The organism is Janthinobacterium sp. GMG2, assembly GCF_033949445.1.
In the GTDB taxonomy this organism is placed as follows: Bacteria; Pseudomonadota; Gammaproteobacteria; order Burkholderiales; family Burkholderiaceae_D; genus Janthinobacterium; species Janthinobacterium aestuarii.
Map to the genome: position 1 here is coordinate 1 of NZ_JAXAWA010000005.1, position 56,869 is coordinate 56,869.

Annotated in this window: 51 protein-coding genes and 2 pseudogenes (1 of these 53 cut by a window edge); 33 read left to right on the top strand and 20 right to left on the bottom strand. The window is 63.7% G+C overall.

The window, feature by feature from the left end:
- Positions 1–255: carbohydrate porin (locus SKZ59_RS18455; RefSeq protein WP_319992575.1), on the bottom strand; the 255-nt coding region annotated here is incomplete at its 3' end.
- A 310-nt stretch (positions 256–565) separates the two neighbouring features.
- Here SKZ59_RS18455 and SKZ59_RS18460 point away from each other — a divergent pair.
- The 8 genes from SKZ59_RS18460 to SKZ59_RS18495 all read left to right on the top strand — a co-directional run bounded on the left by SKZ59_RS18460 (position 566) and on the right by SKZ59_RS18495 (position 10,246).
- Positions 566–1,870, top strand: a complete 1,305-nt coding sequence (locus SKZ59_RS18460) for an ABC transporter substrate-binding protein (protein ID WP_034758460.1) — start codon at positions 566–568, stop codon at positions 1,868–1,870.
- 102 nt (positions 1,871–1,972) lie between these two features.
- Complete coding sequence (locus SKZ59_RS18465; RefSeq protein ID WP_070306090.1) at positions 1,973–2,833, top strand: carbohydrate ABC transporter permease; 861 nt, start codon at positions 1,973–1,975, stop codon at positions 2,831–2,833.
- A gap of 10 nt (positions 2,834–2,843) precedes the next feature.
- Positions 2,844–3,662, top strand: a complete 819-nt coding sequence (locus SKZ59_RS18470) for a carbohydrate ABC transporter permease (RefSeq protein ID WP_319992576.1) — start codon at positions 2,844–2,846, stop codon at positions 3,660–3,662.
- 22 nt (positions 3,663–3,684) lie between these two features.
- Positions 3,685–4,731, top strand: a complete 1,047-nt coding sequence (locus SKZ59_RS18475; RefSeq protein ID WP_319992577.1) for an ABC transporter ATP-binding protein — start codon at positions 3,685–3,687, stop codon at positions 4,729–4,731.
- A 1-nt stretch (position 4,732) separates the two neighbouring features.
- Positions 4,733–6,208, top strand: coding sequence for a mannitol dehydrogenase family protein (locus tag SKZ59_RS18480; protein WP_319992578.1), 1,476 nt, complete (start codon positions 4,733–4,735; stop codon positions 6,206–6,208).
- Positions 6,209–6,223: 15 nt separating this feature from the next.
- Positions 6,224–7,141, top strand: coding sequence for an AraC family transcriptional regulator (locus SKZ59_RS18485; RefSeq protein WP_319992579.1), 918 nt, complete (start codon positions 6,224–6,226; stop codon positions 7,139–7,141).
- A gap of 55 nt (positions 7,142–7,196) precedes the next feature.
- Positions 7,197–8,123: a helix-turn-helix domain-containing protein gene (locus tag SKZ59_RS18490; protein ID WP_070306095.1), complete on the top strand. Its 927-nt coding sequence runs from the start codon at positions 7,197–7,199 to the stop codon at positions 8,121–8,123.
- Positions 8,124–8,194: 71 nt separating this feature from the next.
- Positions 8,195–10,246 (top strand): esterase-like activity of phytase family protein, encoded by a 2,052-nt coding sequence (locus SKZ59_RS18495; protein WP_319992580.1) that lies wholly within the window; start codon positions 8,195–8,197, stop codon positions 10,244–10,246.
- 102 nt (positions 10,247–10,348) lie between these two features.
- On the opposite strand, the gene SKZ59_RS18500 is transcribed toward SKZ59_RS18495, so the two are convergent.
- On the bottom strand, positions 10,349–12,433 hold the full coding sequence (locus tag SKZ59_RS18500; RefSeq protein WP_413774573.1) for a prolyl oligopeptidase family serine peptidase: 2,085 nt from the start codon (positions 12,431–12,433) through the stop codon (positions 10,349–10,351).
- 118 nt (positions 12,434–12,551) lie between these two features.
- A complete protein-coding gene (locus SKZ59_RS18505) occupies positions 12,552–13,259 on the bottom strand; it encodes a glutathione S-transferase family protein (protein WP_319992581.1) in 708 nt (235 codons plus the stop codon).
- 113 nt (positions 13,260–13,372) lie between these two features.
- Between SKZ59_RS18505 and SKZ59_RS18510 the strand changes: the two genes are divergently transcribed.
- The 3 genes from SKZ59_RS18510 to SKZ59_RS18520 all read left to right on the top strand — a co-directional run bounded on the left by SKZ59_RS18510 (position 13,373) and on the right by SKZ59_RS18520 (position 16,271).
- Positions 13,373–13,738 (top strand): winged helix-turn-helix transcriptional regulator, encoded by a 366-nt coding sequence (locus SKZ59_RS18510; RefSeq protein WP_034758434.1) that lies wholly within the window; start codon positions 13,373–13,375, stop codon positions 13,736–13,738.
- A 61-nt stretch (positions 13,739–13,799) separates the two neighbouring features.
- Complete coding sequence (locus SKZ59_RS18515) at positions 13,800–14,387, top strand: hypothetical protein (RefSeq protein WP_319992582.1); 588 nt, start codon at positions 13,800–13,802, stop codon at positions 14,385–14,387.
- 240 nt (positions 14,388–14,627) lie between these two features.
- Positions 14,628–16,271 carry a methyl-accepting chemotaxis protein gene (locus tag SKZ59_RS18520; protein WP_319992583.1) on the top strand — a complete coding sequence of 548 codons (1,644 nt, stop codon included), beginning with the start codon at positions 14,628–14,630 and terminating at the stop codon, positions 16,269–16,271.
- On the opposite strand, the gene SKZ59_RS18525 is transcribed toward SKZ59_RS18520, so the two are convergent.
- The 3 genes from SKZ59_RS18525 to SKZ59_RS18535 form a co-directional block, all read right to left on the bottom strand.
- The gene (locus SKZ59_RS18525; protein WP_081368220.1) at positions 16,243–17,091 is read right to left on the bottom strand and encodes a DUF2071 domain-containing protein; all 849 of its coding nucleotides are present in this window, start codon (positions 17,089–17,091) and stop codon (positions 16,243–16,245) included. The genes SKZ59_RS18520 and SKZ59_RS18525 overlap by 29 nt on opposite strands.
- 62 nt (positions 17,092–17,153) lie before the next feature.
- Positions 17,154–17,936: a 3-hydroxybutyrate dehydrogenase gene (locus SKZ59_RS18530; protein WP_034758426.1), complete on the bottom strand. Its 783-nt coding sequence runs from the start codon at positions 17,934–17,936 to the stop codon at positions 17,154–17,156.
- Positions 17,937–18,028: 92 nt separating this feature from the next.
- Positions 18,029–19,090 carry an AraC family transcriptional regulator gene (locus SKZ59_RS18535; protein ID WP_319992584.1) on the bottom strand — a complete coding sequence of 354 codons (1,062 nt, stop codon included), beginning with the start codon at positions 19,088–19,090 and terminating at the stop codon, positions 18,029–18,031.
- Between the two features lie 139 nt (positions 19,091–19,229).
- Between SKZ59_RS18535 and SKZ59_RS18540 the strand changes: the two genes are divergently transcribed.
- The 6 genes and pseudogenes from SKZ59_RS18540 (at position 19,230) to SKZ59_RS18565 (ending at position 26,849) form a co-directional block, all read left to right on the top strand.
- Positions 19,230–20,840 (top strand): FAD-binding oxidoreductase, encoded by a 1,611-nt coding sequence (locus SKZ59_RS18540; RefSeq protein ID WP_319992585.1) that lies wholly within the window; start codon positions 19,230–19,232, stop codon positions 20,838–20,840.
- Positions 20,837–22,405: a glycerol-3-phosphate dehydrogenase/oxidase gene (locus SKZ59_RS18545; RefSeq protein WP_319992586.1), complete on the top strand. Its 1,569-nt coding sequence runs from the start codon at positions 20,837–20,839 to the stop codon at positions 22,403–22,405. The genes SKZ59_RS18540 and SKZ59_RS18545 overlap by 4 nt, the downstream gene beginning before the upstream one ends.
- Positions 22,402–22,746 carry a hypothetical protein gene (locus SKZ59_RS18550; RefSeq protein ID WP_319992587.1) on the top strand — a complete coding sequence of 115 codons (345 nt, stop codon included), beginning with the start codon at positions 22,402–22,404 and terminating at the stop codon, positions 22,744–22,746. The genes SKZ59_RS18545 and SKZ59_RS18550 overlap by 4 nt, the downstream gene beginning before the upstream one ends.
- A 3-nt stretch (positions 22,747–22,749) precedes the next feature.
- Positions 22,750–24,327, top strand: coding sequence for an FGGY-family carbohydrate kinase (locus SKZ59_RS18555; protein ID WP_319992588.1), 1,578 nt, complete (start codon positions 22,750–22,752; stop codon positions 24,325–24,327).
- 378 nt (positions 24,328–24,705) lie between these two features.
- Positions 24,706–26,301, top strand: a pseudogene (locus SKZ59_RS18560) (TonB-dependent receptor domain-containing protein); the annotation flags it as partial.
- Between the two features lie 107 nt (positions 26,302–26,408).
- A complete protein-coding gene (locus SKZ59_RS18565; protein WP_319992589.1) occupies positions 26,409–26,849 on the top strand; it encodes a TonB-dependent receptor in 441 nt (146 codons plus the stop codon).
- A 202-nt stretch (positions 26,850–27,051) separates the two neighbouring features.
- On the opposite strand, the gene SKZ59_RS18570 is transcribed toward SKZ59_RS18565, so the two are convergent.
- The 3 genes from SKZ59_RS18570 to SKZ59_RS18580 all read right to left on the bottom strand — a co-directional run bounded on the left by SKZ59_RS18570 (position 27,052) and on the right by SKZ59_RS18580 (position 30,982).
- Positions 27,052–28,410, bottom strand: a complete 1,359-nt coding sequence (locus tag SKZ59_RS18570) for a diguanylate cyclase (RefSeq protein ID WP_034758415.1) — start codon at positions 28,408–28,410, stop codon at positions 27,052–27,054.
- Between the two features lie 290 nt (positions 28,411–28,700).
- A complete protein-coding gene (locus SKZ59_RS18575) occupies positions 28,701–29,894 on the bottom strand; it encodes a PLP-dependent aminotransferase family protein (protein ID WP_072454800.1) in 1,194 nt (397 codons plus the stop codon).
- A 176-nt stretch (positions 29,895–30,070) separates the two neighbouring features.
- A complete protein-coding gene (locus tag SKZ59_RS18580; RefSeq protein WP_070306128.1) occupies positions 30,071–30,982 on the bottom strand; it encodes a DMT family transporter in 912 nt (303 codons plus the stop codon).
- A gap of 137 nt (positions 30,983–31,119) precedes the next feature.
- Between SKZ59_RS18580 and SKZ59_RS18585 the strand changes: the two genes are divergently transcribed.
- From SKZ59_RS18585 to SKZ59_RS18595, 3 genes are all read left to right on the top strand, one after another.
- A complete protein-coding gene (locus SKZ59_RS18585; RefSeq protein WP_034758406.1) occupies positions 31,120–32,553 on the top strand; it encodes a PLP-dependent aminotransferase family protein in 1,434 nt (477 codons plus the stop codon).
- An 88-nt stretch (positions 32,554–32,641) separates the two neighbouring features.
- Positions 32,642–34,561, top strand: a complete 1,920-nt coding sequence (gene htpG, locus SKZ59_RS18590; RefSeq protein WP_034758403.1) for a molecular chaperone HtpG — start codon at positions 32,642–32,644, stop codon at positions 34,559–34,561.
- A gap of 229 nt (positions 34,562–34,790) precedes the next feature.
- Entirely contained in the window at positions 34,791–35,354 is a 564-nt protein-coding gene (locus SKZ59_RS18595) for a TetR/AcrR family transcriptional regulator (protein WP_319992590.1), read from the top strand.
- Between the two features lie 15 nt (positions 35,355–35,369).
- Here SKZ59_RS18595 and SKZ59_RS18600 read toward each other — a convergent pair whose 3' ends face one another.
- The gene (locus SKZ59_RS18600) at positions 35,370–35,786 is read right to left on the bottom strand and encodes a hypothetical protein (RefSeq protein ID WP_319992591.1); all 417 of its coding nucleotides are present in this window, start codon (positions 35,784–35,786) and stop codon (positions 35,370–35,372) included.
- An 80-nt stretch (positions 35,787–35,866) separates the two neighbouring features.
- Here SKZ59_RS18600 and SKZ59_RS18605 point away from each other — a divergent pair, with 80 nt between their 5' ends.
- Complete coding sequence (locus SKZ59_RS18605) at positions 35,867–36,496, top strand: TetR/AcrR family transcriptional regulator (protein ID WP_319992592.1); 630 nt, start codon at positions 35,867–35,869, stop codon at positions 36,494–36,496.
- Here the strand turns inward: SKZ59_RS18605 and SKZ59_RS18610 are convergent.
- The 4 genes and pseudogenes from SKZ59_RS18610 to SKZ59_RS18625 all read right to left on the bottom strand — a co-directional run.
- Complete coding sequence (locus SKZ59_RS18610) at positions 36,493–37,194, bottom strand: DsbA family oxidoreductase (RefSeq protein WP_319992593.1); 702 nt, start codon at positions 37,192–37,194, stop codon at positions 36,493–36,495. The two genes, SKZ59_RS18605 and SKZ59_RS18610, sit on opposite strands and share 4 nt — an antisense overlap.
- A 61-nt stretch (positions 37,195–37,255) precedes the next feature.
- A complete protein-coding gene (locus SKZ59_RS18615) occupies positions 37,256–37,588 on the bottom strand; it encodes a carboxymuconolactone decarboxylase family protein (RefSeq protein ID WP_319992594.1) in 333 nt (110 codons plus the stop codon).
- 63 nt (positions 37,589–37,651) lie between these two features.
- Positions 37,652–38,197: an OsmC family protein gene (locus tag SKZ59_RS18620; protein ID WP_319992792.1), complete on the bottom strand. Its 546-nt coding sequence runs from the start codon at positions 38,195–38,197 to the stop codon at positions 37,652–37,654.
- A 21-nt stretch (positions 38,198–38,218) separates the two neighbouring features.
- Positions 38,219–39,313, bottom strand: a pseudogene (locus SKZ59_RS18625) (alkene reductase); the annotation flags it as partial.
- Between the two features lie 165 nt (positions 39,314–39,478).
- On the opposite strand from SKZ59_RS18625, the gene SKZ59_RS18630 reads away from it, so the two are divergent.
- Complete coding sequence (locus SKZ59_RS18630; RefSeq protein WP_319992595.1) at positions 39,479–39,844, top strand: hypothetical protein; 366 nt, start codon at positions 39,479–39,481, stop codon at positions 39,842–39,844.
- Here the strand turns inward: SKZ59_RS18630 and SKZ59_RS18635 are convergent.
- Positions 39,821–40,552, bottom strand: a complete 732-nt coding sequence (locus tag SKZ59_RS18635) for an alpha/beta fold hydrolase (RefSeq protein WP_319992596.1) — start codon at positions 40,550–40,552, stop codon at positions 39,821–39,823. The genes SKZ59_RS18630 and SKZ59_RS18635 overlap by 24 nt on opposite strands.
- A 134-nt stretch (positions 40,553–40,686) precedes the next feature.
- On the opposite strand from SKZ59_RS18635, the gene SKZ59_RS18640 reads away from it, so the two are divergent.
- Positions 40,687–41,724 carry a hypothetical protein gene (locus SKZ59_RS18640; RefSeq protein ID WP_051991956.1) on the top strand — a complete coding sequence of 346 codons (1,038 nt, stop codon included), beginning with the start codon at positions 40,687–40,689 and terminating at the stop codon, positions 41,722–41,724.
- A 1-nt stretch (position 41,725) separates the two neighbouring features.
- On the opposite strand, the gene SKZ59_RS18645 is transcribed toward SKZ59_RS18640, so the two are convergent.
- The 5 genes from SKZ59_RS18645 to kynU form a co-directional block, all read right to left on the bottom strand.
- A complete protein-coding gene (locus SKZ59_RS18645; protein WP_319992597.1) occupies positions 41,726–42,751 on the bottom strand; it encodes a hypothetical protein in 1,026 nt (341 codons plus the stop codon).
- Between the two features lie 2 nt (positions 42,752–42,753).
- Entirely contained in the window at positions 42,754–44,808 is a 2,055-nt protein-coding gene (locus SKZ59_RS18650; protein ID WP_319992598.1) for a hypothetical protein, read from the bottom strand.
- A 102-nt stretch (positions 44,809–44,910) separates the two neighbouring features.
- Positions 44,911–45,456, bottom strand: coding sequence for an alpha/beta hydrolase (locus SKZ59_RS18655; protein WP_319992599.1), 546 nt, complete (start codon positions 45,454–45,456; stop codon positions 44,911–44,913).
- A gap of 23 nt (positions 45,457–45,479) precedes the next feature.
- Positions 45,480–46,367, bottom strand: a complete 888-nt coding sequence (gene kynA / locus SKZ59_RS18660; protein WP_070306140.1) for a tryptophan 2,3-dioxygenase — start codon at positions 46,365–46,367, stop codon at positions 45,480–45,482.
- Positions 46,368–46,375: 8 nt separating this feature from the next.
- On the bottom strand, positions 46,376–47,626 hold the full coding sequence (kynU, locus tag SKZ59_RS18665) for a kynureninase (RefSeq protein WP_319992600.1): 1,251 nt from the start codon (positions 47,624–47,626) through the stop codon (positions 46,376–46,378).
- A gap of 606 nt (positions 47,627–48,232) precedes the next feature.
- Here kynU and flhD point away from each other — a divergent pair.
- The 10 genes from flhD to SKZ59_RS18715 form a co-directional block, all read left to right on the top strand.
- Positions 48,233–48,550: a flagellar transcriptional regulator FlhD gene (flhD, locus tag SKZ59_RS18670; RefSeq protein WP_034758381.1), complete on the top strand. Its 318-nt coding sequence runs from the start codon at positions 48,233–48,235 to the stop codon at positions 48,548–48,550.
- Positions 48,551–48,595: 45 nt separating this feature from the next.
- Entirely contained in the window at positions 48,596–49,159 is a 564-nt protein-coding gene (flhC, locus tag SKZ59_RS18675; RefSeq protein ID WP_034758379.1) for a flagellar transcriptional regulator FlhC, read from the top strand.
- A gap of 73 nt (positions 49,160–49,232) precedes the next feature.
- Positions 49,233–50,039: a class I SAM-dependent methyltransferase gene (locus tag SKZ59_RS18680; protein ID WP_319992601.1), complete on the top strand. Its 807-nt coding sequence runs from the start codon at positions 49,233–49,235 to the stop codon at positions 50,037–50,039.
- A gap of 218 nt (positions 50,040–50,257) precedes the next feature.
- Positions 50,258–51,118, top strand: coding sequence for a flagellar motor stator protein MotA (gene motA / locus SKZ59_RS18685; protein ID WP_034758373.1), 861 nt, complete (start codon positions 50,258–50,260; stop codon positions 51,116–51,118).
- A gap of 58 nt (positions 51,119–51,176) precedes the next feature.
- Positions 51,177–52,151, top strand: a complete 975-nt coding sequence (gene motB, locus SKZ59_RS18690) for a flagellar motor protein MotB (RefSeq protein WP_034758370.1) — start codon at positions 51,177–51,179, stop codon at positions 52,149–52,151.
- A 46-nt stretch (positions 52,152–52,197) separates the two neighbouring features.
- A complete protein-coding gene (locus tag SKZ59_RS18695; protein ID WP_034758366.1) occupies positions 52,198–52,746 on the top strand; it encodes a hypothetical protein in 549 nt (182 codons plus the stop codon).
- 83 nt (positions 52,747–52,829) lie between these two features.
- On the top strand, positions 52,830–53,195 hold the full coding sequence (locus tag SKZ59_RS18700; RefSeq protein ID WP_034758362.1) for a response regulator: 366 nt from the start codon (positions 52,830–52,832) through the stop codon (positions 53,193–53,195).
- Between the two features lie 43 nt (positions 53,196–53,238).
- Positions 53,239–55,440 (top strand): chemotaxis protein CheA, encoded by a 2,202-nt coding sequence (gene cheA, locus SKZ59_RS18705; RefSeq protein WP_319992602.1) that lies wholly within the window; start codon positions 53,239–53,241, stop codon positions 55,438–55,440.
- Between the two features lie 30 nt (positions 55,441–55,470).
- Positions 55,471–55,977: a chemotaxis protein CheW gene (locus SKZ59_RS18710; protein WP_034758356.1), complete on the top strand. Its 507-nt coding sequence runs from the start codon at positions 55,471–55,473 to the stop codon at positions 55,975–55,977.
- 195 nt (positions 55,978–56,172) lie between these two features.
- Positions 56,173–56,869, top strand: partial view of a methyl-accepting chemotaxis protein gene (locus tag SKZ59_RS18715; RefSeq protein ID WP_319992603.1) — the start only. The gene runs 1,031 nt beyond the window's last position; the window shows 697 of its 1,728 coding nt (coding positions 1–697); its start codon is at positions 56,173–56,175; its stop codon lies off the right edge, out of view.

Sequence of the window (56,869 nt, forward strand, 5' to 3'; positions counted from 1 at the left end):
CTGGGCAACGGACTTGGTGTAGCCGAACTCGGTGTAGGCGTCGCACTCATTGCCCAGACGATATTTCATGGTGTTGCCACCGAGGCCGAAGCAGCCTTGCGAACCGCCGTCACCCGAAGTATTGCTGCCGGCGCCAGCGCGCAGGTAGCCGTGGAAGCCTTCGGCATCGGATGGGTACATCGGGTCGGCCATGGCGGAAGCGCTGGCGATGGCCAGCAGCAGGGCAGGTAAAGTTTTCAATGCAGTGCGATTCATGCGGTCTCCAGAAGAATGTTGGTGGTAGCGGTGATGCCCCGGAAGGCGGCCACCGCACACGGTCTAATGCCGAAAACCAAGTCTAGCAGCGCTTTTTTGACCACCCTGATACAAAACGTGCAAGTACTGATACTTTCTTTCAGAGTGTTGTTTTTGTCACATATCGATACTCTTGCGCATGGCGGGCTTGCAAAAGAGTATCGAATTGCGGTTTTGGAGTATCAGAAAGTATCAAAGGCCGGTGCTACATTGTGGTCGTGGTGCCAAGTAATCGGGCATTGCCAACGACAAAAAACACTGGAGACACACAATGAAACGTTCCGCCATTGCCGCGCTGATCGCCGGCTGCCTCAGCTCGTCCGCTTTTGCCGCCACCGACCTGGTCATCGCGACCGTCAACAACGGCCACATGATCGAAATGCAAAAGCTCGGCAAGTTCTTCGAGCAAGCCAATCCCGACATCAAGCTCAAATGGGTGACCCTGGAAGAGGGCGTCTTGCGCCAGCGCATGACCACCGATATCGCCACCAAGGGCGGCCAGTTCGACGTGATGACCATCGGCCTGTATGAAACGCCCATCTGGGGCAAGAAAAACTGGCTGATTCCCATCAAGCCGGACGCCAAATACGATATCGACGACTTGCTGCCCGCCATCCGCGAAGGCCTGTCCGGCGATGGCAAGCTGTATGCGTCGCCGTTCTATGGCGAAAGTTCGATGATCATGTACCGCAGCGACCTGGTGAAAAAAGCGGGCGTGACGATCGAGGACCGCCCGTCCTGGAACCAGCTGCGCGACGTGGCGGCCAAGCTGCACGATCCGGCCAACGGCGTGTACGGCATCTGCCTGCGCGGCAAGCCGGGCTGGGGCGATAACATGGCGCTGATCACCACCATGGCCAATTCCTACGGCGGCCAGCTGTTCGACATGAAATGGAAGCCGCAATTTACCAGCAAGCCGTGGAAGGACGCGGTCACCATGTATGTCGACCTGATGAAGAAATACGGCCCGCCGGGTGCGGCCGCCAACAGCTTCAATGAAAACCTGGCCCTGTTCAACCAGGGCAAGTGCGGCATCTGGATCGACGCGACGATTGCCGCCTCCTTCATCACGGACCCCAAGCAAAGCAAGGTGGCCGACAAGGTGGCGTTCGCCCAGTCGCCCGTGGGCGTGACGGAGCGGGGCGCCAACTGGCTGTGGATCTGGTCGCTGGCCATTCCTTCGAGCTCCAAGCACCCAAGTGAAGCGCAGCGCTTCATCAACTGGGCCACGTCGCCCGACTACGTGAAACTGGTGGCCAAGGAAACGAGCTGGGCCAACGTGCCGACGGGCACGCGCAAGTCGACCTATGCGAGCCCCGAGTTCCAGAAAGTGGCGAAATTTGCCGCCGCCGAAGGCAAGGCCCTGGCCACCACGCGCGCCGTGCAAAGCACTTTGCCGCCATCGCCATATGTAGGCGTGCAATTCGCATCGATTCCCGAATTCCAGGTAATCGGCGTGGCAGCCGGCCAGCAGATGGCGGCGGCATTGCTGGGCAAGGTGACGGTGGACCAGGCGCTGGAGTTGTCGCAGCAGACGGCTGAAAGAGAAATGCGCAAGGGCGGCTACTACAAATAACGCAGCGTCCTTGTCGAGTAGTTTGCTTACCCCAACGGCGTAAAGCAGGGGTCAGACCCGCCGGGTCTGACCCCAGATTTCCCCTTGCCCCAAGAGAACACTATGAAACGCATTATCCCCCGGACTTTGCTGACGCCGGCCGTGGTCGCCGTCTCCGTCATTTCCGTGATCCCGCTGCTGATCACCTTGTATTACGCGTTCGTGCGCTATTCCATGCTCGATCCGAGCGGCCATCCTTTCCATGGCCTCGCCAATTTCCACTTTTTCTTTACCGATGCCTCGTTCCTGCCGGCCTTGCAGAACACGTTTACCTTGCTGTTTTCCGTGATGCTGGTCACGGTGGTGCTGGGCACGGCGCTGGGGCTGCTGATCAATGAAGCGTTCCCCGGGCGCGCCATCGTGCGCGTGCTGTTGATTTCGCCTTTCCTCATCATGCCGGCCGTCAATGCCCTGATGTGGAAGAACATGCTGCTCAATCCGATCTACGGTCTGTTCGCGCAAATCAGTCTGTTCTTTGGCGCCACGCCCGTCGACTGGCTGTCGGCCCACCCGCTGTTTTCCATCATCATGATGGTCTCGTGGCAATGGCTACCGTTTGCCTGCCTGATCTTCATGACGGCCCTGCAATCGATGGACCGCGAGCAGCTGGAAGCGGCGCGCATGGATGGCGCCACCTATCTACAGCAGTTGCGCTACCTCTACATCCCCCACCTGGGCCGCGCCGTCTCGGTGGTGCTGATGATCGAAATGATTTTCCTGCTGTCGATCTTTGCGGAAATCTTTACCACGACGGGCGGCGGTCCCGGCTTCGACACGACCACCATCACCTTCATGATCTATCAGCAGGCACTGCTGTCGTATGACGTGGGAGCGGCCTCGGCCGGCGCCCTGTTCGCCGTGCTCATCGCCAACATCGCCGCCTTCTTCCTGATGCGCGTCATCGGCAAGAATCTGTCGAAATAAGGAGACCTTGATGCATAGCAAACTCAATCTATACGGCCGCACAGCCGCCGCCTGGCTGTTCGCGCTGCTGCTGTTCTTTCCCATCTTCTGGCTGGGCCTGATGGCCTTCAAGACGGAAGGGCAAGCCATTTCCACGCCGCCGCTGCTGTTCTTCACGCCCACGTTTGACAGCTTCCGCGAAGTGCTGGCGCGCGACAATTACTTCGGCTACGCGTGGAACTCGCTGTTTACCAGCGTGCTGTCGACGGCCATCGGCCTCTTGATCGCCACCCCGGCCGCGTATTCGATGGCGTTCTTTCCCACGGGCGGCACCATCGGCTTGCTGAAATTCATGCTCAGTTCGCGCTACATGCCCGGCGTAGGCGCCCTGATGCCGATCTATATCTGCTACCAGTACTTCGGCCTGCTCGATACGCGCATCGGCCTGACCATCATGTTCATGCTGATGAATTTGCCCATCATGATCTGGCTGCTGTACACGAGCATGAAGGAGCTGCCTCGCGAAATCCTCGAAGCATCGCGCATGGATGGCGCCACCGTGTGGGATGAATTCCGCCACGTCGTGCTGCCTTTGTCCGTGGGCGGCATCGCTTCCACGGCGCTGGTCTGCATGGTGTGGTCGTGGAATGAATCGTTCTGGTCGCTGAACCTGGGCGCGTCCAACGCGGGCACCCTGGCCTGGCTCATCGCCTCGTATTCGAGCCCGGAAGGCCTGTTCTGGGCCAAATTGTCGGCCGCGTCACTGATGGCGATTGCGCCCATCATGGCGCTGGGCTGGTTCTGCCAAAAACAACTGGTCCAGGGGATGACCTTCGGCGCAGTCAAATAAACTACAGAATAGAGACACAATCATGGCTTACCTTCAACTGAGCAATATCGAAAAATTCTTTGGCGAGCACCGCGCCATCAAGGGCATCGACCTGGAAATCCAACAGGGCGAGTTCGTCGTCTTTGTCGGGCCGTCCGGCTGCGGCAAGTCCACCCTGCTGCGCCTGATCGCGGGCCTGGAACCGATCGATGGCGGCAAGCTGTCGCTCGACGGGCGCGACATCACGGCCCTGCCATCGTCGAAGCGCGACCTGGCGATGGTCTTTCAATCGTATGCGCTGTATCCGCACATGACGGTGTTCCAGAATATGTCGTTCGCGCTGAAACTGGCCGGCGTCGATCCGGCCATCATCCGCGAGAAAGTCGACAAGGCGGCCACCATCCTCGATCTGGGGAAATACCTGGAGCGTACGCCGAAGGAACTGTCCGGCGGCCAGCGCCAACGTGTGGCCATCGGCCGCGCCATCGTGCGCGATCCGAAAGTGTTCCTGTTCGATGAACCGCTGTCGAATCTCGATGCGGCACTGCGCGTGCAGACGCGCATCGAGATCGCCAAGCTGCACCGCGAACTGGGCGCCACCACGATTTATGTGACCCACGACCAGGTCGAAGCGATGACCCTGGCCGACAGGGTCGTGGTGCTGCGCGACGGGCAGATCGAACAGCATGGCTCGCCATTGGAACTGTATGACCGTCCCGCCAACCGCTTTGTCGCGCAATTCATCGGCACGCCCAGCATGAACGTGGTGCCGGCCGATGCGGCGCCGCAGTTGCTGGCGCAGGCGGGCAGCGCGGCGCAGGCCGATGGCTTTGTCGGCATCCGCCCCGAGCACGTGCACCTGGGCGCGGCGCAGCCGGGCAGCGTGCCCGTCACCGTCGACCTGGTGGAGTCCCTGGGTGTGGAAACCCTGACCTATGTGCGCTTGCCGAACAATGTGCAGGTGGTCTCGCGCGGCGCCGAGCGTAGCAGCCTGCAGCCGGGCCAGCAGACGCATCTGACGTTCGAGCCGGGCTTCGTCCATTATTTTGACCGCGCCGGCAAGACCTATGCCGCCGCCAAGGGAGTTTGAAATGAGCGCCATTGAACTGAAACAGGCCAAGCTGGCGCAACTGCCGGCGGACGTGGCCGTGCCCGCATACGTGCGCGAGACGCTCGTGCCCAGCATCGTGCATATCGGCGTGGGCGGCTTTTTCCGCGCCCACCAGGCCGTCTACCTCGATGACTTGCTGGCCTTGCCCGGCAACGTGGAATGGGGCTATTGCGGCGTGGGCTTGCTGGCGATTGATGCGGCCATGCGCGACGCCATGCGGGCGCAGGATGGCTTGTACACGGTGGTCGAGCGCAGCGCGGCCGGCGATCGCGCGCGCATCATCGGCTGCATCGGCGAATACCTGTATGCGCCCGACGACCCGCAAGCCGTGCTGGAAAAGCTGGCCGACCCCGGCACGCGCATCGTCGCGCTGACCATCACCGAGGGCGGCTACTATGTGAACCAGGGCACGGGCGAATTCGATGCGCAACACCCCGACATCGTGCATGAACTGGCGCATCCGGAATCGCCGCGCTGCTCGTTCGGCTACCTGGCCGCCGCGCTGGCCCTGCGCCGCGAGCGGGGCCTGGCGCCGTTTACCATCATGTCCTGCGATAACCTGCAAAACAATGGCGACGTCACGCGCAAGATGCTGCTGGCCTTTGTCGCCCTGCGCGACCTCGAGCTGGCGCGCTGGCTGGCCAGTGATGGCAGCTTCCCCAACAGCATGGTCGACCGCATCACGCCTGCCACCACCGATGAACACCGGGCGCTCGTGCGCGACAGCTTCGGCATCATCGATGCCTGGCCCGTCGTGTGCGAGCCGTTCCGCCAGTGGGTCATCGAAGACGAGTTCCCGCAGGGCCGGCCGGCCTGGGAAAAGGTGGGTGCGCAGATGACGCACGACGTGCTGCCATATGAAAAGATGAAGCTGCGCCTCCTGAATGCCAGCCACCAGGCACTGTGCTACATCGGCATGCAGCTCGGTTACACGTTTGCGCACGAAGCGATGGGTGATCCTGGCATCCGCGCGCTCGTGCGGCGCATGATGGATGACGAGGTCACGCCGCTGCTGGACGAAGTGGAAGGCATCGACCTGGCCCGCTATAAAGATACGCTGATCGAGCGCTTTTCGAATCCGGCCGTGCGCGACCAGCTGGCGCGCATCGGCACGGAAGGTTCCGCGCGCATTCCGAAATTCGTGCTGCCGTCCGTGCGCGAAGCGCTGGCGCAGGGCGGCGCCATCAAGCTGCTGGCGTTTACCGTGGCATGCTGGTTCCGCTACCTGGAAGGCCATGACGAGCAGGGGCGCGAGATGCCCTTGAACGACCCGTATGCGGTGCGCCTGCGCGCGCTGGCGCTGCAGGGCGGCGCGGACGCCGCGGCGCTGCTGTCCCTGCGCGAGCTGTTCGGCGACTTGAGCGACACGCCGGCGTTTGCGCAGGCGGTGGCGCAAGCGCTGGCCAGCCTGTATGGACTGGGTGCGCGCGGGGCGCTGGAACAGATCGTCGCCTGACGGGGAGGGCGCGCCATGCCACGCAAGGCCGATGCCACACTGCCGCAGATGGAGCTGGAACAGCAGCGCGACGCCACGCCCGGCTTCGAGCCGAAAGGCAGTTTCGGCTTCATCCGCTACCTCGAGCACGGCTTTCCGAATGCGCTGGTGCGCTGGCATTACCATGACGAGTACGAACTGCACCTGATCGTCGAGAGCAGCGGCAAGGTCTTTGTCGGCGACTATATCGGCCAGTTCACGCCTGGCCACCTGGTGCTGACGGGGCCGCGCGTGCCGCACAACTGGGTCTCGCTCGACACGCCGCCCGAAGGCGTGGCCTTGCGCGACATGGTGGTCCAGTTTTCGCATGCGCCGCTGGCGTCGATGGCCGCCGCCATTCCTGAATTGAAGGATGTTTTCCCGCTGCTGCAGCGCGCCTTGCACGGCGTGGAATTCTTTGGGGTCAGCGAGCTGTCGCTGCGGCGCTTCCGGCGCATCCGCGACAGCAGCGGCCTGCCGCGCTTCATCGAATTTTTGACCTTGCTGGGCGAGCTGGCGCAGACCAGCGACTACCAGCTGCTGTCGACGGTGCCCATGCAGTCGAGCGACGACGACTTGGCGCTGGCGCGCATCAGTTCCGCCATCAACTTCATCGTGCACAATTACAGCAGCCAGTTCTCGCTGAAGCAGCTGGCCGAGCAGGTGGACATGCCCGAGCGGACGTTTTCGCGCTTCTTTCGCCACGCCACGGGCAACAGCTTCACGGACTTCGTCAACCGCCTGCGCATCAACAAGGCGTGCCAGCTGCTGATGGAGACGGAGCGCTACGTCAGCAACATCTGCTACGAGGCGGGGTTCAATAACGTGGCCAATTTCAACCGCCGCTTCCTGGAATTGAAGGGCATGACGCCGAAGGAATTTCGCCAGCAGGCGCTGGGCCGCTTTGGCGAGTGACGCTTTTTGAGGTACATTGGATGGCACAGGCGGGGACAGCCTGGGAGAGACAATCATGGAATACCGATGGCAGAAGGACAGCGAGCGCAAGGCGCCCGAACTGGAACGCGAAAGCTACGACGGCATCATCAATTACCTGGAACATGGCTATCCCAGCTCGCGCGTGCGCTGGCACTGCCATGAAGAGTATGAGCTGCACCTGATCGTCGCCACCAGCGGACGCTTGTTCGTGGGCGATTATATCGGCGAGTTTTCACCGGGCCACCTGGTGCTGACGGGGCCGCGCCTGCCGCACAACTGGATATCCAACGTGATGCCGGAAGGCGGCGTGGCCCTGCGCGACATGATCGTGCAATTCGCCCACGCGCCGCTGGCCGCTGCCGCGCGCGTGATCCCGGAATTGCGCGAGCTGCTGCCGCTGCTCGAACGCTCCAGCTATGGCGTGGAGTTTTTCGACATGGGCCACGAGGCCGAGCGGCACCTGGCGCGCATCCGCGCCACGCACGGCGCCGAGCGCTTCGCCGAATTCGTGCAATTAATGAGCAAGCTGGCGCGCACGGCCAACTACCGCTTGCTGTCGAGCGCCTCCCTGCGTTCCTACGACGATGACGCCACCCTGGCCAAGGTCAATTCCGTCCTCAACTACATCACGGACAATTACCGCGAGCCGATTTCGGCGGAAATGCTGGCCGAGCAGGTGGGCATGTCGCTGAGTAAATTCTCGCGCTTTTTCCGCAAGGCGACGGGCAACAGCTTTACGGATTTCATGAACCGCCTGCGCATCAACAAGGCTTGCCAGCTGCTGATGGATACGGATCAATACGTGTCCAACGTCTGCTACGACGTGGGTTTCCAGAACGTGGCCAATTTCAACCGGCGCTTTTTACAGGTGAAGGGCGTCACGCCGAAGGAATTCCGGCGCCAGGCCGATGGGCGCTTTGGCGGTATCGGCGGGCCTGTTGCGGATACGCCACCGCCGTGATACCTGTCATGGGCTTGTCACTTTGAGCAGTTATCCTCCACGGCTTCAATCCCACCCTAGCCGAGGAATGCATGAAGACTGCCGTAACGTCCACCCCGAAACTGACCCTGCTGGCGATCGCCGCCGGCCTGGCCCTGGCCGCCTGTGGCGGCAGCGACAGCCACAATGAGCCGGCCAAGCCCGTGGCGCAGACGGGAGTGTTCCTCGACGGCGCGGTGGAAGGGCTTGATTACGTGGCCGGCAGCGCGGCCAAGGCCAGCACCAATGCCAAGGGCGAGTTCATTTGCAACCCGGGCGATACGGTAGCCTTCAGCGTGGGCGGCCTGGCCCTGGGTTCGGCTCCATGCGGCCCCGTCGTCACGCCGCTGGCGCTGGCCGCCAGCACCAACGTGGCGGACGACAAGGTCGTCAACCGCCTGCTGGCGCTGCAATTGCTGGACGAGGACAGCGATCCGTCGAACGGCATCAAGCTGACGGCGGAAGTGAAGGCCGCGCTGGCCGGCAAGACCTTGGACTTTGCCGCCGTCCCGGCCGTCTTCAACGCGGCCCTGTCCGCGCATTTGACTGCCGTGGGCGCGAAGTTCGCCGGCCGCACGGTCGATGCGGAACGCCGCGCCCTCGTGCGCGAGCATTTCGAAGACACCCTGGCCTCGAAAGCGGGCGCGCCCGTCAACGAGGCGCTGACGCAAGCCAACCCGGTCGGCGAAGTGAAAGTCACCGTGACGCGCTACCAGATCCAGGCGGACAGCAAGTTCTACGTGCCGTACGAAGGCGCGAACGCCAAGATCAAGGGCGAATTCCCGAACGGCTTTTTGCCATCGTATGGTTCGGGTCTGGCCTACAAGGGCAAGAATGCGGCGGGCGACCTGGAATTCTATGGCTTGACGGACCGCGGTCCGAACGGCGACGGCCCACTGGTGCCCGATCCATCGGGCAAGGGTACGATCGGCAGCAAGATCTTCCCGTCACCGAGCTTCACCCCTTCGTTCGGCGTGCTCACAGTGGGCAAGAACGGTGCCGTGCTGTCGTCGAGCACACCGATCAAGGTATCGGCCACCGTCAACAGCTCGGGCTTGCCCGTGCCCGTGGGCGCCGTCGGCAATTCGGCCGAGATTCCCGTCATGGATGCGATGAAGTTCGACGCGGCAGGCAAGGCTGTCTTCAATGCCGGCGGTCTCGATTCGGAGTCCATCGTCGTCGATACCAAGCGCAACGCGCTGTGGGTGTCAGACGAATACGGTCCGTTCATCGTCAAGATCGACGCGGCCACGGGCATCATCCAGGCCAAGTACGAGCCGGGCAAGGGCTTGCCGGCGCTGTTCGCCAAGCGCCGCGCCAACCGCGGCATGGAAGGCATGACGCTTGATACGAGCAACGACAAGCTGTATGCGTTCCTGCAAAGCCCCCTGTCCGACGGTACTGCGCCGTATTCGGTGACGAAGAAGAATGAACAGGTCGAGCGCTTCGCCCGCTTCACGCGCTGGATCGAATTCGACCCGGTGACGGGCACCAGCGGCAAGATGTATGCGTATCCGCTCAATGCGGCCGACTACCAGGATGGCCGCACGGGCAACGCCAAGCTGGGCGACATGGTGGCGCTGGGTGGCGGCAAATTCCTCGTCATCGAGCAGGGCGCCGCGCCGTCGGGCAAGGTGTTCAATAAACTGATGCTGGTCGAACTGAAGGGTGCCACGGACATCGCGGCCGCCGCCTTCAACGCGGCGACGTCGGACCTGGAAAAAAGCAGCATGGGCGGCGCGGCCGTCAATGGCGCCGATTGGGCCGCCGTCACGCCGCTGAAGAAAACCATGCTGCTGGACTTGAACGCTATCGGCTGGGCGGCGGAAAAGGCCGAAGGCCTGACCCTGATCGACGACTCCACCATCGCGCTGGCCAACGACAATGACTTCGGCCTGAAAACCAAGGTCTTTGACGCGAATGGCGTGGAAGTCGATGGCGCCGACGTGACCAAGTGCACGGTCGATGCGAACGGCACCATCGTCACCAGCAGCGCGGCCGGCTGCAACGCCGCCAACACCATCCGCGTGGCCCGCGGCGACGACCGCGAGCGTCCAAGCCGCTTGTGGATCGTGAAGTTTGCCAAGGCGCTCAGTACGTATTGATGTAGTTTGACGGACGTAAAAAAGCCGCAGGCGTGAGCTGTGCGGCTAGCGTAGAGCTGGGGTCAGACCCGCCGGGTCTGACCCCTGATTTTGCTTTATTGGTTATTTTTTCGTGTAGGTATTCAACCAATCCAAAACGGTGTGATGCCACAGCAGCGAATTGGCCGGCTTCAGTACCCAGTGATTTTCGTCCGGGAAGACCAGCAGCTTGCTCGGGATGCCCTGGCGCTGCAGCGCCGTGAAGGTGCCCAGGCCTTGCGCGGTCGGGATGCGGAAATCAAGGTCGCCCTGGACCACCAGCATCGGCGTCTTCCAGTTTTTCACGAAGTTCACGGGATTGAACTGCTCGTGCTTGGCCGGTGCGTCGTAGTACGGGCCGCCGTTTTCCCATTCCGTGAACCACAGTTCTTCCGTCGCGTAAGCCATGCCGCGGTTGTCGAACACGCCATCGTGGTTGACCAGGCACTTGAAGCCGTCTGGCCAGTTACCGGCGATCCAGTTCATCATGTAGCCGCCGTACGAGGCGCCCAGCGCGCAGCTGCGCTCGCGGTCCAGCCACGGGAACTTCTTGGTGGCCGCTTCCAGGCCCTTCTGCAAGTCGACCAGCGGCTTGCCGCCCCAGTCGCCGCTGATGGAGTCCGTGAATTTCTGGCCATAGCCGGTCGAACCGTGGAAGTCGATGAAGACGGTGGCGTAGCCGGCGCCTGCATACACTTGCGGATTCCAGCGGTAGCTCCAACTGTTGCCGAAGCTGCCTTGCGGGCCGCCGTGGACCAAAAAGGCGATTGGATATTTTTCACCGGCCTTGGCATTCCACGGCTTCATGACGTGGCCGTAGACGGTCTCGCCATTCGCGCCGGCGAACGAAAACTGTTCATATTCGCCGAAGCGCACGTCGGCCAGGGCTGCCGCGTTCTGTTTCGTCAACTGCACCATCGGCGCGTTTTCCGACTTCGCGTCAAGCTTGCGCGTGTACAGCTGCGCGCCCGAGGCCAGGTTGGCCTGCGCCAGCACGATGGTGTTGCCGCGTACGTCGAAGTCGCCCACGGCGCCCTTGCCCGTCAGCGCTGCGACCTTGCCGCTGGCCGCGTCGATGTGGAACAGACGGTGCTGGCCCACGTCATCGGCGGAGACGAGGAAGGCCTTGCTGTCCGGCGTCCAGCGGAAGTCGGCCACGGAACGGTCCCAGTCGTCGGCCACGGTACGCTTCTTGCCGGTGGCGACATCCATCAGCACCAGATGAAAACGGTCCGCTTCGAAGCCCGGCTTGGTCATGGCGACATAGGCGAGGGTGCGGCCATCGGGTGACCAGGTGGCTTTCGCATCCCAGGCCGGATTGTCGGCCGTGAGGTTGCGCGGTGCCTGGCCGCCGGCGGCGGGAATCGTGTAGACGTCGAAGTTGGTCGACCACGATTCCGTGCGGCCGGCCACGCGCACGGAGAAGGCCACGGTCTTGCCGTCGGGGCTGAAATGGTATTCGCCGTTGTCGCCGAACGGTTTCGATGGCGCGTCGCCATCGAGGGTGCCGCTCAGGCTGACGGGCGCGGCGCTGACCTTGCCGGTCGAATCGATCGGCGCCGAGTACAGCGCGTTGCGGCGGCCATCGGCCCAGGTATCCCAGTGGCGCACGAACATCTGGTCGTAGACCATGCCGCTCGCCTTGTTCTTGGCTTTGTCATCGAGGCGCTTCTTCGTGCAGGCGAGGTCCGCGCAATCGAGGAAGACGCCCATGCTGAAGGCCAGGCGGTCGCCCTGCGGCGACAAACGGTAGGTGTCGACGTCCAGCGCCAGGTCGGTGACCTTGGCCGCTTCGCCGCCGTTCAGGGGCAGTTGCCACACTTGCGAGGAGCCGGAGCGGCCAGACAGGAAGTAGATGGCGTCGCCGTTCGGCGACCATTGCGGGTCGCTGGCGCTGGCGTCGCCGCGCGTGAGCTGGCGTGGTGCCGCGTTCGGCGCGCGCAGGTCGATCATCCACAGCTGCGTATTGCCGCGGTTCTTGTCCAGGTTGGTGGTGCGCACCGTGTAGACGACGCGCGTGGCGTCCGGCGACAGCACGGGACTGCCCACGCGTTCCATGGCCACCATGTCTTCCACGGTGAAACCGCGCGGCGCGGCCAATGCCGGCACGGCGGCAGTGGTGGCCATGGCGGCACTGAATGCTCCCAAGAGCAGCAGACGTAAACTCATTCAAACTCCCGTTTTATATTGCGACGTTATCGATATGGTATTGACGTGGCCGGCTGTACCGCCGGCAGCCCGACATCATAGCAATAAAGACGCGCCTGCTGCGGGAGTTGACCACCGGTTAGCCGGCCTGCAGTGCCAGTTGGTCGAGCGCCACGTGCCCCAGGAACCCGCCGCGGCTGGCGGCCGGCACGCCGTCTTCGATGGCGTGGGCAAAGCGGATGCCGGAGTCTTGTTCCAGCGCGGCCAGCACGCGCGCCGTGTTCGGATAATCGGCCAGGCTGGCCAGCTGCAGCGGTTCGGCCCAGCGCGCCGTGGCGGCCAGGTAGGCGTCGGCGATGGTGGGCGCCGTGTCCGATGCCAGCCAAGTGCGGCCCTCGAGCAGGCGCTCCAGGTGGGCCAGGCTTTTGTTCACCTTCTCGACGGCCATCTCGCGCCAGACGGCCGCGCGCGCATCGTCCGGTGCCGCGCGCGCGGCCTGGAAGGCGGGCATGAAGGCCGCGTGAAACGTCGTGTGCAAAAAGGACAGCACGCTGTTCAGGCGGTCGTAGTCTGGCGTGCCTTGCGCGAAACCCAGGCCGCTGCTTGGCGCGCGGGCGGCCAGGTGCAGCAGGATCGCCATGCTTTCCAGCAGCGGCGCACCCGTGTGCGTGAGCAGGGCTGGCGTCTGGCTCAGGGGATTGATGGCGAGAAAGGCCGGATGCTGCTTGCTGGCCGGGTCGCGCGCTTCCACGCGGGCCAGACGATACGGCAGGCCGCTCCATTCGAGGGCGGCGATGGCGGCAAACGAGCAGCCGAACGGCACGCTGTAGATCAGGGTGGTTTCCAAGTCAAACTCCGATGAGGTGAGGGAAGGGCAGTCTAATCGCGATGGTTACTATTTGGAAGAAGGCAGAATAATGTGGTATAGGTACATTTTTTATACCTGGTGGGAAGCGAACCATGAAAGACAATGTCTCCGGCTGCGCCGTGGAAGAGGCCATGCGCTTGCTGGGCGGGCGTTGGCGAGTGGTGCTGCTTAGCTATCTGATGGCGGGGCCGAAGCGCTTCAGCGAAATCCGCCGCGCCGTGCCGAATATCTCGCAGCGCATGCTGACCCTGGACTTGCGCGCGCTGGAAGAAGCGGGCTTGCTGACGCGCACGATCTACGCGGAAGTGCCCGTCAAGGTGGAATACCGGCTGACGGATGAGGGCTTGCGTCTGCGCGAACTGGTCGAGATGCTGCGGGCCATCGGCTTGCGCCTGCGCGGACAGGCGGACGCGGGCGGGGCCTTTCTCGCGCCCGATGCCGTGGATAATTCCCTATAGAAACAGCTGTTTTTATGCAAAGTGCTAGACTGCCGGCCTTTGATCACTACTTTTGATACTCATGCGCCTGACTTCCATCGCCCTGACCGCCGCCCTGTTCGCCGCCCTGCCGGCCCATGCCGCCACCATGCCGACACTCGACCAAATCCACGCCGCCGTGCAGGCGGGCGTAGCCAAGACACAAGCGAAGACGCAGTCGAGCATGCCGTTCTTCATCAAGGTCACCAGCCTGGCCGGTTGCCAGGACTCGCAGGAAGTGCCGGGCGAAGTGGTGTGCCTGGTGGGGATGAGCGCCGGCATGCGCGATGCCTTTAATGTACTGCCGCTGCGTAAAGAGGGCGGTACCTGGGTCGGCGTCGAGCGCAAGAACGCCAAGTTCGCGGGACCGTCGCCGGCCGAGGCGCAAGCGATGATACGCGCGTGGGCCAAGGAAGAAGTGGCGCGCAATCCGGAAGCGGCCAAGGACGTGCAGATGCAGGAAGCGCAAAGCACCATGCAGGTCAAGGCCGTCAACGAATGCGACGTCAAGCGCAAGACGGGCTACCTCGTGTGCGATACGGAATTGAGCGTGCCGAGCCGTCCGGAAGCCATCAAGACGGAACTGACCTTCATGCTCGAGAGCGGCAACTGGCGCTACGTTCCCCGTTAGACGTCTTTCCACCGGGACAGCCAGGCTGTTCCGGCATCATTCCCGCCATCCCCCCGCGGCCACGCCGCCGTCTGCAATATTTGCAGATCCACAAGGCAATCTCCTCCGTGAAAATTGCCGATTTAAATTAATAATTCAATATTAAAATTAATGTATCGGTGCAGATTGCAGCCGGCTTCCTGCCGTGCCGCATTTGACCGTTCCCCCGTGCCAGCAAGGGCTACAGCCAAGGATCCGACCATGCGACTCAATCTCCCCGTCAGCGATACCGAAATCAACTTGAGCGATAGCGAGACCATCGTCTCGACTACCGACTTGCAAGGCAATATCACCTATGCCAACCCGTATTTCATCGCCGTCAGCGGTTATAGCGCGGAAGAATTGATCGGTGCGCCACAAAACATCCTCCGGCATCCCGACATGCCGGTCGAAGCGTTCGCCGATTTCTGGATCACCATCCGCTCGGGCCGTTCGTGGAGCGGCATGGTGAAAAACCGCTGCAAGAATGGCGATTACTACTGGGTGCTGGCGAACGTGACGCCGGTGGTCGAGGATGGCGTGGCCGTCGGCTACATGTCCGTGCGCACCAAGCCGACGCGCCAGCAGGTGGCGCAGGCGTCCGCCCTCTATGCGCGCATCAAGGCGGGGCAGGCCGACGGCATCATCATCAGCCAGGGCGCGGCCGTGCGCACGGGCTGGCTGGCCAGGCTGGCGAGCTTGCGCGACCTGCCGCTGGGCAAGCGCATCGGCTGGAATCTGGGTTTGCTGAGCCTGGTATTGCTACTCCAACTGGCGTGGAATGCGGGCGTGCTGCCGGCCGGCGCGGGCGGCTGGCTGACGGGCCTGTCCGTGCTGGCCTTGGGCGCGACCCTGTATTTCTGGCACAGCCTGCACCGCGCCGTGCTGCAACCGTTGCAGCAGGCGCGCCAGGCGTGCGACGTGATGGCGGGCGGCGACCTGACGGGCGAACTCGACACGACGCGGCGCGACGAGATGGGGCAACTGCTGCGTTCCTTGCGCCAACTGCGCGTGAATTTGCACTCCATCGTCGGCGACGTGCGCGGCAATTTCCTGCGCATCAGCATGGCCAGCCAGGAAATCGCCGCCGGAAATATGGACTTGTCTGGCCGCACGGAAGCGCAGGCGTCGGCCCTGCAGCAGACGGCGTCGAGCATGGAGCAGCTGGCGGCCACGGTGCAGCAAAACAGCGGCAACGCCGTACAAGCGAGCGACATGGCGGGCAAGGTACACGGCCTGGCCGGGCGCGGTGGCGAACTCGTCGGCCAGATGGTGAGCATGATGGCGGACATTAACGCTTCATCGAAGAAGATCGGCGACATTACGGGCATTATCGAAGGCATCGCCTTCCAGACGAATATCCTCGCTTTGAACGCGGCCGTGGAAGCGGCGCGCGCGGGTGACCAGGGACGTGGCTTTGCCGTCGTGGCGGGAGAAGTGCGCAGCCTGGCCCATCGCAGCGCGGCCGCCGCCACGGAAATCAAGCAATTGATCACGGCATCGCTGGAGCAGGTGCAGGCGGGCGCGAAGCTGGCGCAGCAGGCGGGCGCGAGCAGCGCCGAGATGCTGGGCGCCGTGCAGGGCGTGCACGGCATCATGGAAGAGATCGCTTCGGCTTCGCGCGAGCAAAGCCACGGCATCGGCCAGGTCAACATGGCCGTCACGCAGATGGATGAAGTGACGCAGCAGAACGCGGCGCTGGTTGAGGAATCGGCGGCCGCTTCGGCGTCGCTGCAAGACCAGACCCTGCAGCTGGAGCAGGCGATGGCCCTGTTCAAACTGGAGCGGCGGCGCGGCGGCCCGGCCACGCCTGTACGCCCAGCCGAGCGCCGCCGCGCTACAGCAGGCGCTCTGACAGCGCCTTGAAGGCAACCTCGGGCACGAGAAAGGCGAACGGTGTGGACAGGGGCGGCAACTGCCCCAGCAAGCCGCAGTCGGCGCGCAAGGCCGTCAGCGCCTGCACTTGATCCACATCGACGGGCAAGTCGATTTCACCGAAGACCAGCTTGCCGTTGCGCGGCACGTGCGCGATGGCCGCATCCTGGCAGGCGAGGAAGGCGACGGCATCGTGCCAGTTGCCGAACGGCGCTTGCCAGTCGGCATCGAGGCCATGCTCCGCCATGATGTCCGCCTGCACATCGAGCAGTGGGGCGCTGCCGGCGCCGCTGGCAATGCTGCAGCGGGCCTGCGTGGCCGTCACCTCATGCGTCATGCCGGCGGCCAGGTGCGTCGGCAGGATGTCGCTGAACAGCCGCGTGCCCAGCGCATGGGGCAAGCTGTCCATGATATTTTTCAAGAAATACACGCAGGGCACGGCCGGCGCGCCCGCTGGCGTGTGGTCCAGGTACAAGCGCCAGTTGCTTTGCAGCGGAGACGGCAGCAGCTTGCGTAAGGGACCGAGCAGGGCCGGGCCGAAATGCCCGTGGCGGTAGGTCAGCACCGTGAATGGCGTCTTGCCGCCGCGTTGCCACAGGGTCACGCCCGCGGGCAGCAGTCGCTGCGCGGCAGCGGCATCGACCAGCCAGCTCACGTAGACGACGTCGCGCACGTCGCTGTGCAAGGTCAGGAAGGGCAGGCGTGACATGACGGCCTGGCGCACCTTGGCAAAGCGCGTGCAATTGGCGAGCGCGGCAAAGAGCCGCCCCGGCCAGCCCGCGCGCGGGTGGCGGTAAGTGTTGTCTTGCAATTGGGGACTTTCAGATGCGGTGATGCAGGCGGACGGCGCCGCCTGCCGGAGACGCTGCGTGTTTACTGCATATGCCAGCCGTGGCTGACCACAATCGATTGGCCGCTCAAGGCCGTCGACGGGAATGCGGCCAGGAAGACGGCCGTTTGCGCCACGTCTTGCGTGGTGGTGAATTCGCCGTCGATGGTGTCTTTCAGCATCACTTTCTTGATCACGTCTTCTTCACTGATGTTCAGCTGGGCCGCCTGTTCGGGGATTTGCTTGTCGACCAGCGGCGTGCGCACGAAGCCCGGGCAGATGACGTTGGCGCGGATGCCGTCTTTCGCGCCTTCCTTGGCTACCACCTTGGCCAGGCCCAGCAAGCCGTGCTTGGCGGCCACGTAGGCGCTCTTGAACGGCGAGCCTTCGTGCGAGTGCACGGAACCCATGTAGATGATGGCGCCGCCGCGGCCCGCCTTGATCATTTCGCGCATGCAGGCGCGCGTGGTGAGGAAGGCGCCGTCCATGTGAATGGCCAGCATCTTTTTCCATTGCTCGAACGGGTAGTCGACGACGGGGCTGATGATCTGGATGCCCGCATTGCTGATCAGGATATCGATGCCGCCGAAGTGGGCCACGGCATCGGCCACGCCCTTGTCGACCTGTTCTTCGCTCGAGACATCCATGGCGACGGAAAACGCCTGGCCGCCCGACTGCTTGATTTCCTCGGCCGTCTTGCTGGCCGCTTCCAGGACCAGGTCGGCGATGACGACCTTGGCGCCCTGTTTTGCGTATTCGATGGCCATTTCCTTGCCGATGCCACTGGCGGCGCCGGTAATCAGTGCGACTTTGTCTTTGAGTTGCATATTAATCCTTTGCATTGCGGGTTGGAGTGATCGTGGAAAATCTGACCTTGCCAGTATAGCGAGAAAACGCGGTGGGCATGCCCCGCGCACGTCTATGGGGCTTGCTGCCTGTCAAGGATTTCCTGTAGCCGCCAGGCGCCGGGATTGGTGCCCGCCCACGTGCGAAACGCGTGGTTGAACGCGCTTTGTTCCTGGTAGCCGAGCAGGAAGGCGATGTCGACCAGCGATAAATGGGGCTCGCGCAGATAGTCGCGTGCCAGGCCGTACCTGGCCTGGTCCAACAGGGCCTGGAAGCTGGTGCCGGCGTCGGCCAGCTTGCGCTGCAAGGTGCGCGGCGTCACGGCCAGGCTGGCTGCAACGGTCGCCAGCCGCGCCGAGCCCTGGCGCAAGCCTGTCACGATGGCCGCGTGCACTTGCGCGTCGATGGCGCCGCCGGTGTCCGTTTCAGCCTCGCGCTGCGCCAGCAACTGTTCTGCATACTGGCACAGCACGGGGTAGAGGCTGACGTCGGCGTTCGGCACGGGCCAGTCCAGCAATTGCGCGTCGAAAGTGGCCGTGTTCGCGCCCGCGCCAAAGGCGGGCAGGCTGCCCAGCACGCGCACGTATTCGTCGCGGTGGGCCGCGTGGCGCAGCAAGTCGCCGCCGCCATCGTGGGTGAATGCCAGTTTGGCCGGCGGCAGCGGCATGCCGGCCAGCCAGTCGCCGCTGACACGGATGCCGGCAAAGACGCTGTCGACCAGGTGCCGGCTGGCGCCCGGGTAGTTGCTGGTCCAGCGGTAGTGCGCGACGGCGCCATCGCGCTGCAGGGCCGACTGGCCCAGGTCGTGCGCCAGCCGTTCATAGCGGGCCGTCTGTTCCAGCACCTGGCCCACGTTGCTGCAGCTGAGTAAAATCAAGCCATAGGCGCTGTACGTGCCCATGCGCACCCGCTGGCCCACGTGCAGGCCGAAATGCGCATCGCCCGCCAGCAGCGCGCCCGCATCGAGCAGGCGCACGTAGTCGCGCGCGGCCAGGCCGGGCGTGGACGCTTCCAGGCTGTGCGGCGCCACGCCGGCCGCTTGCGCCAGGGTGACGCCATCGATGCCGTGCGCGCCGGCCGCTTCGAGCAGCGGCAGCAGATAGGCGCCGGCGACCCGGCCGTCAGTGCTTGTCATGATGGAACAATGCGATTGTCATGAAAAACCAATACCCTTCGTCTGTGGCGGCATATGCTATTGATCTAGCAAGAAAATCAGGCAAGAACAGTATAGCAAGCCGCCGTGGCGCGCAACTGGCCGAATATAGGGGATGTCGATGCAACGCTGGAATGGCTGGGGAGACGAGAGCATCACGTATGCGCTGAGCGGGGACGCGCTGGCGTTTTTGCGCGAGCGCCTGGGGCCTGGCAGCGGCATCGTCGATGCCACCTTCGACGACGCCTGCGCGCAAGTACCCGCTTCGCGCCTGGCGCCGCATCCGCTGATCGACACCCAGCCTGCCACGCGCGTGCGCCATGCGCTCGGCCAAAGCCTGCCCGACTGGTTCAAATTGCGCCATGGCCGCATCGGCGCGGTGCCCGATGGCGTGGCCTTTCCCGACAGCGCGCTGCAGGTGCGCCAGCTGCTCGCGTATGCGCGCCAGGCCTGCGTGGCCGTCATCCCGCACGGCGGCGGCACCAGCGTGGCCGGGCATTTGACGGTAGCGGCGGGACCGCGCCCCGTGCTGTCGCTCAGCCTCGCGCGCCTGTGTGCGCTGGGCCACCTGGACCGCGAAGCGCAGCTGGCCACGTTCGGCGCGGGCGTGTATGGCCCCGACCTGGAAGCGCAGCTGCGCGCGCATGGCTACACGCTGGGCCACTATCCGCAGTCGTTCGAGTATTCGACCCTGGGCGGCTGGATCGCCACGCGCTCGTCGGGCCAGCAATCGTTGCGCTATGGCCGCATCGAGCAGCTGTTCGCGGGCGGCGAAGTGGAAACGCCGGCCGGCACCTTGCGCATCCCCACGTTTCCCGCGTCGGCGGCCGGCATCGACCTGCGCGAAATGGTGCTCGGCTCCGAAGGGCGGCTGGGAATCCTGACGCAAGCGACGGTGCGCGTCTCCCCGCTGCCGCCCTATGAAGCATTCCACGCCGTGTTCTTTGCGCACTGGGGCCAGGCGCAGGCGGCCGTGCGGGCGCTGGCCCAGTCGCGCCTGCCCCTGTGTATGCTGCGCCTGTCGAACGCGGTCGAAACGCAAACCATGCTGACCCTGGCAGGGCACAAAAAACTGGTGGGACTGCTGGAACGTTATTTGTCGCTGCGTGGCTGCGGCGACGGCAAATGCATGCTGATGCTGGGCGTCAGCGGAGAAGAAAAACCGGCCCGCGCGGCCCTGCGCGGCGCCCTGGCGCTGGCGCGGCGGCACGGCGGCGTGCACGTGGGACGCCACATGGGCGATAAATGGAAGCAGGGGCGCTTTCGCAACGTCTACCTGCGCAATGGCGCGTGGGAACACGGCTACGTGATCGACACGGTGGAAACGGCCGTCGACTGGCCCCGCGTGGCGCCCATGATGGCGGCGCTGGAACAGGCGGGGGCCGGCGCGCTGGCGCAGTACGGCGAGCAGGTGCACGCGTACACGCATCTGTCGCACGTGTATGCGCAGGGCGCCAGCGTCTACACCACCTATGTATACCGGCTGGCGTCCACCTTTGAAGAAAACATGGCGCGCTGGCGTGCCCTGAAAGACGCGGCCGGCGCCGCCATCGTCGCCAACGGCGGCACCATCAGCCACCAGCACGGCGTGGGCACGGACCACGCGCCGTGGCTGGTGGCCGAAAAGGGAGAACTGGGCATCGCCGCCATGCGCGCGCTGCTGCGCCAGTTCGACCCCCAAGGCATGATGAACCCGGGCAAACTGCTGCCTGACGCGGGAATCGGATTATGAACAGGGCGAATTTGCCCGGCATCCTGGCGCGCGAGTGGGACGTGCTGATCGTCGGCGGCGGCATCACGGGCGCCGGCATCTTGCTGGAAGCGGCGCGGCGCGGTTTGACGGCGCTGCTGGTGGAGCAGCGCGATTTCGCCTGGGGCACCTCGAGCCGTTCCTCAAAGCTCGTGCATGGCGGCTTGCGCTATTTGAAGCAGGGCCAGTTCGCGCTGACGCGCGAATCGGTGCACGAGCGGGTAGCCTTGCTGACGGATGCGGCGGGGCTGGTCGAGCCGCAAGGATTTGCCTTTGGCGACTATACGGGCAGGAAGCCGGGGCGGCGCCAGTTCATGCTGGGCCTGGCCATCTACGACGTGATGGCGGGCCGGCGCACGCGCCGCTATGTCGATGCGGCGGATTTTGCCATGCTGGCGCCGCACATCCGGCGCGACGGCCTGCAGGGCGGCATGCTGTACCAGGACGCGAAGACGGACGATGCGCGCCTGGTGCTGCGCGTGCTGCAGGAAGCGCGCCGCCATGGCGGCGTTGCCGTCAATTACCTGGGCGTGGCGTCCTTGCTGCGCGACGGTGGCAAGGTCGCCGGCGCCACCTTGACCGATGCGCTCGATGGCAGGGCATTCACCGTGCGTGCGCGCCTGGTGATCAGCGCCACGGGCGCCTGGGCCGACGCCTTGCGCGGGCAAGTGGGAGAAACGCCGAAACTGCGGCCCTTGCGCGGCAGCCATTTGCTGCTGCCCGCCTGGCGGCTGCCGCTGGCGCAAGCCGTCAGCCTGATGCACCCGCGCGACGGCCGCCCCGTGTTTGCGTATCCGTGGGAGGGCGTGACGCTGGTGGGCACCACCGATGTCGACCACGGCGCCAGCCTGGACGTGGAGCCGGCCATCACGCGCGGCGAACTCGATTATTTGCTGGCCGCCTTGCAGTGGCAGTTCCCGCAGCTGGCGCTGGGCGAGGGCGATGTGCTAGCCACGTTTGCCGGCGTGCGTCCCGTGATCGGCAGCGGCCAGCTTGACCCGTCGAAGGAAGCGCGCGAACATGCGCTATGGCTGGAAAACGGCTTGCTGACGGTGGCGGGCGGCAAGCTGACGACGTTTCGCGTGATCGCCCTCGACGCATTGCGCCGCGCCGCGCCGCTGCTGCCGGGCTGGCAGGCGGAGCTGCGCCCCCTGCCGATTTTCGACACGACGCCGCCCTTGTCGGGCAAGGCCCTGGCGCTCGATGCCGAACAGCGCGAACGCTTGCTGGGCCGTCATGGCGCGGCCGCGCAGGCGCTGTGCGATGCGGCGCAGGACGGCGAACTGGCGCCGATTCCCGGCACGCAGACACTGTGGGCGCAGCTGCGCTGGGGCGCGGGCATGGAAGACGTGCAGCACCTGGACGACTTGCTGCTGCGGCGCACGCGCCTCGGTTTGCAGCTGGCCGGCGGTGGGCTTGCTATCATGCCGCGCCTGCGCGCCATCTGCCAGCGTGAACTGGGCTGGGACGACGCGCGCTGGGAAGAAGAGCAGCAGCGCTACCTGGCCCTGTGGCGTCGCCATTACAGCGTGCCGCAGGGTGAATGAAAACCATAAAAAAGGAGAGCATCATCGAGACCATCCTGTTTGGCCAGCCCCTGGAACTGGGCGACGCACGCATCACCTACGACAGCCTGTCGCCGCTGGACTTGCGCCAGAGCGTGGACGTCCTCGTCGACGACCTGGGCGAAGACCTGATGCAAATCACGTGCGCGAATGGCGACATCGTCGACGTGGGCTGGTATCCGGCGTGGAACGAACAGGGGCGCTTGCGCGTGGTGGCCGTGCGCGGGCAGGACTGGGAAGCGCCCGTGTTCAGCGCGCAGCCTGACAAGGATCCGCAAGTGCTGCTGCAGGCGCTGCGCGCCGCGCTGGCCAGCCTGGCATAAGCCATGGCCAGCGCAGCCGGCCCCGGGCCGTACATTCTCGCCATCGACAATGGCACGCAAAGCGTGCGCGCGCTGCTGTTCGACCGGGATGGCAATCTGGCGGCGAAGGCGCAAGTGTTCCTGGAAGCGTATTACTCCGACCACCCCGGCTGGGCCGAGCACGACGCCGACGGCTACTGGCAAGCCGTGTGCGCAGCGTGCCAGCAGCTGTGGCGCGGCACGGACATAGCCAGATCGTCGGTCGCCGGCGTGGCCGTCACGACGCAGCGCGGCACGGTCGTCAACGTGGATGAAGAGGGACAAGCCCTGCGGCCCGCCATCACCTGGCTGGACCAGCGCAGCACGCGCGACATTCCCCAGTTGGCGCCATGGTGGCGTGCCGCCTTCCGGGCCACGCGCCTCGATGGCACGATTAACTACTTCCGCCGCGAGGCCGAGATCAACTGGATCAGCGCGCACCAGCCCGACGTCTGGCGCCGCACGCACAAATTCCTGCTGCTGTCGGGCTTTTTGAACCACCGCCTCTGCGGAAAATACATCGATTCGACGGGCTCGCAAGTGGCGTACATCCCGTTCGACTACAAGCGCCATGCGTGGGCCGGGCGCTTCGACTGGAAGTGGCAGGCGCTGGCAATTCAACGCTCGATGCTGCCGGAACTGGTGGCGCCGGGCACGCGCATGGGCGCCATCACGGCATCGGCCGCCGCGGCGACGGGCATCCTGGAAGGCACGCCCTTGCTGGCGGCGGCCGCCGACAAGGCCTGCGAAGTGCTGGGCGCCGGCTGCGTCGAACCGCACGTGGCCTGTCTGAGCTACGGCACCACGGCCACCATCAACACGACCAACCGCAAGTACGTGGAAGTGACGCGCTTCATTCCGCCGTATCCGGCCGCCATGCCGGGCGCCTACAGCACGGAAGTGCAGATATTCCGCGGCTACTGGATGGTCAACTGGTTCAAGGAGCAGTTCGGCGACCGCGAACGGGCGGCGGCGGCCGAAGATGGCACGGGCTTGTCCGCCGAAGCCTTGTTCGACCGCCTGGTCGACGCCGTGCCGCCCGGCTCCATGGGCCTGATGCTGCAGCCGTACTGGAGTCCCGGCATCAAGGTGCCGGGGCCGGAAGCGAAGGGCGCCATGATCGGCTTTGGCGATGTGCATACGCGCGCGCACATCTACCGCGCCATTCTCGAAGGCCTCGCGTATGCGCTGCGCGAAGGCAAGGAGCGCATCGAGCGGCGCAGCGGCATCGCGATCACGGAGCTGCGCATCGCGGGCGGTGGTTCGCAAAGCGACGCCGCCATGCAGCTGACGGCCGACATCTTCGGCTTGCCGGCCGCGCGCGCCCACGTGTATGAAAGTTCGGGCCTGGGCGCGGCCATCGCCGCCAGCGTGGGTCTGGGCTGGCACGCGGATTTCCCCGCCGCCGTGCAGGCGATGACGCGCAAGGGCAAGGTATTCCAGCCCCATCCCGAGCACCGCAAGATCTACGAGCAGCTGTACCGGCGCGTGTACCAGAAAATGTATGCGCGGCTGCAGCCCCTGTACCGCGAGATCGCCGACATCACCGGCTATCCGGAATAGCCAATCATTAAATCGTATTGCGAATCATTCGCATCCGATATATGATGTGTTCCGCATTTCACTAAGGCAACTTATCCCGGTGACTGCAGTGCGCCGCCGGCCATGCGCCGGCGGCGTGTCCGCGCGGGCAGAGTTCCGCCGCAACGCTTCCTTCAACGCCGCCGCTTGATCGTGCACCGCTGTCCTCTGCCCTTGCATTTTTTCATTCCACAAGCATCGAGCAGCAAGCAAACCCAGGCAAGGATAGCGATGAAGAGCAGCAGCAAACAACGATTGACCCCGCTGGCCGCCGCGCTGGCGCTGGCATTGGGTGGCGCGCACGGCCACGCGTGGGCGGTGGCGATGGCCGACAAGACCGAGAAGGCCGACGCCGTGCAGATGCCCGCCATCAGCGTGTTCGGCGACGCCATCAGCGCCGGCACGGCCGGGCGCTCGTATATCAACAGCGCCGATATCGAACGCCAGCAGGCCGACAATGTCGCGTCCCTGCTCGACACCTTGCCCGGCGTGGACCTGGCCGGTACGGCCCGTCCCAGCGGCCAGAGCCTCAATATCTGGGGTTTCAACAAGGTGCAGGACGTGAAAGTCATCCTCGATGGCGTGCCGAAGGGCTTCGAGAAATACCGCCAGGGTTCCATCTTCATCGAGCCGGAACTGATCAAGCAGATCGAAGTGAACAAGGGCGCGCATACGAGCTTGTATGGCAATGGCGGCTTCGGCGGCGTCATCACGGTCGAGACCAAGGATGCGCAGGACTTGCTGGAAGGGGGCGAGAAAGTGGGCGCCATGCTCAAGTATTCGCGCCACTCGAACAATGCAGAAAACGACGCCACCGTGGCCGTCTACGGCCGCACGGAAGATGGCCGCTTCGATGCGATGGCCTTCACGACGCAGCGCAAGTCCGACGATTTGCGCAAGCCCGATGGCAAGCCATTCCGCTTTTCCGCCATCGATGCGCCATCGAGCCTGGCCAAGCTGAATATCCGGCTGACGCCGGAGCAGCTCTTGACCCTGACGGCCATGAAGAGCGGCAGTTCGGGCTGGGGCCCGTTCGCCGCCATGGGCGAGGACGTGCCCACGCCGACCGAGGCGGAAATCAAAAAATACGGACTGGAAGAGGCGTGGCAGCGCAAGGCCGTGTACCGCGACCAGGACGACGATACGTATTCCGTGAAGTGGCAGTACGCGCCGCAGAACAACCGATGGATCAAGCTGACGGCTAGCGCCGGCTATTCGCACACGGACCAGCATGACAAGCGCCTGCTCTCCGCTTCACTCGGTTCCTACCTGGGGTCACTGGGCAACGAGAGCTGGGCTTCGTACGTGGACCGCATCGCCGAGGTGCGCAACGAAAGCGTGTTTAGCACGGGCGCCGTGTCGCACGTGCTGCTGACGGGCCTGCAATGGCACAAGAACGTGCGCGACACTCTGATGTACTACCCGTCGTCGACGGCGCTGAAGGACCCCAGCTACAACTATGGCTACTTCCAGCCCTACTACATGCCGGCCGGGCGCCAGGAAACCACGGGCCTGTATCTGCAGGATGCGATGACCTATGGCGACGTGACGGTGACGGCAGCGCTGCGCCACGACAGAGTCGTTTCCGAGGGCGTGCCGAACAAGGCGCCGCGCTACAACAGCCCGCTGGCGGCGGCTGGCCACGACTTCAGCGAAAAGGCGCACGAAGACTGGTCGCCGCGCCTGGGCCTGTTCTGGAAGGCATCCAGCACGCTGGCCTTGTTCGGCGACTTGAGCCGCACCTGGCGCGCGCCGACGATCGACGAGATGTATTCGAATGAATATTATGTGTCGTCCAGGCTCGGTTCATCGACGCCGGGTACCAGCCGCGACCTGGCCGTCGAACGGGTGACGGCCGTGCGCACGGGCGTCATGCTGCATCGGCAAAACGTGTTCATGGAACGCGACGACGTGCAGCTGCGCCTGACGGCGTACCAGAACCGCGTCAGCGACAATATCGGCACGCGCCTGGGCATCCTGATCGAAGGCTATGTGCCGGGATCGGGCAAGGTGCCGCCGCCCTCTCGTCCTACCGCAACCTGGCCGGTTTCCGCACGCAGGGCGTGGAAGCCGAGTCTTACTACAATTCGCCGCGCCTGTTTGCCAGCGCTTCGCTGTCGAAGCAGCGCGGCACGCGCACCGGTTCCCAGCGCGACCCGTGGGGCCAGGACGAACCCGTGTCGACCATCGCGCCCGATAAGTTGATGGCGGGCCTGGGCTGGCGCATGCCCGATCTTGGCGCCAGCATCGGCTGGCAGGGCCGCTTCGTGGCGAAGCAGGAGCGCGTCTTGCCGGTGGGGAATGTGTACCGCCTGCCGCCATCGAAAGGCTATGCGCTGCATACCGTGTTTGCGTCGTGGATTGGCCGGCAAGGCGTGTGGCGCGGCACGGAGGTGCGGCTGACGGTTGATAATGTTTTCAACCGCAATTACATGCCCTACCTGAGCGAAGCGGTTACCGGCGTGGGGCGCAATGCGAAGTTGAGTGTGTCGCGTAAGTTTTGACCAGTTTTAAGAATGGCGGGCCGGAGACGCGGGCCTGAGAAAATGCCGATGGCGGCGTTGCAGCTTCCTTGCCGTACATTCGTACTGTCTGCGTCGCTGCGCCTTGCCCTCGACATTTTTCAGGCCCGCTTGGCCCGGGGTGCCTTTGCGTGGGGCGCGGGCCTACTCCCGGTTCGCCGTATCTTGCGTTGTATTTCAAGCCTTAACGTAACACTAGTGCCTTGACCGTTTCCCAGGCCGTGCTGCCCGAGTGCGTGGCGCGGACCTGGTTGCGGCCCGCTTCCTTGGCCACGTACAGGGCGCGGTCGGCGGCGACGAACAGGGCTTCGCGGTCGTCCAGCTGGTGCGGGCGGATGGTGGCCACGCCGATGCTGACGGTGATCCATGGCGAGGTGCTTGAGCGCGGGTGCGGCAGTTGCAGCGCCTCGATGCCGGCGCGGATGGCCTCGGCCAGGTGCAGGGCGCTGTCGGCATCCGTGTCGGCGAACAGCAAGACGAATTCCTCGCCGCCGTAGCGGGCCGCCAGGTCGCCGGAGCGGCTGGCGTGGGCGGCGATCGCCTGCGCCACCTGCTGCAGGCAGAGGTCGCCGGCCGGGTGGCCCAGGCTGTCGTTGTACAGCTTGAAGTGGTCGACGTCGAGCACCACCAGCGACAGGGCGCCGCCGCCGCGCACGGCGCGCTGCCATTCTTTTTCAAGGAAGCTGTCGAAATGCCGGCGGTTGGCGATCTGCGTCAGCGGGTCGAGATAGGCGGCGCGCTGCAGCGCGTCTTCCGACTGCTTGTGGTGCGTGATGTCGTGCAGCAGGCCGATATACAGGGGCTGGCGCAGATACATGGGCGTCAAGGTCAGGTCCATGCTCAGCGCCGCGCCGTTGCGGTGGCGGATCGCCACTTCGCGCGTGCCGTGGTTGTGCGCTTTTTCCGGATTGGCCGCGTGCATGGCGAAGTAATCGAGGTATTCCTGCGTCACGAGGGGGCTGAGCAGCTCGCCGATGAAGCGCCCGGCCAGTTCGTTTTCGCGGTAGCCCAGGTACTGGTCGCAGGCCGGGTTGGTGTACTGGATGCGGCCATCGGCCTCGATGATCAGCAAGCCCTCGGCCATGTTGTTGACGATGGTGCGCAGACGCTCGGCCTGTTCCTGCTGGGTTTCATTATTGCTGCGGATTTTCAGCTGGGCGCGCACGCGCGCACACACTTCGGCCATGCGCAGCGGCTTGCTGATGTAGTCGACGGCGCCGCAGTCGAGACCGGCCACCACGTCTTCCGTTTCCGTCTTGGCGCTCATGAAGATGACGGGAATGCGCTGCGTCAGCGGATGCTGCTTGAGGCGGCGGCACGTTTCGATGCCGTCCATGTCTGGCATCAGCACGTCGAGCAGGATCAGGTCGGGCTGGGCGCGCTGGGCGATCGCCAGCGCCCGCTCGCCGGACGTGGCGACATAGGTTTGATAACCCTGTTCGCTCATCAGCTTGCGCAGCAGCTCAAGGTTGGCCGGCGCATCGTCGACAATCAAAATGGCGGCTTCATGCCGCTGGGAATGCTCCACACTGCCTGGACTCATTGCTTCCGGCCTTCTCGATGTACTCTGCGCTGCCTGCGTTTGCTGCATATTCGGTGATGCTGACCGGGTTCAAATCTGATACAGCGGTCAAATCATACCGCCTCGCCATTTTTTTGGGTGAAAAAATCGATGTTGCACGAGCAATGAAAGTATTATTTTTATGATATTTTTAAAAATAAATACACGCAATTGCTATCATGAAAGCGGTTTTTAGGCGGAAAAGACGCGTGCCCCTGGTGCAGGGGCAGCGGGGGACACGCCCCACGTCAGGCGGGGCGTGGAGAGTGCAATTACATTTTTGCGGCGATCAGTTTGCCCAGGATGGCGATGCCCTCGCGGATGCGTTCCGGCGGCACCGTCACGAACGACAGGCGCAGGGTGTGCGTGTCCGGCGTGTTGGCGTAGAACGGCGCGCCCGGAACGAATGCCACTTTATTGGCGATGGCTTCGTCGAGCAGTTTCATCGCGTCGATGTGTTTTGGCAGGGTGACCCAGATGAACATGCCGCCTTCCGGCTTCGTCCACGTGACGCCGGCCGGGAAGTGCTCTTCCAGCGCCGACAGCATGGCCTGGCACTGGTTGCCATACAGGCTGCGGATGCTGGGAATATGCCGGTCCAGGAAGCCATCCTTGATTACTTCATGCACGACCATCTGCGTCAGCTGCGACGTGTGCAGGTCGGCCGCCTGCTTGGCCAGTTCCAGGCGGCGCACGAGCGGCATCGGCGCCACCACGTAGCCGAGGCGGATGCCTGGCGTGAGCACTTTCGAGAACGAGCCCATGTAGATGACGCCGTCCGGATTCATGTTGATCATCTTCGGATACGGCTCGCCGCTGTAGCTGAGGGCGCCGTACGGATCATCCTCGATCAGCGGCAGGCCGTGGCGGGCGCAGGTTTCCACCAGCTCCACGCGGCGCGCCACGGACAGGCTGCGGCCTGTCGGGTTCTGGAAGTTCGGCAACGCATACAACAGGCGCGCGCCATCGGCGACGGGGTTGATCGACGATGGCACCAGGCCTTCGTCATCGGTATCGACGGAAACGAATTCGGGACGGTAGACGGAGAATGCCTGCAGGGCGCCCAGGTAGCTGGGGGTTTCCACCAGGACCTTGCTGCCTTCGTCGATCAGGACCTTGCCCAGCAAGTCCAGCGCCTGCTGCGAGCCGGACGTCATCAGCACCTGTTCCGGCAGGATGGTGCTGCCATTGCCCGACAGCGAGTCGGCGATCCACTGGCGCAGCGGCAGGTAGCCGTCGGTCGGGCCGTATTGCAGGGCCACCTTGCCATTGTTCGACAGGACCTTGTCGAAGGCGATCTTCATTTCTTCCACGGGGAAGGTGGCGGGCGAGGGCAGGCCGCCGGCAAACGAGATGATCTCGGGACGCTGCGTGATCTTCAGGATTTCGCGGATGAACGAGCTTTGCAGCTGTTCCGCGCGTTCGGCAAAGCGCCATTGGATCGGATTCGGATTTTCAATTTTCATACGAGTCTCACAGAAGATGCCGAGCTGCGCCGGCTGGATTTGTTGGCCCGCTTGTGGCGGTGCGTTCGCAAGCGGCGCCGGATAGGCGTCGCCATGGTGCTGCGGTATTGTACGGCTTGCACGCCGCCGTGCCCATGTGCACGCGCAACGGCGTTGCAAATGGGCGTCAAGAAACCTTACTTCAGCTTGCGCCCGATGGCCACCACGGCGATCACGGCGCCGGCAAACAGCAGGCTTTCGCCCGTCAATGGCTCGTTCAGTAGCACGGCAGCGCCCAGCAAGGTGAGGAAGGGCTGCAGCAGCTGCGTCTGCCCCACGCGCGCCACGCCGCCCAGCGCCATGCCCCGATACCAGAAAAAGAAGCCGATAAACATGGAAAACACGGAGATGTAGGCAAACCCCAGCCACGCCGCGCCGCTGGCCTGCGCCATCAGCGCGCGCTGGGGCCAGGCGTTCCACAGGACCACGGGCAAGACAAAAGGCACGGCCAGCAGCAGCGCCCAGCAAATCACATGCTGGCCCGGCATGGCTTGCGCCAGGCGTCCGCCTTCCGCATAGCCGAGTGCCGCCAGCAGCACGGCGGCAAAGATCAGCCAGTCGGCCACGTGGAAGCTGCCGCCGCCCTGGCGCAGCGCGAACGCCACCACCAGAGCCGTGCCGAGCAGGGCCATCAGCCAGAATCCCGGGGAAGGGCGCTCCTTGCCGCGCAGTACGGCAAACACGGCGGTGGCCAGCGGTAAGATGCCCACCAGCACGGCGCCGTGTGAGGCGGGCAGGCTGCGCATGGCGATCGACGTCAGCCACGGGAAGCCCACCACGCAGCCCAGCGATACCAGGGCCAGCGGCAGCCATTGTTCGCGGCGCGGCAGCGGTGCGCGCTGCTGCCACAGCCACAGGCCGGCCAGGCAGGCGGCGACCAAGGCGCGGCCCAAGGCGACAAAGGTGGGATCGAGTTCGGCCACGGCCAGCCGCGTAAAGGGCAGGGTCAGGCTGAAGAGGGCGACGGCGATCAAGCCCAGTAGCAGGCCCTTGCGGTCGGCGCCGAGGCGCAGGGAATGGCTGGGGGAAGGTGTGGCGTGCGATGGCATGGCTGTCCTGGTGCGGGTGGTGTGGAATAAAGGCGGGCAGATGTGGATGAATGCGCCCGGTACTGCTATCCTAGAGCGCAATAGCAATACAGTACAAATACACTTTCACGCATAACTCCACATACTGTAATGGTCATATGAGCAATACACTCGCCTCTCCGTCCCTGCCATTGTTGTCGCGCGCCTCGGGCGAAACCCTGATCGACCAGATCGCGCGCTCGCTGGCGGCGCGCATCGATGACAAGCTGCTGCGCGGTGGCGCGCGCATGCCGTCGATCCGCCAGTGCGCGGCCAGCCTGGACGTGTCGTGCGCCACGGTGGTGGCCAGCTACGACAAGCTGGTGGCGCGCGGCTACCTGGAATCGCGGCGCGGCGCCGGCTTTTTCGTGCGCGAGCGCTCGCCTCTGAACACGCCGGCGGCGCCCGCTGGCGCGCAGGAAGCAGCGGCGCAGCCGATGGACGTGGTGTGGCTGATCCGTAACATGTTCCGCCAGACGCCGGCCATTCCCGCGCCCGGCATCGGCATGCTGCCCGCCGAGTGGCTCGATGGCGACCTCGTGGCGCGCGCCTTGCGCGACGTCAGCCGCCAGCCCGGCAGTTTGCTGCTCGGTTATGGCATGCCGCAGGGTTTCTTGCCGCTGCGCCAGCAATTGCAGCTGAAGCTGGCGGGGCTGGAAATCGCCTGCCCGCCCGAACAGATCGTCACCACGGTGGGCGTGATGCAGGCGCTGGACCTGGTGGCGCGTGAGTTTGCCCGCCCCGGCGACACCATTTTCGTCGACGACCCCGCGTACTGGCTGATGTTCGGCGCCTTTGCCGCCATGGGCGTGAATGTCATCGGCATCCCGCGCCTCGGCGACGGCCCCGATATCGCCGTGCTGGCCGAGCTGGCGGCCCTGCACCGTCCGAAGCTGTACGTGATCAACTCGGTGCTGCACAATCCCAGCTCGACGTCGCTGTCGGCAGCCAAGGCGTTCCAGGTGCTGCGCCTGGCCGAACAGCACGATTTCCTCATCGTCGAAGATGATATCTATTGCGACATGCACCCGGGTGGCGCGGTGCAGCCGGCCACGCGCCTGGCCGCGCTGGACCAGCTGCGCCGCGTGATTTACCTGGGCGGCTTTTCCAAGAGCCTGGCGGCGAACCTGCGCGTGGGCTTCATCGCCACATCAAATGAGCGGGCGCAGCGCCTGGCCGACCGCAAGATGCTGGCGACCCTCACCACCAGCGACATCGGCGAAAGGGTCGTGTATAAAATCCTTTCGCAGGGGCTGTACCGCAAGCATGCGGAGCGCCTGCGCGCGCGGCTCGACAAGGTGCGCGAGGGTACGTACCGCAAGGTCGAACAGGCCGGCTTGCGCTTCGATCCCGCGCCGGCCGGCATGTTCGTATGGGCCGATGCGGGCTGCGATACGAATGTCCTGGCCGAAAAGGCGCTGGCCGAGGGGCTGGTGCTGGCGCCGGGCAGCCTGTTCTCGCCGCGCCAGCTGCCGTCGACCCGCATGCGCCTGAACCTGGCCACGGTGCAGGACGAGCGGGTGTGGGCGTTTTTCGCCCGCGCGCTGGGTTAGAGGCGACTTTCGGCAGCCGCTCTTGAAATCGCTGGCACCATCCCCAACTCCGTAGAATCCGTCCCATCCACAAGACTATGAGGTAAAAATGGCTGTCTCCGAAAAGCAAACCCTGGGTTTTCAGACCGAAGTGAAGCAAATGCTGCACCTGATGATCCATTCCCTGTACTCGAACAAGGAAATCTTCCTGCGCGAATTGATCTCGAACGCGTCCGACGCGGCCGACAAATTGCGCTTTGAAGCGATCGATAACGACGCCCTGTACGGCAACGATCACGAATTGAAGATCAAGGTCAGCTTCGACAAGGATGCGCGCACCATCACCATTTCCGACAACGGCATCGGCATGACCCGCGACGAGGCGATCTCGCACCTGGGTACCATCGCCAAGTCGGGCACCAAGGAATTCTTCGGCAAGCTGTCGGGCGACCAGCAGCAGGATGCGGCCCTGATCGGCCAGTTCGGCGTGGGCTTCTATTCCGGCTTCATCGTCGCCGACAAGATCACCGTCGAAACGCGCCGCGCCGGCGCGGACGCCTCCGAAGGCGTGCGCTGGGAATCGGCCGGCGAAGGCGATTACAGCATCGAGACCATCGAAAAAACGGGCCGCGGCACGGACATCATCCTGCACCTGCGCGAAGGCGAGGACGAACTGCTGTCGAGCTGGAAGATCAAGTCCATCATCCGCAAGTACTCGGACCATATCTCGCTGCCGATCGTGATGCAGAAGGAAGAGTGGGACGACGAGAAAAAAGAAACCGTCCTGAAAGACGAATTCGAAACCGTCAACCAGGCCAGCGCCCTGTGGGCCCGCAACAAGGCCGACATCACGCCGGAACAGTACGACGAATTCTACAAGCACGTATCGCACGACTTCCAGTCGCCGCTCACGCACACGCATAACCGCGTGGAAGGCCGCAGCGAATACACGCAGCTGCTGTACATCCCGGCCAAGGCGCCGTTCGACATGTGGGACCGCAACAAGCGCGGCGGCATCAAGCTGTACGTCAAGCGCGTCTTCATCATGGACGATGCCGAGCAGCTGATGCCGACCTACCTGCGCTTCGTGCGCGGGGTGATCGACTCGGCCGACCTGCCGCTGAACGTATCGCGTGAAATCCTGCAGGAGTCGCGCGACGTCAAGGTCATCCGCGAAGGCTCGACCAAGCGCGTGCTGGGCATGCTGGAAGAACTGGCGAACGCGGACGAGCAGGACAAGAAGGACAAGTACGCCGTCTTCTGGAAGGAATTCGGCCAGGTGCTGAAAGAAGGCATCGGCGAAGACGCGGCCAACAAGGAACGCCTGGCCAAGCTGCTGCGCTTTGCGTCGACGGCCAACGACAGCGACGAGCAAATCACCTCGTTCGCCGACTACGTGGCGCGCATGAAGGAAGGCCAGGACAAGATCTATTACGTCACGGCCGACAACTACGCCGCCGCGAAAAACAGCCCGCACCTGGAAATCTTCCGCAAGAAGGGCGTCGAAGTGCTGCTGCTGACGGACCGTGTCGATGAATGGATGCTGTCGTTTATCCAGGACTTCGAAGGCAAGGAACTGGTCTCCGTCGCCAAGGGTGGCCTGGACCTGGGCGCGCTGGAAGACGAAGCGGAAAAGAAGGAGCACGAAGAAACGGAAACCTCGTACGCCGACCTGGTGGGCAAGATGAAGACGGTGCTGGCCGACAAGGCCAAGGACGTGCGCGTCACGTTCCGCCTGACCGATTCGCCAGCCTGCCTGGTGGCCGATGAAAACGAATTGTCGGGCAACCTGCTGCGCATGCTCAAAGCGGCGGGCCAGAGCGCGCCGGAATCGAAGCCGATTTTGGAAATCAACCCGAACCACCCGCTGGTGACGCGCCTGAAATACGAAGATGCGGAAGGCGGCAAGTTTGGCGACTGGGCCAACATCCTGTTCGACCAGGCCATGCTGGCCGAAGGCGGCTCGCTGGCCGACCCGGCCAGTTTCGTGAAACGCCTCAACGAATTGCTGCTCAATTCGGCGAAGTAATTCCTTTGCCGTGGTACGTAGGTCGGATTAGCGCAAGCGTAATCCGACACGGCGGCTGATGCATCCAGGCCGGCCCTTTCCTCGTGAAAGGGCCGGCTTTTTTCATGCGCGATGTGCAGCGTCGCATGCGCATGCCCCCAGCCCTGGCTGCGGCGACTTCAGGCATAATTGCCCCTTGTTGAATTTAATCCGTCAATGGCCGGCATGGCCGTTGGTGCAGGAGCCTGTCATGTCAGTGAGTACCCGCGACGCCCTTTTGAAAAGCGCAGAGATTCACCTGCGTTCGAAAGGCTACGCCGCTTTCAGTTATGCCGATTTGTCGGAAGAAATCGGCATACGCAAGGCCAGTATCCACCACCATTTCCCCACCAAGGAAAACCTTGGCGTGGCCTTGATCACGCAATATATCGAGGTGTTTACCGAAAAGCTGCAGGCGATCGATGCGGCGCATGCCGATCCGGTCGAACGCCTGCGCGAGTTCGGCGGGCTGTTCCTGGCCAGCGCCAACGACCATTTGCTGCCGCTGTGCGGCGCGCTCGCGGCCGAAATGGCGGCGCTGCCCGAATCGCTGCAGGCCCTGGGCAGGCAGCTGATGGCGCAGCAGCTGGACTGGATGGAAAACAATCTCGTGCAGGCGGCGCAGCTGCACGGCTGGACCTTGCGGAAAGCGCCGAAGGATTACGCCTTCATGCTGCTCAGCGCTCTGGAAGGCGCCAGCTTTATCGGCTGGGCCCTGGGGCCGTCGACCGATCCGCTGGCCGCTTTCCGTTACATGCTCGACAATCTGGCGTAGCGCGGGCCAGCCCGCTCAGGCAAACAGGGCGGGTTTGGCGATCATGAGCGCGCAGATGGTCAAAAATACGGCCAGCTTTATACATAGCCAGGTTTTCAGCCTGGCGCCCGCCTGCGCGTATCCCTGTTCCATTTCTTCTTCCACCTTGTCCGCCCAAAAATGATCGATGGCTTGCGCACCGATAAAAAGCGCGAGGGACAGCCGCATCCAGCCCATGTGCAGCCAGGCCCATTGCTGCTGGTATAGCAGGACCAGCCCGCCGGCAAGCAGTATCCAGCCTGCGACGGCGATTTGCTGATGGAGTTTATGCAAGGTGTCGCGACCGGCAGGCTCGCGTATCAGGTTCAGCAGGCGCGGCGTCAGCATCATCGGCCCGATGAAGGCGATGGCGGCGACAACGTGCAGTATCAGCAGGAATGTGTAGGTGTGCATGGCGTTCTCGTATCGGCAAGGACGGTTGTTTGCGGAACGTTTAGAATAAGTTTTACTACCTACTTCCGCTACTCGCATTCATGGCAAAAACTGCAGCGCATGCGGAGCCCCGCAAACGGCCGTCCCAGGCCAGATCGGCTGCCACCGTCGCGGCGATGGTGGAGGCGGCTGCTCGCATTATCGAGGTGCGGGGCTGGGCCGCGTTGACGACGAATCACGTTGCCGAGTTGTCCGGCGTCAGCATCGGCTCCCTGTACCAGTATTTCCCGTCGAAAGAGGCGCTGCTGGCCGAACTGGTACGCCGCGAACGCGCGATGCTGCTGCACGACGTGGGTCTAGCCATGGCGCTGGAGGGTGAGCTGCCGCTCGCGATAGAACAGGGTGTGATGGCCGGTCTGGCGCACCAGTTCAGGCGGCCCGCGCTTGCCCTCGCGCTGGAATCGGCGCCGTCGTCGCCATCGTTGCAGCATGAGGACGAGGCCTTGCGGCAGGCGCTATCGGGCAAGCTCGCGGGGCTGCTGGCGCGTCATGGCGTCGCCGATCCTGATATGGCCGCCGCCGACGTGATTGCGCTGTGCCGTGGCATCATCGACGCTGCGGCGTTGCGGGGAGAAACGGATATGGCGTCGCTTGCGCGGCGCCTGGGGCGCGCCGTCCATGGCTACCTGGACACGGCGGGACCTGCCAGGGAAGCTGCCGCCAGCGCTTAAGGGAGGATGCAGCCGTCCAGGCCACACATTTCCCCGGCCGATGCGGCCAGATCCTCCTGGGATCTGGCATGCATTTTTTCCAGTGCCTGCAGGAATACCTCTTGCGGCTGCGCGCCGGAAATGTGCGTCCCATTGCCAAAGACGAACAGCGGCACGCCGGAAGCGATGCGCGAGGCGCTGCGTTCATCGTCCTGCACCTGCTGGCGCAATTGCGGTGTCGACCACGCGCGCTGCACCGCCTCGGCAGGCACGCCCGCCTGCGCCGCGAGCAGGGCGAGGGAATCGCGGTCGAACAGCGATTTTCCGTGCGAAATACTCTGCGCATACAGCACTTCAACCAGGCGCCGTTGCAAAGCCTCGTCGCTGACGGCCTTGACGAGCATGTGCGCGTCCATGGTGTCGCCAAACAGCATGGTGTCGAAGCGGTAGTCCAGGCCTTCGGCCGCTCCATGCGACTGCACCGAATACAGCATGCCCTCGGCGGCCATCGGATCGCGAAATTTTTTCAGCAAGGCGGCCTTGATCGGTTCCGCTTGATTTCCCGGTGCGATGCGGTAGGCGCGCAGCCTGACCTGCACGGTGTCCCTGTGTTCGAAAGCGGCAAGGGCCTTCTCGAAACGGCGCTTGGCGATCCAGCACCAGGGGCAGACGAAATCGGACCAGATGTCGACGACCAGCGCTTGTGTATTGTTTTTCATGGTTGCTCCTTGAGTGGCCGGCCCGGCGTGCACGCATGCCAGGCCGGCTGATGCGGTAGTATCAAGCCTTGTCGAACGCGTCCAGCACGTGGGTGCTGTAGACAACGGCGGCGCCCGCATTGAGGTTGATCGCCACGCCGAGCGCCTCGGCGATTTCCTCGGTGGTGATGCCCAGTTTCTTGGCGGCGGCAGCGTGGAAGGCGATGCAGCCGTCGCAGCGCGTCGTGACGGCCACTGCCAGCGAGATCAGTTCCCGCGTTTTCGCGTCGAGATGGTTGGTCTTGTCGCCGGCGCCGCCCAGTGCGGCGATGCCTTTCATGGTGTCGGGCGTCAGTGCGTTCAGTTGCAACGCACGCGTGTTGATGTCTTGCCGAGCTTGTTTCCAGTCTTCCATGATTTCCTCGTTATGTAGGCGCTTGCGCGCGGGTTGGTGGTTCGATGATTCCCGGGATGGGTATCAGGCTTCGATTACTTCCAGGGTGGGCAGCATGCGGATGGCCTTCGAGAAATTGGCCAGGTTGACCGACGTTTTGGTGACGGCCTGGTGCAGCGCCTCGACGCGCTCGCGCGAGGCATCCGTGCGCAGCCGCACCACGTAGCTGACTTCGTCGTAGCCGGGATTGACGTTCTCGTCCAGGCCGAGGAAGCCGCGCAGGTCCAGCTTGCCGTCCGTTTCGATTTCCAGGCTGTGCACGGTGATGCCCATGGCCGCTGCATTGGCCGCATAACCGACCGACAGGCAGGCGTTGAGGGCGGCCATCAGCAGCTCTTGCGGATTGGGCGCCGTGTTTTGGCCCAGCAATTCATGCGGTTCGTCCGAGGCGATCTCGAAATGGCGCGCATGCTTTTCGCCGCCCAGCACATAGTGGCTGACGGTAGCCACGCTGCGCGTCTGGTGTTGCCAGCGGGTCTTGACGTTGAAACGCGCCTCGCCCTTGTCGGGATGGCCGGCCACGCCCTGCGCGAATTGCTGCAATGCTTGCACGTTGATGCCATTGAGCATATTGCTGGCAGGCGCCGCGCCATACGCGGGATAGTCGGTATAACCGTGGGACGGGGCGCCGCTGGCGCCGTAATAGGTCGAGCGGTCGCTGTCGGCCAGCGGCCAGTTGTTTTGCATGCGCTCCACCAGATCCGGGTTGGAAATGAACGGCATGCCGAAGGCGATCAGATCGAGGTCGCCTTTTCCCAGTTCGCTGCGCGCCAGTTCCTGCGTGAAGCCGCCCGCGCCGATCAGGGTGCCGTGATAGTCCTGGCGGAATTGCGCGCCAAAGCCGGCTGGCACTTGCGCCGCCGTGATGGTCGGCTGGTAATTCAGGTGCACATAGGCCAGCTTCCTCGTATCGAGTGCCTGCGCCACGCTGCTCCACACCTGCGCTTCATCGGCATAGGCGCGCATGTCGTACAGGCGGCCGAATGGGGAGATGCGTACGCCGACCTTGCCGCTGCCGATGGCGGCCGACAGCGCGTCTATGGTCTCGAGCAAAAAGCGCTGGCGGTTGGCGATGCTGCCTCCATACTGGTCGGTGCGCGTATTGACGGCGCTGCTGAGGAACTGGTCGAACAGGAAGCCGTTGGCGGCCATGATCTCGATCCCGTCAAAGCCAGCGTCGATAGCGACTTTTGCCGCATGCACGAAGTCGGCGGTGACGCGGGCGATCTCGTCGACGGTCAGTGCGCGCGGCACGCTGGGCAGTACCGGTCCCGCCTTGCCTGGCTCGATCCAGGCGTAGACGGTGGTGTTTTCCGCCGCCACGTCGCTGGGGCCCACGGGCGCCACATTGCTTGGCTGGATAGACACGTGCGACATGCGGCCCACGTGCCACAGCTGGGCGAAGATCTTGCCGCCTTTGGCGTGCACGGCATCGGTGACCTGGCGCCAGCCCTGGCCCTGTATGTCGCTATGGATGCCCGGCGTGTACAGATAGCCGCGGCCTTCATCGGAGACGGGCAAGCCCTCGGTGACGATCAGGCCGGCCGAGGCGCGCTGGGCGTAATACAGGGCGGTGAGCGCATCGGGATTGTTTTCAAGCGTGCGCGTGCGCGTCATCGGCGCCATGACGACGCGGTTGGCCAGGGAAATGCCGGACAGGTCATAGGGGGTGAACAGTTGATGCATGTAATGCCTCGCAAAGGTCGAATGCGCCGTGGCGCGAAAAGATTGCCGGGTGAAATACCGGGTTCGAAACAAGTCTACCATCTAGTAGGTAGGTAAGTCAATCGGTCGCATTGCCGGCAAAATCGCTATGATGCGGCTTTGCACGGGACGATACGGATGATGGCCATGAAGAAGCGCCTGATGGCGGGCCTGGGCGCGCATGCGCTGGGCTGCCTGTTGTTTATTGTGTTGAGCTGGCTGGGATTTTTCCTGTACACGCAGCTGTTCGGCAGCCTGGGCTCGCGCGGCGTGGCCGGCGGCCTGGCCTTGCTGCTGGTGTTTTACGTGTACGCGGGCACGAATCTGCTGCTGGCGCTGCTGCCGCCCGGCTGGTGGAAGCCTGTGCTGTGCGGCTTGTTGGGTGCGGCCGTGCTCGCGTATCTGCTGCCCCAGCATCCGCTGCGGGCGATCTACTTCAGCGTGCTGTCGGGCGGCTTGAGCTGGCTGGCCGTGCTGGCCAGCGCGCGTTTAAGCCGATATCTGCGCGGCTGACAGGCTGTCGATGAAAGCGGCGACGGCTGCGGCCGACGCTTCCGGCGCGGCCTGCAGCAGCATGTGCGGCGCGGCGATGTCGACCAGTTGCGCGCCCGCTGCCTGCCGCAGTATCTGCACGGCGTTCGCGGGCGGCACCAGGCGGTCGTGGCGGGCGCGCAGATACAACACGGGCAGGCTGCCGCGCGCGAAGCTGCGCGAGGCGTCCGTTTCCAGTACCGCGCGCAGGCGCTGGCGCAGCGTTGCCGGTGGCACTTGCGCCAGCGCGGCGGCCAGTTCATTCTGCAACTGCGGCGTGGAGTAGGGCGCCAGCAGCGCCTGGCGCAGGGCGAAGCCGGGCATGGCGCCAAAGGGCACGAGGCCGAGCAGGTGGCGCAGCGGCGCCAGCATCGGGCGCGGATTGCGCACGAACGAACAGCACAGGACCAGGGCGCGCATGCCGGGCGGCGGATCGGCGCGCAAAGCCGCCCCCAGCGGTCCGGAAAACGATTCGGCCAGCACGACGAAAGGGCGGTCCTGCGGCAGGCGCTCGCGCACGAATGCTTCCAGCGCCGCATAGTCGAGTGGCGCGGACGGATAGGCGATGGCCAAGGTGTCGATGGCGCTGTGCGCGCGCAAGGCGGCGTCGAAATGGTGGAACAGACTGGCCGTGCCATCCATGCCGGGCAGGAGGACGAGCAGTGTCGAAGCGGTAGGAGAGATGGTCATTGCAGCCATCATAACAGCCGCGCCGGCGCACGCGCCGCCCGCCAGCCGCACGGCATGGGGGCTGGCGCCATGCTAGAATCGCCGGCGCGCCATGCGTGGCCGCAAGAGCGGCCAAATCCCCGACAGACAGAATCATGCATATCATTTTTTCGAATTACCGCACCCTGGGCGGCGCCTTGCTGGCAGCGGCCTGCATCCTTTCCCAGCCCGCCCGCGCCACGGCGGCGCCCTCGGCGCCGGCCGGGAAAAGCCTGTCGTCCTTGCTGGCCGGCGGTCCCTTGCCGCGCCTGAGCGAAGACCCGCAGGTGCGCGCGGCCCTGTTCGATTTCTTCGGTTACGCGCGCGGCAGTTACACGGAGGACGATGAACTGCTGCTGGCGCAGGCGCTCGAAGCGATCAGCGAAAAGCGCGACGCCACGCGCACCGTGCTGGCCGACGGCCGCCAGTTGCTGGCGTCGATGAATGACCGCAAGCAGGGCCGCGAACGCGGTGCCATGCTGCTCGACAAGCGCGGCGCCATCATCGCCTTTGGCCTCGTCAACGGGCATTGCCGCCTGGAGGGCCAGCCGCTGGCGAAGGTCTGCAATCCCGATCCGAACGCCGTACTGACCGTGTTCCACCGCAAGGGCATGCTGGTTGGCGATGCGGCGCCCTTGCTGGCCTGGGCCCGGCAATTGCCGCCCATGCTGGCGCTGATCGCGGGCGACAAGGAAGCGGGCGCCGACGGGCAAAAGATCGCCACCGTCGAATATGTGCTGGCGCAGCCGGCCCTGCCGGGCTGGAACCGTGCCCAGCTGCCGCCCGCGTATCCGCCGGCGCTGCTGCCGCTGCTGCTCGATAAATCCACGGTGCTGACGTCGGCCGGCGCGGGCGTGTTTGCCTATCCGCTCACCTTGAAGGGCAAGAAACAGAATAATGTGCTCGACCATGCGGAAGGCCGCCCGCCGCGCGACCTGGAAGTGGCGCTGCGCAGCTATGCCAGTTTCGACACGGTGGTCGAGCGCTATCGCCAGCTGGCCAAGGGCGCCCGGCTGCAGCGCAATGAGCGCACGGCCTACCTCGATGGCAACATGGGGCAGGGCAGCTACCGCGTCTATATCCGCAACACGGGCGCCGATGGCGTGATGATCGACGTGGCTTTGTGGCAGCGCAAGCTGGCCGCCAGCCGCTGATCTAGCAGGGACCTGGCTGCTCGTAGCCTAGTTGCGCCAGCTGCGCGGCGATGGCGTCGTCGCGGGTTTTTTTGCCCGTTCGCAGGCGCGCATGCGTGAGGGACGCGGGCAAGCCATGCGCCAGCAGGGCGTCGATGTCGAGCATGGTTTCCGATGCCGACAGCTGGCGCAGGGCGGGCAGGGCGGCGAGGCCGGGCAGGCTCTCGAGCGTCTTGCAGGTGTGCAGATGCAGGCGCTCAAGCACGGGATTGGGCCCCAGCGCGATTTGCCGCAGCTTGATCTGGTCTTCCACCCATAGCGCCTGCAGCAGCGGGAAGCGGCCGATGTCGCCCAGGGTTTCCAGGCCGCGCACGCGTATCACTTCCAGTTTCCGCAGCAGGGGCGCCTCGATGTGCGCGAGCGACTCGCGCCCGCCCAGCTGCAACAGCAGCCTGTCCAGGCGGGCCATCTCCGAGATGAAATCCAATGGCACCTTGTTCTTGATGCGGTACAGCGACAGCTCGTGCAGCGCCGGCAGGCCGGCTACGGTCTCGATATGCTGGTCGTGGCCCTCGATGACCAGGCTGGCCAGCTGCGTGTAGTGGCGCAGCGGCGCCAGGTCGATATTGTTTTTGGCCGACTCGCCCAGGTTCAGGTATTCGAGGCCGCGCAAATTATCGAGCTGCAGGATGTCGGCCTGCGCCAGCTTGTACACGCCCAGGCTCAGGCGCTTCAGGTGGCGCAGCTCGCCCAGGGTTTCCAGATGGATGGCTTGCCAGTGGCAGTCGATGGACAGGCTGGCCACATGCGGCAGCGCGCGCAGGATGCGGGCGTCGAACACCCTCGGGTCGTAACCGTAGATGCGGATGGTCAGCGCCGTGCCGCAGGTGGCGGCCAGGGCGTCGAGGTCGGCCAGCAGCGGCTCCGGCTCGCCCAGGGTATCGAACTGCACCAGTACCTGCTGGCCGCCCGCGATGGCGGCGCGGATCGCCCTGGCGTCGATGCGTTCGGGATTTTGGATGCGTAGCGGCTGTGTTGCTTGCGTCATGGTCATAGTCCTATCGGGTAGTCCACTTTCCTGGGAGGAGGGCAGCCTTCCGGCCCCGGAAACGTTTGCTTGCCCGTGTCGTCGTAGCGCTTGCCGCACTCCACGAGCACGCGCTTGCGGAAGGTGTAGATGCTGGCCACCTTGCCATTCGGGTGGTAGCAGATATTGTCGCCGTCGCGGTCGGACGAAGCATAGCTGATCATGGTCTCGCCGTTGACCGTGCGCGTGCTGTGGCCGCTGCGCGGCTCCGTGCATTTGAGCTGGCCGCTTTCGTAATAGACGTTCAAGACCGAGGTGTCGGCGGCGCGGTCGACCAGCAGTTCATCCTTGCGCTTGCCGTTCGGGTAGTTCGAATAGCCTTCCTGGCGCTGGCCGTACTGGAAGGCGTAGTAATACTGCGGCTTGCCGTCCGGGTAGTACATATGGTGGTACTCGCACACGTCGTCGCGCGTGCTGCCGTATTCCTTGAAGGTGCAGCGGTGGATGTCGTTGAGCAGCTGGCCGTCTTCATAGTATTCGCGCAGGTGCGTGAGCAGGCGGCCCTGGTCGATGACGGCCAGCCGCTCCGGCTTGCCGTTCGGGTAGTAGCGCGCGTCCAGGCCCTGCTTCTTGCCCATCTCCCACAAGGTATCGAGGCGCAGGATCTTGCCGCTGTCGTCGAATGCCTGTTCACGCCCATCGAGCTGGCCGTTGCGGTAGGTGGCCGTGTAGACCACGTATTCCTTGCCGGCCGGGCCCAGATAGCGCGTGCGGCTGCCTTCGAGCACGCCGGCCTGGTAATGGTCGCGCAGGCGCAGCGCGCCCTGCGCATCCGTGTCGATCGCTTCGCCCTGTTTCTTGCCTTGCACGAAACTGACGCTTTGCGTGGCCTTGTCCTTGAGCTTGAGTTTCCACGGACCGTCGCGCAAGCCTTCGATGAAGCTGCCGTCGCCGTCTTCCGTGATCCATGCGCCATGGCGCGAGCCGTTCACGTAGTTGCCGCGCGTTTGCAGCTTGCCGCCCATGCGGCGTTCGTGCGGGCCGTTCAGCTGGCCGCCCGCGTAGGTGTCGAAGCCCGTCACTTCCTCTGCATCGGCATAGTTGACGACCGTCCAGCGGCCTTCGCGCTTGCCGGCCCGGTACATGCCGCTCTCGCTCTGTTTTGGGTAATTGAAGTACCACATGCCTTCCTGCAGGCCATCGACGAAATGGCCTTTTTCGCTGCCTTCGTGCATGCCTTCGCGCACCCACAGGCCCTGGCGCTTGCCTTTCGCGTACTGGCCCCGCTCGACCACCGAGCCGTCGTCCCAGGCCAGGCTGTAGATGACGGAAGGGCCTTCCTGGCTGCCCGTGAACTGCTTCGGCGCCGTTTCCCATGTCACTTGCCACAGGCGGTAATTGCGCAGGATGCCGGCGCCCGCATCGCTGTACAGGGTGTAGCTGGCGGTGAGAAAACGGTCGCCTTTCTTCTCGAAGGTTTTCTTGTAGATGATGGCGTCCTGGCTGCCAGCCTCCACGGGCTTGCCCTCGTCGCTGTAGTAGCCGACGACGGTGCCCTGCGTATGGTCGATGGCGTCGAAGTCCGCATTGCCGCTCTTGCCGCGCGCGACGCTGTAGTCCATCGGCGCCAGCTTGGCCAGCGCCGCCTTGACCTGGCCCGCGTTGGGCGCGGCGCTTTGCGCCACGATGCGGTTCAGGGCCGGCTGCAAGCCGTCGAGGCGCCGGTACTTGCCGGAGCTGCGGTGGTAGCGGTAGGCGCGCAAGCCGTTCTTGCCGTCCTGCCGGAACAGCACCAGCATGGTTTGCACGCTGTCGTCCGACTCCTTGTCCAGCGAGGCGTAGAAGACGGAACGGATAACGGCGTTGCCGAACTGGTCGAGCAAAATGGGTTTCGAGCTGTCGCTCTTGCATTCGCAGTAATAGCCGTTGACGCCCTCTTTTTCCTTGAGAAAGGCGATGTCGAAGCCGCTGTCCTGCGAAGCGGTGATGGCGGGATGGGCGAGGGTCTTGCCTTCGTAGAAGGGCGCGCCGTGGGCGAAGGCGGAGCAGAGCAGCAAGGGCAGAAGCAGACGTTTCATCGTGAGGCTGGCGCCGGGGCGCCGCAATGGAAAGGCCACGATTCTGCCTGCGTTCTTACTTGCGGGCAAATGGGCGCGCGTCTATTGTGTGCGCGCCCTTGTTCAGGGCTGGTGCGCGGCGCAGAAGTCCAGTAGCAGCTGTTCGCCGTCCGGCCACGGGCCGTAGCCGGCGTCGCCGTTGATATGGCCGGCGTCGCCGATCATGGTGAAATCGCTGCCCCAGGCGGCGGCAAACGCGCGTGCCCGCGCGAAGCTGACGTAGGGATCATCGCCGCTGGCGACCACCAGGCTGGGAAACGGCAAGGCTTGCAGCGGCATCGGCGCAAAGCCCGTCGTGCCGGTGGGGTAGGAGGGCGCGTCCACATCGCTGGGGGCGACGAGGAAGGCGCCTGCGATCTTGTGCGGCGAGCCGCTGGCAGCCCAATGGGCCACCAGCGTGCAGGCCAGGCTGTGCGCCGCCAGCACGGGCGGGCGCTCGCAGGCGGCGATGGCGCGGTCGAGCTCCGCCACCCATTCGTCCTTGTCCGGCGTCTGCCATTCCCCGTGCGGCACGCGCGACCATTGCGGGTGGCGCGCTTCCCAATGGGTTTGCCAGTGCTGCGGCCCGGAATTCCACAGGCCGGCCAGGGTCAGGACCAGAGGCGACATCATTTCTCCTTTTGAAATTGAAATCAGAGCTCCGTGCGTAAGGCGAAGAGCTCGGGGAACAATACCACGTCGAGCATCTTGCGCAAATAGCTGACGCCCGCCGTGCCGCCCGTACCCGTCTTGAAGCCGATGATGCGCTCGACCGTCGTCACATGGCGGAAGCGCCAGAAGCGGAAGGCCGTTTCCAGGTCGACCAGCTTTTCGGCCAGCTCGTACAGGGCCCAGTGTTTCGACGGGTCGCGGTAGACTTCCAGCCACGCCGCCTTGACGGAGGCGTCGGTGCTGGTCGGCAAGGTCCAGTCGGCATCCAGGCGCTCGGGGGCGATATACAGGCCGCTGCGCGCCAGCAGCTTGATCGACTCGTCGTAGACGGAGGGCGTGCGCAGGGCGGCGTCGAGCACCTTGTAGGTGTCCGGCGCCGTCGTGTGCACGTTGAGCAGGGCGGCGTTCTTGTTTCCCAGGATGAATTCGATCTCGCGGTACTGGAAGGACTGGAAGCCGGACGAGGCGCCCAGGTAGGGACGGATGGCCGTGTATTCGGGCGGTGTCATGGTGGCCAGCACGTCCCAGGCGTGCACCAGCTGGTCCATGATGCGCGCCACGCGGGCCAGCATTTTAAAGGCGGGCGCCAGGTCGCCGCTTTGCAGGTTGGCGCGCACGGCATGCATTTCGTGCAGCATCAGCTTCATCCACAATTCGCTCGTCTGGTGCTGCACGATGAACAGCATTTCGTTGTGATTCGGTGACAGCGGATGCTGGGCCGTGAGGATGCGGTCCAGCGCCAGGTAGTTGCCGTAGCTCATCGATTCGCTGAAGTCCATCTGCGCGCCATGCCACTGCGCATCCTGGCCGCCCGCATGCATGGGGCAGCCGCTGGTGTTTTCCTTGTTCATATTCTTGTCGTCGCTCATGGGGGGATTCAGGTGACGGCATCGCGCTTGGCGGCGATGTCGTAGGCTAGTGTGTCGAGGATGTCGCGCAGGATTTCCACGGCATCCCACACGTTGGCAAAGCTCGTGTACAGGGGCGTGAAGCCGAAGCGCATGATGGCCGGTTCGCGGTAGTCGCCGATCACGCCGCGCGCGATCAGTGCCTGCATCACGGCATAGCCATGCGGGTGCGTGAAGCTGACCTGGCTGCCGCGGCGCGCATGCTCGCGCGGCGTGACGAGACCCAGCGGATGGCTGGCGCAGCGCTGCTCCACCAGCGCGATGAACAGGTCTGTCAGGGCCAGCGACTTGCGCCGGATGGCTTCCATGCTTGTTTGCGCAAAGATATCGAGGCCGCATTCGACGAGGGCCAGCGAGAGTATCGGCTGCGTGCCGCACAGGGCGCGGGCGATGCCGTCGGCGGGCGCGAAGCCCGGGTCCATGGCGAACGGCGTGGCGTGGCCCCACCAGCCGGACAAAGGCTGGCGGAAGCGTGCCTGGTGTTTTTGCGGCACCCAGATGAAGGCGGGCGAGCCGGGGCCGCCATTCAGGTATTTGTAGGTGCAGCCGACGGCCAGGTCGGCGCCGGCGCCGTTCAGGTCCAGCGGCACGGCGCCGGCCGAATGGGCCAGGTCCCACAGCGCCAGCGTGCCTTGCGCGTGGCAATGGCTGCTGATGGCGGCCATGTCGTGCTGGTAGCCGGTGCGGTAGTTGACGTGCGTGAGCATGGCGACGGCGCAATCGGTATCGATCGCTTGCGCCAGTTCCTCGGGACTGTCGACCAGGCGCAGCTGGTAACCGCGATCGAGCCAGGCGGCCAGGCCTTGCGCCATGTACAGGTCGGTGGGGAAGTTGCTGCGTTCGCTGACGATGATGCGCCGCGCGGCATGCGCGGGATCGCTGGCCTGCATCTGCAGGGCGGCGGCCAGGGCCTTGAACAGGTTGACGGAAGTGGTGTCGGTGATCACCACTTCGCCCGTGCCGGCGCCCAGTAGCGGGGCCAGGCGGTCGCCCAGGCGCTTGGGCAGGTCGAACCAGCCGGCCGTATTCCAGCTGCGGATCAGGTCCGTGCCCCATTCTGCCGTGATGACGTGCTGGGCGCGGGTCAGGGCCGCTTTCGGCCGCGCGCCCAGGGAATTGCCGTCGAGGTAAATCACGCCTTGCGGCAAGTCGAATTGCTGGCGCAAGGGCGCCAGGGGATCGTCGAGGTCGCGTGCGCTGCAGTCATGTCGAGAAATCATGGTGGCTTTCATATTGATACTTGTCTCAGTGGCACGATATTGCTTGAAGCTTAAAGTATTGTGCGGAAGCAGGCAGTGTAGCAAATCCACGCCGGAAAGCGGCATTTCCGCGTTCGAGGAGGCGCGCGAAGTGCCAGCCTGCGGGGCGTCAACGAAAAAAATCACGATTTTTAAAAATATTTTCAAATAACCCTAAAGTTTCGCCAGGCGCCGCCGTCAACGATTACATGAACGGTGTCAAACCGGCCAAAAAAGAATGCAGGTTTTTGAAATATTTTTCAAAAAAGCCCTAAAGTTCCTGCCAAGGCAGCCGTTATCTAGGTAGACAAGCTTGATTCCGATCAAGTTGTTGTAAAAAAGTGATATTTTTTACAGGCCAAAAATTGGCTAAATCCGGCATACAGCCAACCACAGACATCCGCGCCGATACTGGCGTGCGACCATGATCGAGCAGTGTTTGTCAGACAAACACCTACGATCCCATCCGCTATTCCCCGACCAAAAATACAGCGCTGCGCCTCTGTTGCGTTTAATGTTGCTCCTGCAGAATGTATCTCACTGGCAACAAACAATGCCAGCTGAATTCAACGGATTGAGGAGATGGAAATGACTGCTAACGACATGATGGCTGAGATTCGCGACGCTAACCTGAGCTACCTGATGCTGGCCCAGCAAATGATTCGTGCGGACAAGGTAACGGCCATCTTCCGTTTGGGCATCGCCGCCGAAATCGCCGAACTGATCGAAGGCATGAGCAATGCGCAGATCCTCAAGCTTGCTGGCGGCAACATGATGCTGGCCCGCTTCCGCTTCGACGACAGCGCCATCCTGGGCATGTTGACGAACTACAATAAAGACCGTTCGCTGGCCCAGTCGCATGCAGCCATCTTAATGGCTGGTCAGGGCGTCGAAGAAATCGCTTGATGCAACAACCTTCAGTCAGTATCAGTCAGTAGCGGAGTACACAGCATGGCCAAGAAAAGTGTCGTATCGGAAGCGCAGGAAATCCAGCTGGCCATCGAATTGATACAGCTGGGCGCCCGTTTGCAACTGCTGGAGACGGAAGTCTCGCTGTCGCGCGAACGCCTGCTGAATCTGTACAAGGAATTGAAGGGCGTCTCGCCGCCCAAGGGCATGCTGCCGTTTTCCACCGACTGGTTCATCACCTGGCAACCGAATATCCATTCCTCGCTGTTCATCAATATCCACAAATTCCTCGTCGACCACGCCGGCGCCACGGGCATCGAAGCCGTGATGAAGGCCTATAAACTGTATCTGGAACAGATGCCGCCTGAAGCGGGCGAAGAGCCGCTGCTGTCGCTGACCCGGGCCTGGACCCTCGTGCGCTTTTTCAGCAGCAAGATGCTGGACATGGCGCCCTGCGGCAAGTGCGGCGGCAAGTTCGTCGTCAACTGCCTCGACCTGAACGCCGATTATGTGTGCGGCCTGTGCCACATGCCTTCGCGTGCAGGCAAGACCAAGAAGGCGCGCGATGAAGCGGCCGCTGGTGCATTGCCGGGTGTCGCCGCCTGATATTGCCCATTACTGTCCCAATATAGCCTCAGTAAAAACCGGAGCGGTCGCCAGACCGGACTCCGGTTTTTTCATGATGCTTTCGCTTACACTGGCGTTTTCCTCCTTCGACTACCCCATGCTGCAACAAATCCTGCGCGCGCCCGCGCTCAAGGCCATCCTGATCCAGGTGCTGGCCTTTCCCTTGATGTTGCTATTGGTATATGGCCTGGCGCGCGGCGGCGTGGCCATGTCGATGCCGGCCGTGGTGCTGGTGCAGGGCGTGCTGGCGGCGCTCATCACGTGGCGTGCGGGACTGGCGCGTTGGTGGTGCGCCATCGGCCTGCTGTTTGCGCCCGCCTTGCTGGCGGCCAGCCTGCTTGACTGGCCCCCGGCCGTGTTCCTGGCGGCCTTTGTTTTCCTGATGAGTCTGTACTGGTCCACATTTCGCACGCAAGTGCCGTTTTATCCGTCGGGGCCGAAGGTGTGGCAGGCCGTGGCCGAGCTGATCGCGGACCGTCCCGGCGTGCGCCTGATCGATATCGGCAGCGGCCTGGGCGGCCTGGTGCTGGACCTGGCGCGGCGCCGGTCCGACGGGCAGTTCTCCGGCATCGAACTGGCGCCGCTGCCGTGGCTGGCAAGCCGCTTGCGCGCGAAGCTGGCGGGCAGCCGCGCGCGCTTCCTGCGCGGCGACTACGAAGCGCTCGATTTCGGCCGCTACGACGTGGTGTTTGCCTACCTGTCGCCGGCGGCGATGGCAGCCCTGTGGAGCAAGGCGGAAAGGGAAATGTTGCCCGGCAGCATGCTTCTTAGTTACGAATTCCAGATTGCGGCACGCAAGCCCGATAAGACCATCGCCGCCACAGAGGGTGGTCCTTTGCTTTACATATGGTGCTTTTAAGCAATTGTCTGCGTTATTTGCTTGCCCGTGGGGCAATCTCACGTTATTGTAGTTCCACACGGCATTTTCTCGGAATTGCGTTGAAAAGCGGGGCATTTCAATTAACTTTCGGTTACTTTTTTGCCACTGTCCTTGCCGGCGGCGCAGCCGCCAGAAGACAGGAACAGGTTTGAACATGCCGGGCACACAGGCCCGGCCATTATTGGGAGTCAGGGCACTTGTTAGTCATAATCGGATACATCATCGTTTGCGCCTCGGTCTTTGGCGGCTTCGCAATGGCCGGCGGCCATCTGGCGGCGCTGTTCCAGCCGCTGGAGTTGCTGATGATCGGCGGCGCCGCCCTGGGCGCCTTCCTTGTTGGTAACAATAACAAGGCCATCAAGGCAACGATCGCCGCCTTGCCGAGCCTGTTCAAGGGCTCGCGCTATACCAAAGAGCTGTACATGGAACTGATGTCCTTGCTGTTCGAAGTGCTCAGCAAGGTGCGCAAGGAAGGCTTGATGTCGATCGAAGGCGATATCGACAAGCCCGAGGAAAGCCCGCTGTTTTCCAAGTACCCGGCCGTGCTGGCCGACCACCACATCGTCGAATTCATGACCGATTACCTGCGCCTGATGGTGTCGGGCAATATGGACGCGTTCCAGATCGAAAACCTGATGGACAACGAAATCGAGACGCACCATCACGAAGGCGCCGTGCCGGCCCACGTGATCGCCAAGGTGGGCGATGGCTTGCCCGCGTTCGGTATCGTCGCCGCCGTGATGGGCGTGGTGCACACGATGGAGTCGGTGGGCATCCCGCCGGCCGAGCTGGGCATGCTGATCGCACACGCGCTGGTCGGCACCTTCCTCGGCATCTTGCTGGCGTATGGTTTCGTCGGCCCGCTGGCCAGCCTGCTCGAGCAGAAGCTGGAAGAGTCGAGCAAGATGTTCCAGTGCGTGAAAGTGACCTTGCTGGCCAGCCTGAACGGCTACGCGCCGGCGCTGGCCGTGGAGTTCGGCCGCAAGGTGCTGTTCTCGACCGAGCGCCCGACGTTCAACGAGCTCGAAGACCACATCAAGAAATCGAAAACGAAGTAAGCAGTGAATATACGCCTGGATACCATGAGTCATTTGCAGCACACGGAAGGGGGACGCCATGGCCGATGAAGGCATGCGCCCGATTATCGTCAAGCGTATCAAGAAGACGGCTGGCGGGCACCATGGCGGGGCGTGGAAAATCGCCTACGCCGACTTTGTCACGGCCATGATGGCCTTCTTCCTGCTGATGTGGCTGCTGGGCTCCACCTCGAAGGGCGACTTGAACGGCATTTCCGAATTCTTCAAGACGCCGCTGAAAGTGGCGATGGCAGGCGGCTCAGGCAGCGGCGAGAGCAATTCCGTGATCCAGGGCGGCGGCCAGGACTTGTCGCGCCAGGATGGGCAGGTGCGCAAGGCGCAGGAAGAGCAGCAGCGCAAATCGTTCGACCTCAATTCCGCCAAGGCCGCGCTCGAGCGCGAAGAGGGCAAGCGCCTGCAGGCGCTCAAGGCGCGCATCGAAGCGACCATCGACGCCAATCCCCTGCTGAAAAAATACAAGAACCAGTTGCTGCTCGATATCACCAGCGAAGGCTTGCGCATCCAGATCGTCGACGAGCAGAACCGTCCGATGTTTGCGCTCGCCAATGCGAATCTGCAACCGTACACCAAGGAAATCCTGCACGCGATCGGCTTCGTGCTCAATGAAGTGCCAAACCGCATCGGCCTGTCCGGCCATACGGATTCGACGCCCTACATGAGCGATGCCGGCTACAGCAACTGGGAATTGTCGGCCGACCGCGCGAATGCGTCGCGGCGCGAACTGGTGATCGGCGGCATGAAGGAAGAAAAAGTCTTGCGCGTGGTGGGGCTCGGTTCGGCCGCCCACCTGGACAAGCTCGACCCCTTCAATCCGATCAACCGGCGCATCAGCATCATCGTCATGAACAAACGCACGGAAGAAAATGTCCTGCGCGATGGTTCGGCGATCGAGCTGCCGGTGACCGATGCCGCTTCCGCCGCTGTCGCGTCAGGGCTGGCGGCCGGTGCGCCGCCCGCGGCGCCAGTCCCCGCCCCGGCAGCGGCGAAAAAATAACACGCAAGGCTGTCGACGCGTGGTGTATTGAAACAATGAGACCTTTATGACAAGAAAGAAAATACTTGGCTCGCATGTAAAGCGCCTGCTGTCTGGCGTGTCGGACCATGGCCGCAAGCACTTGACGGAGGTGGAAACCGACCTGGTGCAGACCGGCATCTTGCTGGAAGAGGCGATCGAGAAGCTGTCCTTCAATTTCATGGCGATACACGCAGCCGTCGCTGCGCAGCAAGACACCATCGCCTTGCTGCTCGACGGCGGTATTCCGGCCGAGCAGCAGCGCGAAAAACTGCTGGCGTTGCAGGATGAGGTGGGGGGCTATGTGAATGCGGCCATCACCAGCCTGCAGTTCCAGGACATGACCAGCCAGCTGATCGAGCGCACCTTGAAGCGCGTGACGGGCTTGCGCGAGTTCCTCGGGACCCTGGGCGAGCATGGCGCGGAGATGTTGCCGGAGAGCGACAATGAAGAAATTGTCGCCTTGCTGGGGCGGGTCAGCATGGCGCTGGCGATTCAAAGCCTGGAGTTGCGCAGCGTGCTGCGCAAGGCTGTCAGTCAACAGCATTTGGAAAGTGGCGACATCGAGCTGTTCTAGCATGCCAGTGCGGAGCGCTTGTGGTTGCATGGATTGATTAATCAAATACTCGGGCAGGATGCCCGGAATAAGTGGGAGCAAAGATGGCCAAAACGATACTTGCAGTGGACGATTCCAGCTCATTGCGCCAGATGGTGGCGTTCAGCCTGAAAGCCGCCGGTTACCAGGTGGTGGAGGCCGTCGACGGCCAGGACGGACTGGAAAAAGCCAAGCTGCAAACCGTGGACCTGGTATTGACGGACCAGAACATGCCGCGCATGGATGGTCTGGAACTGATCAAGCTGTTGCGCGAACTGCCGACCTACCAGAAGGTACCCATCCTGATGCTGACGACGGAGTCGTCGGACGAGATGAAATCGAAAGGACGTGCCGCCGGCGCCAATGGCTGGCTGGTCAAGCCGTTCGATCCGCAACGCCTGATCGAAGTGGTCAAGAAGGTGATCGGCTGATGCCAGCCGCGCAGTGCAACGATGCAATTGACGGAGTCACCCTATGACCATCGATATTAGCCAGTTTTTTCAGGTCTTTTTCGATGAGGCCGAAGAACTGCTGGCTGAAAAAGAACGGCTGCTGCTGGCCGTTGATATTGCGGCGCCCGACGCCGAAGACCTGAATGCCATTTTCCGTACCGCCCATTCGATCAAGGGCGGCGCATCGACGTTCGGCCTCTCCGACATGAGCGAGGTGACGCACATCCTCGAGTCGCTGCTCGACCGTATCCGTCAGGGCCAGATGGCCCTGACGGCGGAACACGTCGATGCCTTCCTGGCGGCCAAGGATATCCTCAAGATGCAGCTCGACGGCCACCGTCTGGGCAGTGCCGTCGACCAGGATGCCGTGGCCAATGTGCGCATGATGCTGCAGTCGTTTTCGCAGGACGTGCCCGTGGCTGCGCTTACGCCCGTCGCACCGGCCTTCCATACGGCGGAAAAAGCCGCCGTCAGCCATGCCGGCGGCCATCGCATCCGCCTGGAACTGCCGGCCATGGAGCCGCGCGAAGTCGATGCGCTGGCGGCCGAACTGGGTTTGCTGGGCGATGTCGCCGTGTCCGCCTTGCCCGACGCGCGCAAGGTGCTGGAAGTGACGACGCATGAAAGCCTGGACGATATCCTGGCCATCTGCTCGTTCGTGCTCAATCCCGACGACATGGTGATCACGCAGGCGCCGCCACTGGCGCCAGGCGAAGCCGAAGCGGCCCGCGCGGCGCAGGAAAAAGCCCAGGGCTACGGTTTCTTCGACCCGCTGCCAGGCACGCCTGCCGCGCAGGGCGCGGCGGACCCCGGTTATGGCTTCTTCCAGCCGCTCGAGGATATCCGCGCCGCCGCCGGCGTGCAGAGCGACGCCGAACAGGGCTACGGTTTCTTCCAGCCACTCGAACAGATACGCGCCGACGCGGCCAAGGCTGGCAACGCCAGCGCAGCCGCCGCGCCGGCCGTGGCCAGCGCCGTGGCCGAAGCGGAGCAGGAAAAGAAACCGGCCAAGAAAGAAGGCGACAAGGCCGGTGCCGAATCGTCGTCGATCCGCGTCTCGATCGAGAAAGTCGATCAGCTGATCAACCTGGTGGGCGAACTGGTGATCACGCAGGCGATGATCGAGCAGCGCGCCAGCGCGCTCGACCCGATGCTGCATGAAAAGCTGCTCGACAGCGTCAGCCACCTGACGCGCAACACGCGCGACTTGCAGGAAGCGGTGATGTCGATCCGCATGATGCCGATGGATTTCGTCTTTTCGCGCTTCCCGCGCATGGTGCGCGATCTGGCGACGAAACTGGGCAAGAAGGTCGACTTCATCACGAATGGCGCCGCCACGGAACTGGACAAGGGCCTCATCGAGCGCATCGTCGATCCGCTCACGCACCTGGTGCGCAACAGTATCGACCACGGCGTGGAAATGCCGGCCGCCCGCGTGGCCGCCGGCAAGACCGAGGCCGGCCGGCTGTTCCTCTCGGCCAGCCATCAGGGCGGCAACATCATCATCGAGGTATCCGATGACGGCGCGGGCTTGAACCGCGAGCGCATCCTGGCCAAGGCCGCGCAGCAGGGGCTGGACGTGTCCGAGACGATGAGCGACGCCGACGTGTGGCAGCTGATTTTCGCGCCCGGCTTTTCCACCGCCGAAGCCGTCACCGACGTGTCGGGCCGCGGCGTGGGCATGGATGTCGTCAAGCGCAATATCAGCGCCATGGGCGGCGTCGTCGACATCCGTTCCGCGAAAGGCTTCGGCACGACGATTTCCATCTCGCTGCCGCTGACCCTGGCCATCCTCGACGGCATGTCGATCAGAGTCGGCGACGAAGTGTATATTTTACCGCTGGGCTTTGTCATCGAATCGCTGCAGCCAGCCGTTGAGGATATCAAGGACATCAGCGGCAAGGGGCAGGTGGTGAAAGTGCGCGGCGAATACTTGCCATTGATCCCGCTGTACCAGATGTTCGACATCGCGCCGCGCTTTACCAGCCCTTCGGAAGGCATCTGCGTGATCCTCGAGACGGAAGGGCGCAAGGCGGCCCTGTTTGTCGACGACCTGGTGGGACAGCAGCAAGTCGTGGTGAAAAACCTCGAATCGAATTACCGCAAGGTGGTGGGCATTTCCGGCGCCACCATCCTGGGCGATGGCGGCGTGTCGCTGATTCTCGATGTCGCCGCCCTGATCCGTTCCTCGCGCCAGCTGGCTGACGAGTCCATTTTTTCGTAATACCGATAGATAAAGATAGGAAAACGCACCATGTCAGATACTCAACAAACATCCGGAAGCAATGCGGGCGACGGCAAGGACATCGCCGGCCGTGAATTCCTGGCCTTCACCCTGGGCTCCGAAGAGTACGGCATCGATATCCTGAAGGTCCAGGAAATCCGCGGTTACGAAGCGGTCACCCGCATCGCCAACGCGCCTGAATTCATCAAGGGCGTGATCAACCTGCGCGGCATCATCATTCCCGTGGTCGACATGCGCATCAAGTTCAATCTGGGCACGCCCGTGTACGACCAGTTCACGGTGGTGATCATCCTGAATATCGGCGGCCGTATCGTCGGCATGGTGGTCGACAGCGTTTCCGACGTCACCACCCTGACGCCGGAGCAGGTGAAACCGGCGCCGGAAATGGGCACCGCCTTCTCGACCGACTACATGATCGGCCTGGGCACCATCGACGAGCGCATGCTGATCCTGGTCGACATCGACAAGCTGATGTCGAGCAGCGAGATGGGCCTGATCGACAAGCTGGCGGCGTAAGCCTCCGCATGGCAGCAAGGCGGCGCCCGGTGCGCCGCCGTTTTACAACGCAAAGAATCACTACAGATATGCATGTACCGGCGCGAGCAGCATCTAGAGGCGCGCCGGCAGGCTGCAAGGTCCGACAGAGACCAGGCCACAACACGGCGCCGTCCGGTTGAACGGGCGCCGTTCACATAAATATTGGAGACTGTAATGAGTTTGCGCGATTTCAAGATAGGCACCCGGCTGGGGATAGGTTTTGGCAGCATCCTCGCCATCCTGGTGGTGGTGATCGTTTCGGCGAATGCACTGAATTACCGTAACAAGGCCCAGCTGCTCACGGGCCTGGAGCTGGCAAGCGAAAAGAATACGCAGGCGTCGCTGATGAAAAGCGCGATGCTGGAAACCGGTATCGCCATGCGCAATATCGGCTTGCAGGGCGATGTGGCCCTGATGCAGGCGGAAGAGGGCAAGGTGCGCGCGCAGCGCAAGCTGTACGACGGCGCGCGCGGCAAGCTGGCCACCCTGGGCCTGTCCGATGGCGAGAAGGCGCTGCTGGCCAATATCGCCAAGGTCGACGGCGAAGTTGATGCCGCCTTCAAGGAAGCGATGGGGCAGGTGCTGGCGTTTAACAGCGAGGGCGCGGCGAAGGTGATCGCCACCCGCATCGATCCCTTGAACAAGACGACCCTGGCCGATATCAACAAGCTGCTCGACTTGCAGCACGTGGCGCAGCAAAGCTTCATGGACGACTCGCTGGCGGCCGATGCGCGCCTGATGACGGTACTGTTCATCCTGGGCGGCGCGGCGGTGGCGATCGGCGCCTGGTGCGCCATCTTCATCACGCGCTCGATCACGGTGCCGCTGTCCGGCGCAGTGGCCGTGGCGCAAAAGGTGGCGGCCGGCGAAC

Excerpts from the sequence above, each read along its gene's own strand:
- SKZ59_RS18460 (WP_034758460.1), top strand. The coding sequence starts at position 566 with ATGAAACGTTCCGCCATTGCCGCGCTGATCGCCGGCTGCCTCAGCTCG.
- SKZ59_RS18465 (WP_070306090.1), top strand. The coding sequence starts at position 1,973 with ATGAAACGCATTATCCCCCGGACTTTGCTGACGCCGGCCGTGGTCGCC.
- SKZ59_RS18470 (WP_319992576.1), top strand. The coding sequence starts at position 2,844 with ATGCATAGCAAACTCAATCTATACGGCCGCACAGCCGCCGCCTGGCTG.
- SKZ59_RS18475 (WP_319992577.1), top strand. The coding sequence starts at position 3,685 with ATGGCTTACCTTCAACTGAGCAATATCGAAAAATTCTTTGGCGAGCAC.
- SKZ59_RS18480 (WP_319992578.1), top strand. The coding sequence starts at position 4,733 with ATGAGCGCCATTGAACTGAAACAGGCCAAGCTGGCGCAACTGCCGGCG.
- SKZ59_RS18485 (WP_319992579.1), top strand. The coding sequence starts at position 6,224 with ATGCCACGCAAGGCCGATGCCACACTGCCGCAGATGGAGCTGGAACAG.
- SKZ59_RS18490 (WP_070306095.1), top strand. The coding sequence starts at position 7,197 with ATGGAATACCGATGGCAGAAGGACAGCGAGCGCAAGGCGCCCGAACTG.
- SKZ59_RS18495 (WP_319992580.1), top strand. The coding sequence starts at position 8,195 with ATGAAGACTGCCGTAACGTCCACCCCGAAACTGACCCTGCTGGCGATC.
- SKZ59_RS18500 (WP_413774573.1), bottom strand. The coding sequence starts at position 12,433 with ATGAGTTTACGTCTGCTGCTCTTGGGAGCATTCAGTGCCGCCATGGCC.
- SKZ59_RS18510 (WP_034758434.1), top strand. The coding sequence starts at position 13,373 with ATGAAAGACAATGTCTCCGGCTGCGCCGTGGAAGAGGCCATGCGCTTG.
- SKZ59_RS18515 (WP_319992582.1), top strand. The coding sequence starts at position 13,800 with ATGCGCCTGACTTCCATCGCCCTGACCGCCGCCCTGTTCGCCGCCCTG.
- SKZ59_RS18520 (WP_319992583.1), top strand. The coding sequence starts at position 14,628 with ATGCGACTCAATCTCCCCGTCAGCGATACCGAAATCAACTTGAGCGAT.
- SKZ59_RS18530 (WP_034758426.1), bottom strand. The coding sequence starts at position 17,936 with ATGCAACTCAAAGACAAAGTCGCACTGATTACCGGCGCCGCCAGTGGC.
- SKZ59_RS18535 (WP_319992584.1), bottom strand. The coding sequence starts at position 19,090 with ATGACAAGCACTGACGGCCGGGTCGCCGGCGCCTATCTGCTGCCGCTG.
- SKZ59_RS18540 (WP_319992585.1), top strand. The coding sequence starts at position 19,230 with ATGCAACGCTGGAATGGCTGGGGAGACGAGAGCATCACGTATGCGCTG.
- SKZ59_RS18545 (WP_319992586.1), top strand. The coding sequence starts at position 20,837 with ATGAACAGGGCGAATTTGCCCGGCATCCTGGCGCGCGAGTGGGACGTG.
- SKZ59_RS18550 (WP_319992587.1), top strand. The coding sequence starts at position 22,402 with ATGAAAACCATAAAAAAGGAGAGCATCATCGAGACCATCCTGTTTGGC.
- SKZ59_RS18555 (WP_319992588.1), top strand. The coding sequence starts at position 22,750 with ATGGCCAGCGCAGCCGGCCCCGGGCCGTACATTCTCGCCATCGACAAT.
- SKZ59_RS18570 (WP_034758415.1), bottom strand. The coding sequence starts at position 28,410 with ATGAGTCCAGGCAGTGTGGAGCATTCCCAGCGGCATGAAGCCGCCATT.
- SKZ59_RS18575 (WP_072454800.1), bottom strand. The coding sequence starts at position 29,894 with ATGAAAATTGAAAATCCGAATCCGATCCAATGGCGCTTTGCCGAACGC.
- SKZ59_RS18580 (WP_070306128.1), bottom strand. The coding sequence starts at position 30,982 with ATGCCATCGCACGCCACACCTTCCCCCAGCCATTCCCTGCGCCTCGGC.
- SKZ59_RS18585 (WP_034758406.1), top strand. The coding sequence starts at position 31,120 with ATGAGCAATACACTCGCCTCTCCGTCCCTGCCATTGTTGTCGCGCGCC.
- htpG (WP_034758403.1), top strand. The coding sequence starts at position 32,642 with ATGGCTGTCTCCGAAAAGCAAACCCTGGGTTTTCAGACCGAAGTGAAG.
- SKZ59_RS18595 (WP_319992590.1), top strand. The coding sequence starts at position 34,791 with ATGTCAGTGAGTACCCGCGACGCCCTTTTGAAAAGCGCAGAGATTCAC.
- SKZ59_RS18600 (WP_319992591.1), bottom strand. The coding sequence starts at position 35,786 with ATGCACACCTACACATTCCTGCTGATACTGCACGTTGTCGCCGCCATC.
- SKZ59_RS18605 (WP_319992592.1), top strand. The coding sequence starts at position 35,867 with ATGGCAAAAACTGCAGCGCATGCGGAGCCCCGCAAACGGCCGTCCCAG.
- SKZ59_RS18610 (WP_319992593.1), bottom strand. The coding sequence starts at position 37,194 with ATGAAAAACAATACACAAGCGCTGGTCGTCGACATCTGGTCCGATTTC.
- SKZ59_RS18615 (WP_319992594.1), bottom strand. The coding sequence starts at position 37,588 with ATGGAAGACTGGAAACAAGCTCGGCAAGACATCAACACGCGTGCGTTG.
- SKZ59_RS18620 (WP_319992792.1), bottom strand. The coding sequence starts at position 38,197 with ATGCTCAATGGCATCAACGTGCAAGCATTGCAGCAATTCGCGCAGGGC.
- SKZ59_RS18630 (WP_319992595.1), top strand. The coding sequence starts at position 39,479 with ATGAAGAAGCGCCTGATGGCGGGCCTGGGCGCGCATGCGCTGGGCTGC.
- SKZ59_RS18635 (WP_319992596.1), bottom strand. The coding sequence starts at position 40,552 with ATGACCATCTCTCCTACCGCTTCGACACTGCTCGTCCTCCTGCCCGGC.
- SKZ59_RS18640 (WP_051991956.1), top strand. The coding sequence starts at position 40,687 with ATGCATATCATTTTTTCGAATTACCGCACCCTGGGCGGCGCCTTGCTG.
- SKZ59_RS18645 (WP_319992597.1), bottom strand. The coding sequence starts at position 42,751 with ATGACGCAAGCAACACAGCCGCTACGCATCCAAAATCCCGAACGCATC.
- SKZ59_RS18650 (WP_319992598.1), bottom strand. The coding sequence starts at position 44,808 with ATGAAACGTCTGCTTCTGCCCTTGCTGCTCTGCTCCGCCTTCGCCCAC.
- SKZ59_RS18655 (WP_319992599.1), bottom strand. The coding sequence starts at position 45,456 with ATGTCGCCTCTGGTCCTGACCCTGGCCGGCCTGTGGAATTCCGGGCCG.
- kynA (WP_070306140.1), bottom strand. The coding sequence starts at position 46,367 with ATGAGCGACGACAAGAATATGAACAAGGAAAACACCAGCGGCTGCCCC.
- kynU (WP_319992600.1), bottom strand. The coding sequence starts at position 47,626 with ATGATTTCTCGACATGACTGCAGCGCACGCGACCTCGACGATCCCCTG.
- flhD (WP_034758381.1), top strand. The coding sequence starts at position 48,233 with ATGACTGCTAACGACATGATGGCTGAGATTCGCGACGCTAACCTGAGC.
- flhC (WP_034758379.1), top strand. The coding sequence starts at position 48,596 with ATGGCCAAGAAAAGTGTCGTATCGGAAGCGCAGGAAATCCAGCTGGCC.
- SKZ59_RS18680 (WP_319992601.1), top strand. The coding sequence starts at position 49,233 with ATGATGCTTTCGCTTACACTGGCGTTTTCCTCCTTCGACTACCCCATG.
- motB (WP_034758370.1), top strand. The coding sequence starts at position 51,177 with ATGGCCGATGAAGGCATGCGCCCGATTATCGTCAAGCGTATCAAGAAG.
- SKZ59_RS18695 (WP_034758366.1), top strand. The coding sequence starts at position 52,198 with ATGACAAGAAAGAAAATACTTGGCTCGCATGTAAAGCGCCTGCTGTCT.
- SKZ59_RS18700 (WP_034758362.1), top strand. The coding sequence starts at position 52,830 with ATGGCCAAAACGATACTTGCAGTGGACGATTCCAGCTCATTGCGCCAG.
- cheA (WP_319992602.1), top strand. The coding sequence starts at position 53,239 with ATGACCATCGATATTAGCCAGTTTTTTCAGGTCTTTTTCGATGAGGCC.
- SKZ59_RS18710 (WP_034758356.1), top strand. The coding sequence starts at position 55,471 with ATGTCAGATACTCAACAAACATCCGGAAGCAATGCGGGCGACGGCAAG.